57 protein-coding genes, 5 tRNA genes and 1 pseudogene (1 of these 63 cut by a window edge) are annotated in these 54,658 nt (G+C 60.0%); 30 read left to right on the top strand and 33 right to left on the bottom strand.

The features are described from left to right. From BBJ66_RS07660 to BBJ66_RS07645, 4 genes are all read left to right on the top strand, one after another. On the top strand, positions 1 to 541 hold the 3' portion of the coding sequence (locus tag BBJ66_RS07660; protein WP_049734289.1) for a metal-dependent hydrolase. Its footprint begins 164 nt before the window's first position; only the last 541 of its 705 coding nucleotides appear in the window; the start codon falls outside the window, past its left edge; it ends in the stop codon at positions 539 to 541. 69 nt (positions 542 to 610) lie between these two features. Continuing rightward, a complete protein-coding gene (gene gatC, locus BBJ66_RS07655) occupies positions 611 to 898 on the top strand; it encodes an Asp-tRNA(Asn)/Glu-tRNA(Gln) amidotransferase subunit GatC (protein ID WP_049734290.1) in 288 nt (95 codons plus the stop codon). Between the two features lie 57 nt (positions 899 to 955). Beyond that, positions 956 to 2,437, top strand: a complete 1,482-nt coding sequence (gene gatA / locus BBJ66_RS07650; RefSeq protein WP_049734291.1) for an Asp-tRNA(Asn)/Glu-tRNA(Gln) amidotransferase subunit GatA — start codon at positions 956 to 958, stop codon at positions 2,435 to 2,437. Between the two features lie 100 nt (positions 2,438 to 2,537). Next, a complete protein-coding gene (locus BBJ66_RS07645; protein WP_071086036.1) occupies positions 2,538 to 2,813 on the top strand; it encodes a hypothetical protein in 276 nt (91 codons plus the stop codon). A 50-nt stretch (positions 2,814 to 2,863) separates the two neighbouring features. Here BBJ66_RS07645 and BBJ66_RS07640 read toward each other — a convergent pair whose 3' ends face one another. Then, a complete protein-coding gene (locus tag BBJ66_RS07640) occupies positions 2,864 to 3,121 on the bottom strand; it encodes a YjhX family toxin (protein WP_003586907.1) in 258 nt (85 codons plus the stop codon). Between the two features lie 298 nt (positions 3,122 to 3,419). On the opposite strand from BBJ66_RS07640, the gene BBJ66_RS07635 reads away from it, so the two are divergent. Then, positions 3,420 to 3,929: a GNAT family N-acetyltransferase gene (locus tag BBJ66_RS07635; RefSeq protein WP_049734294.1), complete on the top strand. Its 510-nt coding sequence runs from the start codon at positions 3,420 to 3,422 to the stop codon at positions 3,927 to 3,929. A gap of 4 nt (positions 3,930 to 3,933) precedes the next feature. On the opposite strand, the gene BBJ66_RS07630 is transcribed toward BBJ66_RS07635, so the two are convergent. Beyond that, entirely contained in the window at positions 3,934 to 4,245 is a 312-nt protein-coding gene (locus tag BBJ66_RS07630; RefSeq protein ID WP_049734295.1) for a DUF1294 domain-containing protein, read from the bottom strand. 148 nt (positions 4,246 to 4,393) lie between these two features. Here BBJ66_RS07630 and gatB point away from each other — a divergent pair, with 148 nt between their 5' ends. The 5 genes and pseudogenes from gatB (at position 4,394) to BBJ66_RS07605 (ending at position 7,676) form a co-directional block, all read left to right on the top strand. Then, positions 4,394 to 5,896 carry an Asp-tRNA(Asn)/Glu-tRNA(Gln) amidotransferase subunit GatB gene (gatB, locus tag BBJ66_RS07625; protein ID WP_049734296.1) on the top strand — a complete coding sequence of 501 codons (1,503 nt, stop codon included), beginning with the start codon at positions 4,394 to 4,396 and terminating at the stop codon, positions 5,894 to 5,896. A gap of 3 nt (positions 5,897 to 5,899) precedes the next feature. Continuing rightward, complete coding sequence (locus BBJ66_RS07620) at positions 5,900 to 6,403, top strand: GNAT family N-acetyltransferase (protein WP_071086035.1); 504 nt, start codon at positions 5,900 to 5,902, stop codon at positions 6,401 to 6,403. A 42-nt stretch (positions 6,404 to 6,445) separates the two neighbouring features. Then, positions 6,446 to 6,619, top strand: a pseudogene (locus tag BBJ66_RS07615) (GNAT family N-acetyltransferase); the annotation flags it as partial. A 103-nt stretch (positions 6,620 to 6,722) separates the two neighbouring features. Then, entirely contained in the window at positions 6,723 to 7,121 is a 399-nt protein-coding gene (locus BBJ66_RS07610; RefSeq protein WP_049734298.1) for an NADH:ubiquinone oxidoreductase subunit NDUFA12, read from the top strand. A gap of 114 nt (positions 7,122 to 7,235) precedes the next feature. Next, positions 7,236 to 7,676 (top strand): DUF2155 domain-containing protein, encoded by a 441-nt coding sequence (locus BBJ66_RS07605; protein WP_071086033.1) that lies wholly within the window; start codon positions 7,236 to 7,238, stop codon positions 7,674 to 7,676. Positions 7,677 to 7,819: 143 nt separating this feature from the next. Here BBJ66_RS07605 and BBJ66_RS07600 read toward each other — a convergent pair whose 3' ends face one another. The 6 genes from BBJ66_RS07600 to BBJ66_RS07575 form a co-directional block, all read right to left on the bottom strand. Continuing rightward, on the bottom strand, positions 7,820 to 8,749 hold the full coding sequence (locus BBJ66_RS07600) for a DUF2167 domain-containing protein (protein WP_184344302.1): 930 nt from the start codon (positions 8,747 to 8,749) through the stop codon (positions 7,820 to 7,822). A 77-nt stretch (positions 8,750 to 8,826) separates the two neighbouring features. After that, positions 8,827 to 9,441 carry a leucyl/phenylalanyl-tRNA--protein transferase gene (gene aat, locus BBJ66_RS07595; protein ID WP_071086031.1) on the bottom strand — a complete coding sequence of 205 codons (615 nt, stop codon included), beginning with the start codon at positions 9,439 to 9,441 and terminating at the stop codon, positions 8,827 to 8,829. 7 nt (positions 9,442 to 9,448) lie between these two features. Further along, positions 9,449 to 10,804, bottom strand: coding sequence for an acetyl-CoA carboxylase biotin carboxylase subunit (gene accC, locus BBJ66_RS07590; protein WP_190238080.1), 1,356 nt, complete (start codon positions 10,802 to 10,804; stop codon positions 9,449 to 9,451). 4 nt (positions 10,805 to 10,808) lie between these two features. Beyond that, entirely contained in the window at positions 10,809 to 11,279 is a 471-nt protein-coding gene (accB, locus tag BBJ66_RS07585) for an acetyl-CoA carboxylase biotin carboxyl carrier protein (RefSeq protein ID WP_049734302.1), read from the bottom strand. Between the two features lie 20 nt (positions 11,280 to 11,299). After that, the gene (gene aroQ, locus BBJ66_RS07580; protein WP_049734303.1) at positions 11,300 to 11,737 is read right to left on the bottom strand and encodes a type II 3-dehydroquinate dehydratase; all 438 of its coding nucleotides are present in this window, start codon (positions 11,735 to 11,737) and stop codon (positions 11,300 to 11,302) included. Positions 11,738 to 11,896: 159 nt separating this feature from the next. Next, entirely contained in the window at positions 11,897 to 12,655 is a 759-nt protein-coding gene (locus BBJ66_RS07575) for a DsbA family protein (RefSeq protein ID WP_049734318.1), read from the bottom strand. A gap of 210 nt (positions 12,656 to 12,865) precedes the next feature. Between BBJ66_RS07575 and BBJ66_RS07570 the strand changes: the two genes are divergently transcribed. Both BBJ66_RS07570 and BBJ66_RS07565 read left to right on the top strand, forming a co-directional pair. Next, entirely contained in the window at positions 12,866 to 14,023 is a 1,158-nt protein-coding gene (locus tag BBJ66_RS07570; RefSeq protein WP_071086029.1) for a pyridoxal phosphate-dependent aminotransferase, read from the top strand. A 132-nt stretch (positions 14,024 to 14,155) separates the two neighbouring features. Then, the gene (locus tag BBJ66_RS07565) at positions 14,156 to 14,680 is read left to right on the top strand and encodes a hypothetical protein (RefSeq protein WP_128146162.1); all 525 of its coding nucleotides are present in this window, start codon (positions 14,156 to 14,158) and stop codon (positions 14,678 to 14,680) included. A 61-nt stretch (positions 14,681 to 14,741) separates the two neighbouring features. Here BBJ66_RS07565 and BBJ66_RS07560 read toward each other — a convergent pair whose 3' ends face one another. Next, positions 14,742 to 16,076 carry a DUF2778 domain-containing protein gene (locus BBJ66_RS07560; RefSeq protein WP_071086025.1) on the bottom strand — a complete coding sequence of 445 codons (1,335 nt, stop codon included), beginning with the start codon at positions 16,074 to 16,076 and terminating at the stop codon, positions 14,742 to 14,744. 206 nt (positions 16,077 to 16,282) lie between these two features. Next, the gene (locus BBJ66_RS07555; RefSeq protein ID WP_244511629.1) at positions 16,283 to 18,133 is read right to left on the bottom strand and encodes a PHA/PHB synthase family protein; all 1,851 of its coding nucleotides are present in this window, start codon (positions 18,131 to 18,133) and stop codon (positions 16,283 to 16,285) included. 146 nt (positions 18,134 to 18,279) lie between these two features. On the opposite strand from BBJ66_RS07555, the gene BBJ66_RS07550 reads away from it, so the two are divergent. The 5 genes from BBJ66_RS07550 (at position 18,280) to recJ (ending at position 23,824) form a co-directional block, all read left to right on the top strand. Further along, positions 18,280 to 18,693 (top strand): hypothetical protein, encoded by a 414-nt coding sequence (locus BBJ66_RS07550; protein ID WP_071086022.1) that lies wholly within the window; start codon positions 18,280 to 18,282, stop codon positions 18,691 to 18,693. 220 nt (positions 18,694 to 18,913) lie between these two features. Beyond that, complete coding sequence (locus BBJ66_RS07545; protein ID WP_003586883.1) at positions 18,914 to 20,131, top strand: LL-diaminopimelate aminotransferase; 1,218 nt, start codon at positions 18,914 to 18,916, stop codon at positions 20,129 to 20,131. Between the two features lie 61 nt (positions 20,132 to 20,192). Next, a complete protein-coding gene (locus tag BBJ66_RS07540; RefSeq protein ID WP_071086020.1) occupies positions 20,193 to 21,518 on the top strand; it encodes a homoserine dehydrogenase in 1,326 nt (441 codons plus the stop codon). 177 nt (positions 21,519 to 21,695) lie between these two features. Further along, positions 21,696 to 21,941, top strand: coding sequence for a hypothetical protein (locus BBJ66_RS07535; RefSeq protein ID WP_071086018.1), 246 nt, complete (start codon positions 21,696 to 21,698; stop codon positions 21,939 to 21,941). An 80-nt stretch (positions 21,942 to 22,021) separates the two neighbouring features. Further along, complete coding sequence (gene recJ, locus BBJ66_RS07530) at positions 22,022 to 23,824, top strand: single-stranded-DNA-specific exonuclease RecJ (protein WP_071086016.1); 1,803 nt, start codon at positions 22,022 to 22,024, stop codon at positions 23,822 to 23,824. 45 nt (positions 23,825 to 23,869) lie between these two features. On the opposite strand, the gene BBJ66_RS07525 is transcribed toward recJ, so the two are convergent. The 5 genes from BBJ66_RS07525 to gloA all read right to left on the bottom strand — a co-directional run bounded on the left by BBJ66_RS07525 (position 23,870) and on the right by gloA (position 26,353). After that, a tRNA-Glu gene (locus tag BBJ66_RS07525) sits at positions 23,870 to 23,944 on the bottom strand. Positions 23,945 to 24,259: 315 nt separating this feature from the next. Then, positions 24,260 to 24,334: transfer RNA gene (locus BBJ66_RS07520), tRNA-Glu, on the bottom strand. A 75-nt stretch (positions 24,335 to 24,409) separates the two neighbouring features. Continuing rightward, positions 24,410 to 24,484 (bottom strand) — tRNA-Glu (locus BBJ66_RS07515). 198 nt (positions 24,485 to 24,682) lie between these two features. Then, positions 24,683 to 25,750, bottom strand: a complete 1,068-nt coding sequence (locus BBJ66_RS07510) for a YcbK family protein (protein ID WP_071086229.1) — start codon at positions 25,748 to 25,750, stop codon at positions 24,683 to 24,685. Between the two features lie 162 nt (positions 25,751 to 25,912). Then, positions 25,913 to 26,353, bottom strand: a complete 441-nt coding sequence (gloA, locus tag BBJ66_RS07505; RefSeq protein WP_003573436.1) for a lactoylglutathione lyase — start codon at positions 26,351 to 26,353, stop codon at positions 25,913 to 25,915. 195 nt (positions 26,354 to 26,548) lie between these two features. Between gloA and BBJ66_RS07500 the strand changes: the two genes are divergently transcribed. Continuing rightward, positions 26,549 to 27,127, top strand: coding sequence for a cold-shock protein (locus BBJ66_RS07500; RefSeq protein WP_003573434.1), 579 nt, complete (start codon positions 26,549 to 26,551; stop codon positions 27,125 to 27,127). A 1-nt stretch (position 27,128) separates the two neighbouring features. Then, the gene (locus BBJ66_RS07495) at positions 27,129 to 27,617 is read left to right on the top strand and encodes a DUF192 domain-containing protein (protein WP_071086015.1); all 489 of its coding nucleotides are present in this window, start codon (positions 27,129 to 27,131) and stop codon (positions 27,615 to 27,617) included. Between the two features lie 86 nt (positions 27,618 to 27,703). Here BBJ66_RS07495 and BBJ66_RS07490 read toward each other — a convergent pair. Both BBJ66_RS07490 and BBJ66_RS07485 read right to left on the bottom strand, forming a co-directional pair. After that, a tRNA-Arg gene (locus BBJ66_RS07490) sits at positions 27,704 to 27,780 on the bottom strand. A gap of 56 nt (positions 27,781 to 27,836) precedes the next feature. Beyond that, entirely contained in the window at positions 27,837 to 28,142 is a 306-nt protein-coding gene (locus tag BBJ66_RS07485; protein WP_003573430.1) for an ETC complex I subunit, read from the bottom strand. A 561-nt stretch (positions 28,143 to 28,703) separates the two neighbouring features. Here BBJ66_RS07485 and BBJ66_RS07480 point away from each other — a divergent pair. After that, positions 28,704 to 28,780, top strand: a tRNA-Pro gene (locus BBJ66_RS07480). Between the two features lie 379 nt (positions 28,781 to 29,159). On the opposite strand, the gene BBJ66_RS07475 is transcribed toward BBJ66_RS07480, so the two are convergent. From BBJ66_RS07475 to BBJ66_RS07465, 4 genes are all read right to left on the bottom strand, one after another. After that, positions 29,160 to 31,379: a choice-of-anchor Q domain-containing protein gene (locus tag BBJ66_RS07475; protein WP_049735237.1), complete on the bottom strand. Its 2,220-nt coding sequence runs from the start codon at positions 31,377 to 31,379 to the stop codon at positions 29,160 to 29,162. Positions 31,380 to 32,163: 784 nt separating this feature from the next. Continuing rightward, a complete protein-coding gene (locus BBJ66_RS32905) occupies positions 32,164 to 32,496 on the bottom strand; it encodes a hypothetical protein (RefSeq protein WP_083335529.1) in 333 nt (110 codons plus the stop codon). A gap of 214 nt (positions 32,497 to 32,710) precedes the next feature. Further along, on the bottom strand, positions 32,711 to 33,022 hold the full coding sequence (locus BBJ66_RS32900; RefSeq protein WP_083335528.1) for a hypothetical protein: 312 nt from the start codon (positions 33,020 to 33,022) through the stop codon (positions 32,711 to 32,713). A gap of 178 nt (positions 33,023 to 33,200) precedes the next feature. Further along, entirely contained in the window at positions 33,201 to 33,641 is a 441-nt protein-coding gene (locus tag BBJ66_RS07465; protein ID WP_049735234.1) for a DUF3597 domain-containing protein, read from the bottom strand. A 418-nt stretch (positions 33,642 to 34,059) separates the two neighbouring features. On the opposite strand from BBJ66_RS07465, the gene BBJ66_RS07460 reads away from it, so the two are divergent. After that, a complete protein-coding gene (locus BBJ66_RS07460) occupies positions 34,060 to 34,674 on the top strand; it encodes a hypothetical protein (RefSeq protein WP_071086011.1) in 615 nt (204 codons plus the stop codon). A 63-nt stretch (positions 34,675 to 34,737) separates the two neighbouring features. Here BBJ66_RS07460 and BBJ66_RS07455 read toward each other — a convergent pair whose 3' ends face one another. The 4 genes from BBJ66_RS07455 to BBJ66_RS07440 all read right to left on the bottom strand — a co-directional run bounded on the left by BBJ66_RS07455 (position 34,738) and on the right by BBJ66_RS07440 (position 39,016). Further along, positions 34,738 to 35,511: an amino acid ABC transporter ATP-binding protein gene (locus BBJ66_RS07455; RefSeq protein WP_049735232.1), complete on the bottom strand. Its 774-nt coding sequence runs from the start codon at positions 35,509 to 35,511 to the stop codon at positions 34,738 to 34,740. 18 nt (positions 35,512 to 35,529) lie between these two features. Next, entirely contained in the window at positions 35,530 to 36,684 is a 1,155-nt protein-coding gene (locus BBJ66_RS07450) for an amino acid ABC transporter permease (protein ID WP_049735231.1), read from the bottom strand. A 1-nt stretch (position 36,685) separates the two neighbouring features. Continuing rightward, complete coding sequence (locus BBJ66_RS07445; RefSeq protein WP_049735230.1) at positions 36,686 to 37,888, bottom strand: amino acid ABC transporter permease; 1,203 nt, start codon at positions 37,886 to 37,888, stop codon at positions 36,686 to 36,688. A 102-nt stretch (positions 37,889 to 37,990) separates the two neighbouring features. After that, positions 37,991 to 39,016 carry an amino acid ABC transporter substrate-binding protein gene (locus tag BBJ66_RS07440; RefSeq protein ID WP_071086009.1) on the bottom strand — a complete coding sequence of 342 codons (1,026 nt, stop codon included), beginning with the start codon at positions 39,014 to 39,016 and terminating at the stop codon, positions 37,991 to 37,993. 360 nt (positions 39,017 to 39,376) lie between these two features. Between BBJ66_RS07440 and BBJ66_RS07435 the strand changes: the two genes are divergently transcribed. Next, positions 39,377 to 40,567 (top strand): cystathionine beta-lyase, encoded by a 1,191-nt coding sequence (locus tag BBJ66_RS07435; protein ID WP_071086006.1) that lies wholly within the window; start codon positions 39,377 to 39,379, stop codon positions 40,565 to 40,567. Between the two features lie 9 nt (positions 40,568 to 40,576). Here the strand turns inward: BBJ66_RS07435 and BBJ66_RS07430 are convergent, their stop codons facing one another. Both BBJ66_RS07430 and BBJ66_RS07425 read right to left on the bottom strand, forming a co-directional pair. Next, the gene (locus tag BBJ66_RS07430; RefSeq protein ID WP_071086004.1) at positions 40,577 to 41,731 is read right to left on the bottom strand and encodes an FAD-dependent monooxygenase; all 1,155 of its coding nucleotides are present in this window, start codon (positions 41,729 to 41,731) and stop codon (positions 40,577 to 40,579) included. Positions 41,732 to 41,758: 27 nt separating this feature from the next. Then, on the bottom strand, positions 41,759 to 42,004 hold the full coding sequence (locus BBJ66_RS07425) for a zinc-finger domain-containing protein (RefSeq protein WP_003539274.1): 246 nt from the start codon (positions 42,002 to 42,004) through the stop codon (positions 41,759 to 41,761). Between the two features lie 155 nt (positions 42,005 to 42,159). On the opposite strand from BBJ66_RS07425, the gene BBJ66_RS07420 reads away from it, so the two are divergent. The 6 genes from BBJ66_RS07420 to clpA all read left to right on the top strand — a co-directional run bounded on the left by BBJ66_RS07420 (position 42,160) and on the right by clpA (position 48,037). Beyond that, positions 42,160 to 42,945: an alpha/beta fold hydrolase gene (locus BBJ66_RS07420; RefSeq protein ID WP_049735226.1), complete on the top strand. Its 786-nt coding sequence runs from the start codon at positions 42,160 to 42,162 to the stop codon at positions 42,943 to 42,945. Positions 42,946 to 43,085: 140 nt separating this feature from the next. Further along, positions 43,086 to 43,919, top strand: coding sequence for a serine O-acetyltransferase (gene cysE / locus BBJ66_RS07415; protein WP_012557537.1), 834 nt, complete (start codon positions 43,086 to 43,088; stop codon positions 43,917 to 43,919). 139 nt (positions 43,920 to 44,058) lie between these two features. Next, a complete protein-coding gene (locus BBJ66_RS07410) occupies positions 44,059 to 44,262 on the top strand; it encodes a DUF3126 family protein (protein WP_037094675.1) in 204 nt (67 codons plus the stop codon). A gap of 273 nt (positions 44,263 to 44,535) precedes the next feature. Continuing rightward, positions 44,536 to 44,907, top strand: a complete 372-nt coding sequence (locus BBJ66_RS07405; protein ID WP_071086003.1) for a phasin family protein — start codon at positions 44,536 to 44,538, stop codon at positions 44,905 to 44,907. A 276-nt stretch (positions 44,908 to 45,183) separates the two neighbouring features. Then, positions 45,184 to 45,534, top strand: a complete 351-nt coding sequence (gene clpS / locus BBJ66_RS07400) for an ATP-dependent Clp protease adapter ClpS (RefSeq protein ID WP_003586692.1) — start codon at positions 45,184 to 45,186, stop codon at positions 45,532 to 45,534. 10 nt (positions 45,535 to 45,544) lie between these two features. Continuing rightward, entirely contained in the window at positions 45,545 to 48,037 is a 2,493-nt protein-coding gene (clpA, locus tag BBJ66_RS07395; protein WP_049735224.1) for an ATP-dependent Clp protease ATP-binding subunit ClpA, read from the top strand. Positions 48,038 to 48,130: 93 nt separating this feature from the next. Here clpA and BBJ66_RS07390 read toward each other — a convergent pair whose 3' ends face one another. The 4 genes from BBJ66_RS07390 to BBJ66_RS07375 all read right to left on the bottom strand — a co-directional run bounded on the left by BBJ66_RS07390 (position 48,131) and on the right by BBJ66_RS07375 (position 51,075). Next, positions 48,131 to 48,562 (bottom strand): HIT family protein, encoded by a 432-nt coding sequence (locus BBJ66_RS07390; protein ID WP_049735223.1) that lies wholly within the window; start codon positions 48,560 to 48,562, stop codon positions 48,131 to 48,133. Between the two features lie 57 nt (positions 48,563 to 48,619). After that, positions 48,620 to 49,810: a GNAT family N-acetyltransferase gene (locus BBJ66_RS07385; RefSeq protein WP_049735222.1), complete on the bottom strand. Its 1,191-nt coding sequence runs from the start codon at positions 49,808 to 49,810 to the stop codon at positions 48,620 to 48,622. Positions 49,811 to 49,888: 78 nt separating this feature from the next. Then, positions 49,889 to 50,608: a glycerophosphodiester phosphodiesterase gene (locus BBJ66_RS07380; RefSeq protein ID WP_049735221.1), complete on the bottom strand. Its 720-nt coding sequence runs from the start codon at positions 50,606 to 50,608 to the stop codon at positions 49,889 to 49,891. Then, positions 50,605 to 51,075, bottom strand: coding sequence for a RidA family protein (locus tag BBJ66_RS07375; protein WP_003579028.1), 471 nt, complete (start codon positions 51,073 to 51,075; stop codon positions 50,605 to 50,607). Before BBJ66_RS07375 ends, BBJ66_RS07380 begins: the two co-directional genes overlap by 4 nt. Before the next feature lie 260 nt (positions 51,076 to 51,335). On the opposite strand from BBJ66_RS07375, the gene BBJ66_RS07370 reads away from it, so the two are divergent. Then, complete coding sequence (locus BBJ66_RS07370; RefSeq protein ID WP_071086001.1) at positions 51,336 to 52,613, top strand: tyrosine-type recombinase/integrase; 1,278 nt, start codon at positions 51,336 to 51,338, stop codon at positions 52,611 to 52,613. After that, positions 52,610 to 53,008: a hypothetical protein gene (locus tag BBJ66_RS07365; protein WP_071085999.1), complete on the top strand. Its 399-nt coding sequence runs from the start codon at positions 52,610 to 52,612 to the stop codon at positions 53,006 to 53,008. The genes BBJ66_RS07370 and BBJ66_RS07365 overlap by 4 nt, the downstream gene beginning before the upstream one ends. Positions 53,009 to 53,145: 137 nt before the next feature. Here the strand turns inward: BBJ66_RS07365 and BBJ66_RS07360 are convergent, their stop codons facing one another. Further along, positions 53,146 to 53,487, bottom strand: a complete 342-nt coding sequence (locus BBJ66_RS07360) for a hypothetical protein (RefSeq protein WP_071085997.1) — start codon at positions 53,485 to 53,487, stop codon at positions 53,146 to 53,148. Positions 53,488 to 53,729: 242 nt separating this feature from the next. After that, the gene (locus BBJ66_RS07355; protein WP_071085996.1) at positions 53,730 to 54,071 is read right to left on the bottom strand and encodes a hypothetical protein; all 342 of its coding nucleotides are present in this window, start codon (positions 54,069 to 54,071) and stop codon (positions 53,730 to 53,732) included. Positions 54,072 to 54,658: the final 587 nt, after the last annotated feature.

The raw sequence follows: 54,658 nt of genomic DNA, 5'->3' as shown, positions 1-54,658 counted from the left end.
CCATGTCGGCGATACGGTGGCGCTTGCCAAGGAAACTGGCGCCGTCGTTCTCGCCAATGCCGATCTCGCCGCCTGGCTCGGCTCCAAGGGCGTCGACAAGATCGAGATGGGCAATACCGGCGGCACGATCGCGCTCGGCAGCTTCTCCGCGACCTTCACCAACGCGCTGCACTCGTCTGCCCAGATTACCGAGGACGGCGTTTCGCATGCGCTCGGCAATGCCAACGGGCTGATGCTGCACTTCGATGACGAAGCCTCGGTCCTCGCCATGGGTGACACCGACATCTTCGCCGACATGGCCCTGATCAACGAATTGCACCAGCCCGATATCGGCCTGGTGCCGATCGGCGACCGCTTCACCATGGGCGGCGCCGTGGCCGCACTCGCTTGCCGGCGCTATTTCAACTTCAAGACGGCCATTCCCTGTCACTTCGGCACCTTCCCGATCATCGAGCAGACGGCCGATAAATTCGTTGCCGGCATGGAGGGATCGAAGACGGATGTGAAGGCGCTGAAGCCCGCCGAGAGCCTGTCGATCTGACGAAATCCCGTTGCACCGGGCGGACATGGCCTTTATAGCGGGTAGGAAAAATCCCATCCGGAGAATGCCATGTCCGTCGATCTTGCCACCGTGAAGCGCGTTGCCCACCTTGCCCGTATTGCCGTCTCCGAGGACGAGGCAAATCGCATGGTCGGCGAGCTGAACGGCATCCTGGGCTTCGTCGAGCAGCTCTCCGAAGTCAATGTCGATGGCGTCGAAGCGATGACATCGGTCACCCCGATGGCGATGAAGAAGCGGACGGATGCGGTGACCGACGGCAGCAAGGCCGCCGATATCGTCGCTAATGCGCCCGTCACCGACCACAATTTCTTCCTGGTGCCGAAAGTCGTCGAATAAGGCTTCAAGCCTCTTTCCGACCCCTGTTGCCATTTTCAGATCTGAAGCGAAAACATCATGAGCGAACTCACCAGCCTGACCATTGCCGAAGCCCGCCTTAAGCTGCGCGCCAAGGAAATCACCGCACTCGAACTGACCGAGGCCTATATCTCGGCGATCGATGCGGCCAACGGTCATCTGAACGCCTATATCAAGGTGACGCCGGATCTCGCCCGGCTGATGGCGAAGAACTCCGACGAGCGCATCGCTGCCGGCAAGGCGGGCGAACTCGAAGGCATTCCGCTCGGCATCAAGGATCTCTTTGCCACGGTCGGCGTCCACACCCAGGCCTGCAGCCATATTCTCGATGGTTTCGAGCCGCGCTATGAATCGACCGTCACGCAGAACCTCTGGGATGACGGCGCCGTCATGCTCGGCAAGCTGAATATGGATGAGTTCGCCATGGGCTCCTCCAACGAGACCTCGCATTATGGCGCGGTGATCAATCCCTGGCGTGCCGCGGGCTCCAACCAGCAGCTCGTTCCCGGCGGCTCTTCCGGCGGCTCGGCCGCGGCCGTCGCCGCCCATCTTTGCGCCGGCGCCACCGCAACCGATACCGGCGGCTCAATCCGCCAGCCGGCCGCCTTCACCGGCACTGTTGGCATCAAGCCGACCTACGGCCGCTGCTCGCGCTGGGGCACCGTCGCCTTCGCCTCCTCGCTCGACCAGGCAGGCCCGATCGCCCGCGACGTGCGCGATGCCGCGATCCTCTTGAAGTCGATGGCCAGTGTCGACGCCAAGGACACGACATCGGTCGATCTGCCGGTGCCGGATTACGAGGCAGCCCTCGGCCAGTCGCTGAAGGGCATGAGGATCGGCATTCCCAACGAATATCGTGTCGACGGCATGCCCGAGGAGATCGAGACCCTCTGGCGCCAGGGCATTGCCTGGCTGAAGGATGCCGGCGCCGAAATCGTCGACATCTCTCTGCCGCACACCAAATACGCGCTTCCGGCTTATTACATCGTCGCTCCCGCCGAGGCATCCTCGAATTTGGCGCGTTACGACGGCGTGCGCTACGGCCTGCGCGTCGACGGCAAGGATATCGTCGACATGTACGAGAAGACGCGCGCCGCCGGCTTCGGCAAGGAAGTCAAGCGCCGCATCATGATCGGCACCTATGTGCTGTCGGCCGGTTATTACGATGCCTATTACATCCGTGCCCAGAAGGTCCGCACGCTGATCAAGCGCGATTTCGAACTCGCCTTCGACGCCGGCGTCGACGCCATCCTGACGCCGGCCACCCCGTCGTCCGCCTTCGGCGTCGCCGATGAGAACCTCGCTTCCGACCCGGTGAAGATGTATCTCAACGATATCTTCACGGTCACGGTCAACATGGCCGGCCTGCCGGGCATCGCCGTGCCCGCCGGTCTCGACCAGAAGGGTCTGCCGCTCGGCCTGCAGCTGATCGGCAAGCCCTTCGATGAGGAAACCCTCTTCAAGACAGCTCATGTCATCGAGCAGGCGGCCGGCCGGTTTACGCCGGCCAAGTGGTGGTAACAGGCCTCACGATCCGGCTCTTCCAGAGCATGGCGTCGAATGCGAAAAGGTGCATCTTTAAAGCGGTTGGCTGATCGCTAACGGGAATCAGGAGGAGCTTATGGCGAGCAATGATCTCGGGCGGCTGATCGAGGCAGCGGATCGCCTGGCCGCCGGCGGCTTCACCATGGGTGCGGATTGGCAGGCGGTACACGAAATCTGCCAGCGCCACGAAGGCGAACAGCCGTTCGACTGGGGCCATGCGCTCTGTCATCGCATCGAGGGCGACGACTGGAACGCCGATTACTGGTATCGCCGTGCCGGCAAGAGACGCGGCACGGGCACGATGGCCGAGGAATGGTCGGCGATGCGGGTGGAACTTTCTGCAAAGGCCTGAGGCTAAATCCTGACCGCGCCGGTGTGAGACGCGGCCAGGATGATTGACTGCTACCTGTTGTTCAGCTGCGACCTGACCAGCTTCAGCCCTCTTTCGGTGATCCGGTAGGGCTGGCCGCTGGAGGACTTGATGGCTCTCAGCCGCTTCAGCCTGCGGAAGAGATCGAGGTCGACGCCGGGATAGAGCCAGCCGTCGCGGGTGAAGCAGCTGACCGCCTCGATCTTCCTGTCGTCGTCGCGGGAAATTTCGATGCGGCCGCCTTGGGCCATGAGATGCAGGATGCGCTGCTCCGTGCGGGAAATGTCCATGTGTTGAGATCCGGTATCGCGCCCGACAGGGCGCACAAAAACGATCTGGCGCTCTTTCGAACGTCAGGGCTTCGTTTTTTCGGGCCCATACGCGCAAGCGGACTTGCGGGCAGGGCCTTTACCGGGTCTGTGACAGGCTCAACATAAGATTTTTTTTATTTCGCGCGCAAAAGGCGGTCAAGACCGTACTCGCCGATCAAACCGGTCGAAAACCGCAGTTTCCAGCCATCATCTCCCTGGGGGCACTGGTAAATTCGCCGACTCAATGGTCTAGTTGTGGGGTAACGCGGAGGTGTCGTTGATCCACATTCGCAATGCCCGCGACGGCGAAGCGGAGCTGTTGAGCGAGATCGGGCTGAGGGCCTGGCAAAAAGCGATGGCGTCGATCGGCGAATCGGACGCGATGATCGATGCAGCCCGCAACGCCTTTCGCAACTTCGTGGAAAACGACTGGCTGACCATCACCGTCGTCGAGCAGAACGGCCAGGTCGCAGGCTGGGCGGCGCGCGAAGGCCTGGATGAAACAATCTCGGATTTCTGGATCGATCCCGCCTTCACCCGCCAGGGACTTGGCTCCGCCCTTCTCGAGCGCATCGAAAAGGAGATCGCCGACCGAGGCTTCGAGAAGGCGGCGATGCAGACCCATTCCGGCAACAACGAGGCGATCGGCTTCTTCCGCAAGCACGGCTACAGCATCCACTGGCTCTCGGTCGCCTATAATCCGAAGCTCGACCGCGACGTGCCCTCGGTCGGGTTGACGAAATCGCTGGTTTCGGACGGCCAGGGTGGATACGGGCAGGAATTCTGACGCTTCAAAAATCCTGGAGAGGGAAAACGCGCCATTCCGGCACGAAGATCAGCACCGCGACCAAGGCACCGTGCAGGATCAGGATCGCCGCCAGGATCGACCGGAACGGCTCCTTTCTCGTCTTGTGCCGCAGCAATTGCTGGGCCGCCACCGCGCCGAGGCTGCCGCCGATCAGCGCAAGCGTCAGAAGCGTGCGCTCGCTGATCCGCCACCTGCCATCGCGCGCCGCCTGCTTGTCGAGGAAATAGATCGAGAAGACGAGGAGGTTCAGCGCCAGAAACGGTGCGGCCCATTTGGTGATATCGATGATCGTCATGCGGCAACTCTATCGCGCCTCGGTTAACCCACGGCAAATGTCGCCGCCAGCCGTCAAACCACGCCGCACGCCATGGCGAAAGCCTTGCACCGGCACGCCATTTCCTTTACCTCACCAATGGAAAAGAACAGCCTGCAAAGAGTATCAGATGACCCTTGTCGACGTCCGCACGCCTGATCCGAAACGCTTCATCCCCGGCGCCACCGGCGACTGGGAAGTCATCGTCGGCATGGAAGTCCATGCCCAGGTGCTCTCCAATTCGAAGCTCTTCTCCGGTGCCTCGACGGAATTCGGCAAGCCGCAGAATTCGAATGTCTCGCTGGTCGATGCCGCCATGCCCGGCATGCTGCCTGTTATCAACGAGGAATGCGTCAGGCAGGCCGTGCGCACCGGTCTCGGGCTGAAGGCTCAGATCAACAAGCGCTCGCTCTTCGACCGCAAGAACTATTTCTATCCCGACTTGCCGCAGGGCTATCAGATCTCGCAGTTCAAGGATCCGATCGTCGGCGAGGGCAAGATCGTCATTTCGCTCGGGCCGGACCGCCAGGGCCAGTTCGAGGATATCGAGATCGGCATCGAGCGCCTGCACCTGGAGCAGGATGCCGGCAAGTCGCTGCATGACCAGCATGCGACCATGTCCTATGTCGATCTGAACCGCTCCGGCGTGGCGCTGATGGAGATCGTCTCCAAGCCCGACATGCGCTCGTCCGACGAAGCCAAGGCCTATATGACCAAGCTGCGTTCGATCGTGCGCTATCTCGGCACCTGCGACGGCAATATGGACGAAGGCTCGATGCGCGCCGACGTCAACGTCTCGGTGCGCCGCCCGGGCGAAGCTTTCGGCACGCGCTGCGAGATCAAGAACGTCAATTCCATCCGCTTCATCGGCCAGGCGATCGAATACGAAGCCCGCCGCCAGATCGGCATTCTCGAGGATGGCGGCAAGATCGAGCAGGAGACGCGGCTCTTCGACCCGAACAAGGGCGAGACGCGTTCGATGCGCTCCAAGGAAGATGCGCACGACTACCGTTATTTCCCGGATCCGGACCTGCTGCCGCTCGAATTCGACGATGCCTTCGTCACGGCGCTGGCAGCCGATCTGCCGGAATTGCCTGACGACAAGAAGGAGCGCTTCGTGCGCGAGCTCGGCCTGTCGATCTACGACGCCTCGGTGCTCGTCTCCGAAAAGGCGATCGCCGATTATTTCGAAGCCGTGGCCGCGGGCCGTGACGGCAAGATGGCGGCAAACTGGGTGATCAACGATCTGCTCGGCGCGCTGAACCGCACCGGCAAGGATATCGAGCAGACGCCGGTCTCGCCGGCCCAGCTCGGCGCTATCATCGATCTCATCAAGGCTGGAACCATTTCCGGCAAGATCGCCAAGGATCTCTTCGAGATCGTGCTGGCCGAGGGCGGCGATCCCACCGAGATCGTCGAAGCGCGCGGCATGAAGCAGGTGACCGATACCGGCGCCATCGAAAAGGCCGTGGACGAGATCATTGCCGCCAATCCCGATCAGGTGGAAAAGGTCAAGGCGAAGCCGACCCTGGCCGCATGGTTCGTCGGCCAGGTGATGAAGGCGACCGGCGGCAAGGCCAATCCGCAGGCCGTGCAGGCGCTCGTCAAGGCGAAGCTCGGCATCGAGGAATAAGCGGTGTATTTCGTCCGCACCGCCGGCGAGCGCGACCTGGAGAAGGTCCGCGCCCTGCTGGTGGAGAGTTTTCACGCCACCTATGATGGCCTCCATGGCAGAGCAAAGGTCGACGAACTGACCGCGCAGCTCTTTTCGCCGGCGGCGCTGAAGGCGCGCCTGGTGCGCAAGGATGCCGAATTCCTCGTTGCCGACGACGGCCGCACTATCGGCGGCATGGGCTATGCGGCGATGTCGCACGAACTGACGAAGACGGTCATGCTGCATCTTCTCTATATCGCTCCGGCGCTGCAGCGCCAGGGCATCGGCCGCGATCTCTTCGCCGAACTCGAAACCTGCTTTCCGGATGCGGAGATCATGCGTCTCGAAGTCGAGCCGCAGAACGCAGCCGCGATCGCCTTCTATCACGCGCACGGCTTCACCGAGGTCGGCCGCAACGAAAATGGCGGGGCCGGGCAATCCGGCATTCCGGCGCTGATCTTGGAAAAACCGCTCGAAGGGCATTAGGTCGATGGCGGCCGTCTTGTCCGAGATGTCATTCGCCGGGCGCGCGGGCAGGGGATCGGCGCTGGAATGATCGAGTTCGCCATTGCCGAGGCAAAAGGCCGCGGTATCAAGCGGGTAGCGCTGACCTCGAATGCGATCCGCAGGGATGCCCATCGATTCTATGAAAGACGGGGCTTCACGCCCTCGCATCTGGGCTTCAAGATGGCTTTGAAATGACCTTTGGCTGTGGTGGAATCGCTGGACAATTCGGCTTGGCGACGGCATAAGCGAGGAAACGAATTCTGGTTTGGCCCGCATCTGGCGGGCACAAGGAAAAGACATGTGGAATCTTCTGGTTCAGACCTTTACCTGGTGGAACAGTCAGACGATGGGCACGCGTTTTGCGACCTGGCGTTTCGGCAAGCGCGTCGGCGAGGATGAATTCGGCAACGTCTATTATGAAGGCGGCATGTCTTCCTACGGTCTGCCGAAGCGCTGGGTGATCTACAAGGGCTATGCCGATGCCTCCGCCATCCCGCCGGGCTGGCATGGCTGGATGCATCATCGCACCGATGTTCCGCCGTCCAAGGAAAACTACGTCGCCAAGGATTGGCAGAAGGCGCACCGCCCCAACTTCACCGGTTCTCCGCAGGCCTATCGTCCGCCGGGCTCCATCGCCGTTCCGGGCGAGCGTCCGCGCGTCACCGGCGATTACGACGCCTGGACGCCGGGCAACTGAGACGGCTCGACCGAGCTTCCTCTGGCTCGGCTTTTGGCCACAATTGACCTTTACCCGCAGGTTGGCCGCGCTTGACCGCGGCCGTGAACGAAGAATGTCTGGAGACGGGTACACATGAAGCTCTTCACGCGGAACATGGTGCTGCGTGGCGCCGGGGCGCTGCTGGCGCTCTCGGCCCTGCTTCCGACGGTTGCGGCCAATGCCGCACGCATCGAAAATCCGGTAGCCGTCTTCTCCGGCCTCGACAAGATCACCGGCCGCATCACCACATTCGACGTCTATGTCAACGAGACGGTGCAGTTCGGCGCGCTGCAGGTGACGCCGAAGGCCTGCTATTCGCGCGACCAGGCCGAAGCGCAGAAGATCGACGGTTTCGTCGAAGTCGACGAGATCACCCTCGACCGCAAGATCCGCCGCATCTTCACCGGCTGGATGTTCGCCGCCAGCCCCGGTCTCAACGCCGTCGAGCACCCGATCTACGACGTCTGGCTGAAGGACTGCAAGGCAAACTCGGATGTCCCGGCCCCCGACAGCACGAAGGCGACAGCGCGCTAAAGCGCATCGCGATCTTTCAGATTCGCTCCTTGCGCTTTAGCTCTTTGTTTCACGCATGTCGTTGCGGCAAAAGCGCTTCGCGCTTTGCCCGGGAAAACCGCTGCACAGTTTTGCGCGACATGCTTTGGCGCAGCGCGCAAGCCTTATGCGGTGGGTGTCTTGTTCCTCGTGAAAAGACTCTTGGCAAAGCGAAGCGCGCCGCCAGCCACAACGACGATGAGGATGCCGGCTTTTTTGAGGAAGACGGCGGCAAGCGCCAGCAACCCCACCTTTGCGGCAATCTTGGCGCCGGCGCCTGCGGCGATCATTCCTGCCATGCCGTAGGCCGCGATCTTGTCGCCTTCGACATAGTCCGTATAGGCCATTCCCGTGTCGAACTGCACGAGCGTCGTGACGGTCGGAATGACCGCCTCGATCTCCTTCAACTGATTCAGGCCGGCAACGAAGTCGAACTCAAATACCCCCTGGCGGCCGAGGGTCCGCACGGAATAGTTCAGGGTGTGCGGCGCTCGCATGTCATCGCCGAACAACAGATCGCGCGCCCAGTGCATCGCATGCGCGGATTTGTCGTAATGCGGCGTCGAGGCCCACCCGATAAGCGTGATCTTTTGAAAACCCTGCTTCTCGCGCTCGACGTTGTTTTCCCGGATGGAATCTTTGATGTTCTGCAGCAGTTCGTCGTAATTGGTCGTCGCGGCATCGGCGTCGGAGACATAGCCGTCGGCGCTGTATTGCACGATGGAACCCCAGGCCTCGATATCGGTCGGCGCGTATTTGGCCGGGAAGATCATCCCCATCGTTCCCTCCGCCGCCTGCGGGGGATTTCCCCAGATATCGACGAGCACCTTCTTCGTGTCGGCGGAATTGAGATAATAGAAGCCTTGGGGCACGTTCAGCGTCGCCTTTGCCTCAGGCAGCTTGATCGCCCCCTGCTGAAAATCCAGCTTCTGCAGTAATGGTTTTTCCGCTTCGGAAAAATCGCTCCTGTCCGGGAACATCTCCTGGTAAGGTCGCGCGCCGGCCTGGCCCGTGAACAAGGCGAAAAGGATCGCCGCCGCAAAATATCGTCTCAAAATTCTATCCCCCATTGCATTTTCCGAAACCTACTCAAATCGGCTGGAAAATCAACGCAGGGATGAAACGATCGCGCTTAAAACTTCAGGTGTGGCGATTCCATCGCGGCTTCAAGCAGCACGCCATAATCGGCCTTCGCAACGTCGATCGCGCCGAACGTCTTCAGGTGCTCGGTGGTGAACTGTGTATCGAGCAGCGTGAAGCCTCTTTCCCGCAGTCGCTCGACCAGATGCACGAGGCAGATCTTCGAGGCATCCGTCCGGCGCGAAAACATACTTTCGCCGAAGAAAGCCGAGCCAAGCGAGACACCGTAGAGACCGCCGACGAGATCATCACCGTCCCAGGCTTCGACGGTATGGGCATGTCCCATGTCGAAGAGCGTCGCGTAAAGTGATCTGATCGTCCTGTTGATCCAGGTGCTCGGGCGCCCGGATGTCTCCTCCGCACAGGCCGCGATCACCTGATCGAAAGCGTGATCGAAACGGATCTCGAAGGGTTTTCTGCGCACCGTCTTGGCAAGGCTCTTCGACACGTGGAAATGGTCGAGCGGCAGCACGCCGCGCAGCTCCGGCTCGACCCAGAAAATCTCCGGGTCGTCGGCGGATTCGGCCATCGGGAAGAGGCCGATGGAATAGGCGCGCAGGAGAATTTCAGGGGTAATGCCTGGTGACTTCCTGCGCGATCCTGCCATTCCTGCCCTATGTCGCCGGTGTGTTGGCGAGGTAGTGTTCCAGCCAGTGGATGTCGTAATCGCCGTTGGCGATATCCTGGTTGGAGACGAGATCCTGGAACAGCGGCAGTGTCGTATTGATGCCGTCGACGACGAATTCGTCGAGTGCCCGGCGCAGCCGCATCATGCATTCGACGCGGGTACGGCCGTGCACGATCAGCTTGCCGATGAGGCTGTCGTAATAGGGCGGGATCTTGTAGCCCTGATAGGCGCCGGAATCGATGCGCACGCCGAGACCGCCGGGTGCGTGGAAATGCGTGATCGTACCGGGCGAGGGCACGAAGGTGCGCGGGTGCTCGGCATTGATGCGGCATTCGATGGCATGACCGGAAAAATGCACCTCGTCCTGCGTCACCGAGAGACCGCCGCCGGAGGCGACGCGGATCTGCTCGTGCACGAGGTCGATGCCGGTGATCGCTTCGGTGATCGGATGCTCCACCTGCAGGCGGGTGTTCATTTCGATGAAATAGAACTCGCCATTCTCGTAGAGGAATTCGATCGTCCCGGCGCCGCGATATTTCAGCTTCTTCATGGCGTCGGCGCAGACCTGGCCGATCTTCATGCGCTGCTCGACGTTGAGCGCCGGCGAATTCGCCTCTTCCCAGACCTTCTGGTGGCGGCGCTGCAGCGAGCAGTCGCGCTCGCCGAGATGGATGGCATTGCCTTCGCCGTCGCCGAACACCTGGATTTCGATGTGGCGCGGCTTGCCGAGATATTTTTCCATGTAGACGGCATCGTTGCCGAAGGCGGCTGCCGCTTCCGTGCGCGCCGTCGACCAGGCCTCGATCAGGTCGGCCTCGCTCTTGGCGACCTTCATGCCGCGTCCGCCGCCGCCGGCCGTTGCCTTGATCAGCACGGGATAGCCGATTTCGGCGGCCGTCCTCAGCGCATCCTCTTCGGTCTTCACTTCGCCGTCCGAGCCCGGAACGACGGGAATGCCGAGCTCAAGCGCCGTCGTCTTGGCGGTGATCTTGTCGCCCATGATGCGGATATGGTCAGCCGTCGGCCCGATGAAGGTGATGCCATGGGCTTCGAGAATATCGGCGAATTTGGCGTTCTCCGACAAAAAGCCGTAGCCCGGATGCACGGCATCGGCGCCGGTGATCTCGCAGGCGGCGACGATCTGGTGGATATTGAGGTAGCTCTCGCGCGAGGAGGGCGGACCGATGCAGACACTTTCGTCGGCAAGCCGCACATGCATGGCATCGGCGTCGGCGGTGGAATGAACCACGACGCAGGCAATGCCGAGTTCCTTGCAGGCTCGAAGCACGCGAAGGGCGATTTCCCCGCGATTGGCGATGAGGATTTTCGAAATCATGGGCATCGGCCTATTCGATGACGACGAGGGCTTGGCCGTATTCGACGGGATGTCCGTCATCGACGAGAATCTCGGTCACTTTGCCCGACTTCGGCGAGGGGATCTGGTTCATCGTCTTCATCGCTTCGATGATGATCAGCGTCTGGCCTTCCTTGACGGTCGCGCCGACTTCGATGAAGGCCCGCGCACCGGGAGCCGGAGCCATGTAGACGGTGCCCACCATCGGTGCACTGACGACATTCGCGGGGTTGCGGGCGGGAGCTGCAGCCGGCGCGCTTGCTGCCGCCGGGGCAGCGGCTGCGGGTGCGGCATAGGCAGGCGCTGCGATCGGCGCCTGGACATATTGCTGGGTGCCGGCGCGCGAAACGCGGATGCGCAGGTCGTCCTGCTCGACTTCGATCTCGGTCAGATCGGTCTCGTTGAGGATATTGGCGAGATCGCGGATCAGTGCCTGATCGATACCCGATTTCTTTTCAACCATGGTGTTGCCCTGTCTTCTTCTTATGCCGTGATGTTCTTCAGCGCCTGGAGCGCCAGGATGTAGCTGTGAGGCCCGAAGCCGCAGATCACGCCCTTGCATGCGGGCGCGATCATCGACTTGTGGCGGAATTCTTCCCGTGCATGGACGTTGGATATGTGGAGCTCGATGACGGGAACTGATATAGCGCGGATCGCATCATGCAGCGCGACCGATGTATGCGTATAGGCGCCTGCATTGATGGCAACGCCGGCGGCCTTTTCGTCGGCCTCGTGGAACCAGTCCACAAGCGTGCCTTCGTGATTGCTCTGGCGGAAATCGATATCGAAGCCGAGTTCGCGGCCGGCGGCCTTGCAGTCCGCCTCGATGTCCTTCAGCGTCTTGCCGCCATAAATGCCGGGCTCTCGTTTACCCAGCATGTTCAGGTTGGGGCCGTTCAGGACAAAAATCGTTTGCGTCATCGAATGTTCCGTAAAATGCACGACGGCAACCTATAGACTCCGCGAAGGCTGAATGAAAGCCCTTACGGATTGGCAGCAGGAATCGCGCCACATTTGTCCACATGGTTGAAACGCTTCGATTTTGGCGATTTGATGGGCAGCGGTGCGGCGGCTGACCGCTCAGCAGGCGGTCTTGCCGCAGCTGCGCATATTTTTGACCTTGGCTTCGAGATCGTCGAGCCCGACGGCGCCCGGCACAAGTTCGTTGCCGATCACATAGGACGGCGTGCCGCTGATGCCGAGACTGGAGGCGAGCTGGTAGGTCGCCTGCACGATGCCGTCATTCGGGCTCTTTGCCATTTCGGCGCGGATCTTGTCCTCACTGACACCGAGCGAGGCGGCAACCGCGATCGCCGTTTCGTCGGAAGCGCGGCCTTCGGTCCCGAGAAGGGCGACGTGGAAATCGGCATATTTCTCCGGCGCCAGCTTGCGGAAGGCGTCGGCCACCTTATGGGCGGCGACCGAATCCGGCCCAAGGATCGGAAATTCCTTGAGCACGAAGCGGACGTTCTTGTCCTTCTTCAGCATCGCCTGCATGTCGGGAAGCGCGTGACGGCAGTAGCTGCAGTTATAATCGAAGAATTCGACGACGGTGACATCGCCCTTGGGATTGCCGAGCGTGACGTCGTTCTTCGACTCGAAGATCTCGGTGGTGTTCTCGTCGATCGCCATATTGGCCTTCACCAGCCGCTGGGCTTCCTGCTTCTTCTGCAGCGCATCCTGGACCTCGAGCATGATCTCGGGATTTTCGATCAGGTATTGCTTGATGAATTCGCCGAACTCCTTCTTCTGCTGGTCGTCGAGCGCTGCTGCCGGAAACGGAAGGGCGATCGATGCGGCAAGCGCCAGTGCGGTGAAGGTTTTCGGAAGAAAGGCCATGATATCCTCGTCGACGGCGATGGGGTCGTCTCTTCATCGAGATGACCGTCGCCGGGTTAATGGACTTGAATGCGTCGCGTCAAGGTACGGCGCGTCGGGTTCTGCTCAAACAGGAATTTTCACCTCCGCGCGGCCCTCGCGGGATTGTGATGAGCCGATTAATGCGGCAATTGTCAGGCCGTCATTGCAGAAGCCGAGCGAGAAGCGATCTTGTTTTCCATATCGAAACGCAGCGAAGTCGAGCCTTTTCATGCCATGGACGTGCTGGCGGAGGCGACGAAGCGGCGCGCGGCCGGTCATCCCGTCATCTCGATGGCGGTCGGCCAGCCCTCGCATCCGGCCCCACAGGCAGCCCTCGAAGCTGCGCGCGCAGCCCTTGCCGAAGGCCGGATCGGTTATACCGATGCGCTGGGGACGGCGCGGCTGAAATCCGCGCTTGCCGGGCACTACCGGGAGCGCCACGGCCTGGAGATCGATCCCATGCGGATCGCCATCACCACCGGCTCCTCGGCAGGCTTCAATCTCGCCTTCCTGTCGCTCTTCGATGCCGGCGATGCGGTGGCGATCGCAAGGCCCGGTTATCCCGCCTATCGCAATATCCTCGGTGCGCTGGGCTTGAAGGTTGTCGAAGTGCCGGTAACCGCCGACACCCACTTCACGCTGACGCCCGAGAGCCTCGAGGCGGCGCAGAAGCAAAGCGGCGTGGCGCTGAAAGGCGTGCTGCTGGCGAGCCCCGCCAATCCGACCGGCACGGTGACCGGCCGCGACGGGCTGAAGGCACTTGCGGATTACTGCGCGGCCCATTCCATCGCCTTCATCTCTGATGAAATCTACCACGGGCTGACCTTTGCCGGCGAGGAGGCGAGCGCGCTGGAGCTGACCGACGAGGTGATCGTCATCAACTCCTTCTCCAAATATTATTGCATGACCGGCTGGCGAATCGGCTGGATGGTGCTGCCAGAACGGCTGGTGCGGCCGATCGAGCGGGTAGCGCAGAGCCTCTATATCTCCCCGCCCGAACTTTCCCAGATCGCCGCCACGGCCGCGCTCGGCGCCGGCGTCGAGCTTGACAAAGTCAAAGCAAGCTATGCTGCCAATCGCGACCTGCTGCTCGATCGCCTGCCCAAGATAGGCCTTGCGCCGGCTTCGCCGATGGACGGCGCCTTTTACGCCTATCTCGATGTCTCGCGCTTCACCAATGACAGCATGGGTTTTGCCAAACGCATGCTCGCCGAAATCGACGTCGCCGCAACACCGGGCCTCGATTTCGATCCGCTGGAGGGACATCGCACCCTGCGTCTGTCCTATGCGGGATCGCAAGCCGAGATCGCCGAGGCTGTGGAGCGAATCGCTGGCTGGTTGAAATAGGGCGGGGCTGCCAGTGAACGCTCATCTACTTTGCTCCTCGCATTGGATCATAATATCTAAAACACGCTCGGGAATTTTCTGATCGTCTCCGGTATTGTGCCCATGCCAGTGTTTGAGCTTAAGAGGCAGCGATTGAGCGTGCGACCCTACACCTTGATCTCCTGGTCCGTTGTTTCCTTCTTTGTGATTGTCATTCTGGCCTCGCTGCCCACAGCCAGAGGACGTCAATGGACTTCGGCACTGCCCTCGCAATATAAGATAAATCAGCGGCAGGCCTACGGCTCGACGGGACTGCCAAATGGAACGTGCGGGGCAGTGATTTATCAGTTGTCTTGGGGGCAAACTCAAGAAATCCGCCGCAATGGCATCGCGGCACTTCCGGCTGGTCTGCAAGGGCCCGATGGATTGAAGTATGGGGACTGGGTAAATACGCCAGTGCCCAAAGATATATTCGAGCGGTACATTTTGAACACCGCTCCTCCTCCAGTTGGACTGAATTGCAGCCATGGCACTTGGGAGAAGGAGTGGCGCGCTAACGCGCAGAAGGCGGGCAATTACTATTCGACCAATGGAAAGGCTTTGATCCTATTGCAGGCCTCTGAATTGCAAGACAATCCAATGTATCTGGCAGCGGTGGGATATTTTTATAACCCCTAAATTGGATCCAGGAAGCTAATCCTGGGCGATTGGGCAGCATCAAGATGACAGGCGTCATCGGTTAGCTGCGCGTTGAAAACAGCGAGGCCAGCGTCGAAGACGGCTTGTTGTTCAGCCGCGGCACGACCACGAGCTGCCTGATGTCACCGCGCTTGTAGGCAGCGAGGAAGCGCTTGTAATCCTTGAAGGAGACGCAGCCGTTGGAATCGCCGTTCTTGCCGAGCATGTAGGTGTGGGCGAGCAGGCCGACACGGTCATAGATGGCATCCGAGCCCTCGAGCGGCGTCAGCCGCAACGCTTCGACACCGTGGAAAAGGCTTTCACGCACGGTGAGGGCGTAGGTATGCGGCGGCGTCGGCCCGCGCATCTTCTTGTTTGCGTAACGCGGGTTGTCGCGCATCTTGCCGAGACCGGAATGAGCTTCCAGCCTCTCGCCGTTCGGCAGATAGACCGTGCTGTTTTCGATGTCGTAGATGGCCACACCGGCGCGCAGCTTCGGCGAGAAGACCGGCTTGTCGTAGCGCGGTACCGCATCGTCCTGGTCGTCTTCGATCGGCGAGTTCGGCTGGGCATAGGCAAGGGCGGGCTCGCCACCGCGCTGCGAACCCTTGGCGGCCGGCGCCGGCTTGCCGATAAGGCCGTCGGGACGCGCCATCGGCAGCGGCACCGAATCTTCCTCCGGCGTCAGCACGAGATCGAAAGGCTGCGCGCCATCCGCAGCCGCAACGGCCACCGGTGCGGGCTCCGAGGCTGGAATTGTCGCCGTTCTGACGGGAGATACGACTGGTTCGACGGGCGGCGGCGAGATCTGCCGGGATCCCGCATCGGCAAGCGCCAGCAGGGCGGGGACTTCGGCGGCGGCGACGGCCTCCTTCGAGGGAACGATGACCCGGTCGCCGTCGTCTCCTGCCGTCTCCGCCGAGGCCACCTCGACCGGCGACGGTGCGACCACATCGTCCTTGTGGAATTTGGCGCTGTCGGAAATCGCGGCAACCACAGGCTGCTCGGCAGGGGCAAGCCGATTGTGTTTTGTAAGCGCAGCCAGGGCTGTTGCGGCAGCGTTGGTCTTCAGCGCATGCGATTGGACGAGGTCAGCCGTCAGGGCGACGACCGGCTTGGCATCGAAGGCTGCCAGCCGATCGGCTTTGCCGACATGGATCAGTCGCTCGTGCGTCGCCGGTTTGGGCTTCGGCGCCAATGCGACCTGGGTGAAACTTTCAGGCGGAGAAACCGGCGCGGCCACAGAATGCATCGTCGCCAAGGTCGCGATCAGCCATGTGGAGGTCAGAAATCCGGCGCCGACGACGCCGTAAAGAAAGCCACGAGATCTGCGCAAACGAAAAGCAGATCCGCCAAGAGGGGTGACGTCATCGAACGTCCCAACCGCAAACGCCATACTACACTCGTCTTTCAAACTCGCTACGCAGGCCGGCGGCACTGACTGATTACACTTCGCCGGGGCCGGTAATGGCGCAAATGGGCCGAATTTAGACCACTCGCGACATCCGACTGTTCCGCAAGGATGACGAATTATGGTTTCTAATTTGTTTACGCGGGATTGCTCTTTCTAACGATGTCTCAGAAGAGATGAGGGGAGGCGTCTCAGACGCGTTCCATCACGTAACTTCCCGGCGCTTCCTCGATCGCGTTCAGCGCATCGCCGCCCGGTTTGCGCGCGGGCACACGCCTGCCGTCATGGGTCTCGATCCAGGCCCGCCAATGCGGCCACCACGACCCCGGCGTCTCGGTCGCTTGCTCGATCCAGGTCTCGTACTCGCCCTTGGCGGGGCCGCCTGTCCAGAATTGGTACTTCTTCTTGTCGGGCGGATTGACGACGCCGGCGATATGTCCCGAGCCGGTGACAACGAATTCCACCTTGCCGCCGAAAAACTGGCTGCCGAGGAAGACTGATTTGGCGGGCGCGATATGATCCTCACGGGTGGCGAGATTGTAGATCGGGATCTTCACGTCCTTCAGCGACACCGGCTTGCCGTCGAGGATCATCTCATTCTTTGTCAGCGAGTTCCGGAGATAGCAGTTGCGCAGGTAGAAGGCATGGTTTGCCGCTGCCATGCGGGTCGAATCGGCGTTCCAGAACAACAGGTCGAAGGGCAGGGGCTCCTGGCCCTTGAGGTAACTGTTGACGAAATAGGGCCAGATCAGCTCGGAGGCGCGCAGCATGTTGAAGGCCATCGACATCTTCGAGCCGTCGAGATAACCGGCCGCCTGCATATGCTCTTCGAGCGCTGCAAGCTGCTCCTCGTCGACGAAGACCTTGAGATCGCCGGCATGGGTGAAATCGACCTGGGTGGTGAAGAGCGTCGCGGTTTTGATGCGCTTGTTCTTCTCCTTGGCGTGCAGCGCCAGCGTTGCCGCCAAAAGCGTGCCGCCGACGCAGTAACCGACGGCGTTGACCTCTTTCTCGCCGGTTGCCTTCTCGATCGTCTCGAGCGCGAAATCGATGCCCTCGCGGGCATAGGCCGCCCAGTCCTTCTCGGCGTGGCGCGCATCCGGGTTGACCCAGGAAATGACGAAGACCGTCTGCCCCTGGTCGACGCACCACTTGATGAAGGACTTTTGCGGATTGAGGTCGAGAATATAGAATTTGTTGATCCAGGGCGGGCAGATCAGCAGCGGCCGCTTCAGCACCGTTTCGGTCGAGGCCTCGTACTGGATGATCTGGCAGATGTCGTTCTGGGCGATCACCTTGCCCGGCGTCAGCGCCATGTCGCGGCCGACGGCGAATTTCGTCATGTCGGTCTGGCGCAGGCGAAGATCGCCATGTCCGGCAGCGATATCCTCGGCGAGCATCTTCATTCCCCGCACCAGGTTTTCGCCGCTGGTGGCGATCGTCTCGCGGTAGAGCTGCGGATTGGTGGCGACGAAATTGCTCGGCGAAAGGGCTGCCGTGATCTGCTTCACGTAGAAGCCGGCCTTGTGCTTGGTGTGCTCGTCGAGGCCGTCGGTCTCCGACACCATCTTCTCCGCCCAATCCGATGTGACGAAATAGACCTGGCGGAGAAAATCGAAGAACGGGTTCTTCTGCCAGTCCTCGTCGGAGAAGCGTTTGTCCTTGCGGGTGTCCGGTTCCTGAAGCGAGGGCTCGCCTTGCATGCGCTGCATCGAACGCATCCAGATGCCGAAAAACGAGGACATCAGCTGCGTCTGTGCCTCGAAGGTGCGGCGGGGATCGGCAATCCAGTATTCGGTGACCTTGGAAAGCGTCTTGACCATGTCGGTCATCGGATCGACAGCGGTTTCGCTGATCTCGCCGCGTTCGCGCGGCGCAAGCCAGGCGGACGCTGCCTGGCCGAGATTTTCGAGTGCCCGGGCGAAATTCTTCGCCATGGTCTCGGGATCCTTCAACAGATAGGGATCGAGATCGGTCGCGTCGAAACCGGCTTTGCCGCCATTCTTCTGGCCGCCATTCTCCTGCTTGCTGTCGGTCACCATTTCCTCCGGCGGCAGCACTCTTTTTATCCAATCGTTGTACATCGTGATTGAACGAGAAAACAAGTTCCACCCGCGCCTGCTCATGCTATTGCTTTGTGGCTGCGACAAATTTAACAGTCGACGCAGTCAGAACTGGATTTTGAGGCATGACGAAGAACGGCATTCGGCGCATCGCAACCTTCAACCGCACCGCATTGATCTGCGTCGCGGCGGCGATGACTCTGGCCGGATGCAATCTGACGGCCGAGCAAAAGGCCGCAGCCGCCGCCAAGCGAGCGGCGCCGACCGCCGTCGTCATGCCGGCCACCAAGGGCGATGCGGTCGAAGGCGGCCTGGCAAAGTCGCCGGACGGCTATCCGAATTTCGGCGCGCCGCTGACGGCCGCCAACGTCCAGATGAGCGACGAGCAGGCAGCCGAACTGCAGCATCAGCTGACCGCTCTTGCCGCCCGGCGCAAGGCCGGCACGATCTCGGAAGCCGAATATCAGGCCAAGGCCGCCGAAATGCGCCGCCTGGCCGCCGAGCACGGCGCGGATACGCTCTCCGAAATCTCCAAATAGACCTTGCCTTTCAGGCAATTTGCACGCAAAGCCTTCCGGATGGATCGGAAGACAAGATTTTCCCGATAATGCGCTTTATGCGGCTTTTCCGTCAAAGATTTGCCGCGTGTCTTGGGTCTGATGAATACGGCGTTGCGATTCTGAAGTTCGTGTCGCAGCCGCCGGGAGACGGAACGAACTTCGACTGCGGCCCGAAAGCCGCCTTTCCATGGGGAATGAAATGGAAGAGTTTCACAAAGTCCGGCGTTTGCCGCCTTATGTTTTCGAACAGGTCAACCGTTTGAAAGCAAGCGCGCGAGCGGGCGGCGCCGATATCATCGATCTCGGCATGGGAAACCCCGACCTTCCCACTCCCCAGTCGATCGTCGACAAGCTGTGCGAGGTCGTCCAGGATCCGCGCACCCACCGTTATTCCTCCTCCAAGGGCATTCCGGGGCTGCGCCGCGCCCAGGCCGCCTATTATGCCCGCCGTTTCGGCGTCAAGCTCAACCCGGATACCCAGGTGGTCGCCACCTTGGGCTCCAAGGAAGGCTTTGCCAACATGGCGCAGGCAATCACCGCGCCCGGCGACGTCATCCTCTGCCCGAACCCGACCTATCCGATCCACGCCTTCGGTTTCCTGATGGCGGGCGGCGTGATCCGCTCGATGTCGGTGGAGCCGGACGAAAGCTTTTTCCCGCCGCTTGAGCGGGCGGTCCGGCATTCGATCCCGAAGCCCCTGGCGCTGATCCTCAATTACCCCTCGAACCCGACGGCCCTTGTCGCGACGCTCGATTTCTACAAGGACGTCATTGCCTTCGCCAAGAAGCACGACATCATCGTGCTTTCCGACCTTGCCTATTCGGAAATCTATTTCGACGGCGCCCCGCCGCCGTCGGTTCTCGAGGTGCCCGGCGCAATCGACGTGACGGTCGAGTTCACCTCGATGTCGAAGACCTTCTCCATGCCCGGCTGGCGCATGGGTTTTGCCGTCGGCAACGAGCGGCTGATCGCGGCGCTCACCCGCGTCAAGTCCTACCTCGATTACGGTGCTTTCACGCCGATCCAGGTGGCGGCGACGCATGCGCTGAACGGCGACGGCTCCGACATTGCTGAGGTTCGCAACGTCTATAAACGCCGCCGCGACGTCATGGTCGAAAGCTTCGGCAAGGCCGGCTTCGATGTGCCGCCGCCGGCTGCGACGATGTTCGCCTGGGCGAAGATCCCTGAAAAGTTCCGTCATCTCGGTTCGCTTGAGTTTTCCAAGCTCTTGGTCGAGAAGGCCGACGTCGCCGTCGCCCCGGGCATCGGCTTCGGCGAACAGGGCGACGACTATGTCCGTCTGGCGCTCGTCGAGAATGAACACCGCATCCGCCAGGCTGCGCGCAACATCAAGAAGTTCATGTCGACGGCAGACGAAACGATGCACAACGTCATTTCGCTGAACGCGCACCGTTAATCCAAATCTTAAGGCAGCCGCGTCCCGCGGCTGCCGCCACACAGACATTCAGGATCGATCCATGGCAGATGCCCTCAAAATCGGCATTGCGGGCTTGGGCACCGTTGGCGCCTCGCTAGTCCGCATCATTCAGCAGAAGAGCAACGAGCTTGCCGTCACCTGCGGGCGTCCGATCACCATCACCGCGGTCTCCGCGCGTGACAAGACAAGGGACCGCGGCGTCGATCTTTCCGCTGTCACCTGGTTCGACCGGCCGGAAGATCTTGCCGAAAAGGGCGATATCGACGTCTTCGTCGAACTGATGGGCGGCGCCGAAGGGGCTGCCAACACCTCCGTACGCGCGGCACTCCAGCGTGGTCTCCATGTGGTGACCGCCAACAAGGCGCTGCTTGCCTATCACGGCGTCGAGCTTGCGACGATCGCCGAGGAGAAGGGTACGCTGTTGAATTTCGAGGCGGCGGTCGCCGGCGGCATCCCCGTCATCAAGGCGCTGCGCGAATCGCTGACCGGCAATTCCGTCTCGCGCATCTACGGCATCATGAACGGCACCTGCAATTACATCCTGACCAAGATGGAGAAGGAGGGGCTGTCTTTCGCGGAGTGCCTGAAGGAAGCGCAGCGGCTGGGTTATGCCGAGGCCGATCCCGCCTTCGATATCGAGGGCAACGACACGGCCCATAAGCTTTCCATCCTGACGACGCTCGCCTTCGGCAATCGCATCGCCGCCGACGATATCTATCTCGAAGGCATCACCAACATCTCGATCGAGGATATCCACGCCGCCGCCGAGCTCGGTTATCGCATCAAGCTCCTGGGCGTTGCCCAGCGCACCGACACCGGCATCGAGCAGCGCGTGCATCCCACAATGGTGCCTGTGGATTCGGTCATTGCCCAGGTCGACGGCGTCACCAATGCGGTGGCGATCGAATCCGATGTGCTCGGCGAACTGCTGATGGTTGGCCCTGGCGCCGGCGGCAATGCCACGGCCTCGTCGGTGCTCGGTGATATCGCCGATATCGCCAAAAGCCAGCCGGGCGCCCAGCGCGTGCCGGTACTCGGCCATCCCGCAAAGGCGCTGGAACCCTACCGCAAGGCGCAGATGCAGAGCCACGAGGGCGGTTATTTCATCCGCCTGACGGTGCTCGACCGCACCGGCGTCTTTGCCAGCGTTGCAACCCGCATGGCCGAAAACAACATCTCGCTGGAATCGATCGTCCAGCGCTCCAAGCAGCATCTGGCGCCGTCGCACCACCAGACGATCATTCTGGTCACCCACGCGACGATGGAAGAGTCGGTGCGCAAGGCCGTCGCGTCGATCAAGTCGGAAGGGTATCTCTTCGGCGAACCGCAGGTGATTCGCATCGAGCGGCCGAAGGAAGAAGCTTAAGCCTTTCCCTTCCGGGCAATGTGAGCCGCCCTGTCTTCTTGAACTGCCGGTTCAAGAAGACAGGGCGGTTTTTTTGTTGGTCGTCCGGGCTCCCCTTACGGAAGTCTATATTAACAAATACCGAAATATTGATATAAATAAAACCATAGATGGTGAGTCGTCTGCGTGGAGAATTTCATGAGCAAGGACAGCCACGCCGGCAAGGGGTATGGCCGCCCGAGCGACGCGCCGCCGGACCGCCCCGATATGCTTGGGGAAATTCTCAAGCCGGCCTACAGTGACATTCATCAGGAGAGCACTGATGAGGATGACGGCGATGAACACAGGGAAGGCCGCAACTGGGCCATTCTGCTGACGCTGTTTTCGTTCCTGCTGGTGCAGCTTGCCGGCGTCGCCATGATCATCTGGGCGGTATTCTGGTAAAAATCCGTGTCTGCAAATCCAACGCTATGTTATCTCCGCTGCTCCAGTAGAAAGAGCAGATGAAATCAGCGGAGTATGGCATGGCAGATCTCGTCGATCCGGTACAGCGCGCGTTTCTCGGCGTGGAGAAATCCGCGCTCGATAATCGCTGGGTGGCGCGGCTCGACCAGGCCGGGCAGAACCGGGCGCTGGCCATGTCGCAGATCCACGGATTGCCGGATCTGATCGCCCGCGTGCTGGCCGGGCGCGGTGTGGCGGTGGACGAGGCGATCGAATTCCTCGATCCGACGATCCGCGGCCTGATGCCCGATCCTCATACGCTGACCGATTGCGAAAAAGCTGCGACCCGCCTGGTGAGCGCCATCGAGCGCGGCGAGAACGTCGCGATCTTCGGCGACTACGATGTCGACGGTGCGGCTTCCTCGGCGCTGATGTTCCGCTTCCTCAGCCATTTCGGCGTCAAGGCGAACATCTATATTCCTGACCGCGTCTTCGAAGGTTACGGCCCCAATCCGGCGGCGATCAACCAGCTGATCGACAATGGCGCCCGGCTGATCGTCACCGTCGACTGCGGCTCCACCAGCCACGAGGCGCTGGCCGCCGCCGCCTCCCGCAATATCGATGTCGTCGTCATCGATCACCACCAGGTGACACATGAGCTGCCGCGCTGCCATGCGCTGGTCAACCCGAACCGCGAGGACGATCTCTCGGGGCAGGGGCATCTTTGCGCCGCCGGTGTGGTCTTCATGGTGCTCGTCGCCACACTCAGGCTGCTGCGGGCGACCGGCAACAAGGGCATCCTGGCACTCGACCTGTTGCAATGGCTGGATATCGTCGCACTGGCGACAGTCTGCGATGTCGTGCCGCTGAAGGGCCTCAACCGCGCCTATGTGGTGAAGGGGCTGGTCGCCGCCCGCCACCAGAGCAATGCCGGTCTTGCAGCCCTTTTTCGCAAGGCAGGGCTCGCCGGCCCGGTGACACCCTATCATTTCGGCTTCCTGATCGGCCCGCGCATCAATGCCGGCGGGCGGATCGGCGATGCTGCCCTCGGAAGCCGCCTGCTGACGCTTGATGACGCCGGGGAGGCCGAAATGATCGCCCAGCGCCTGGATGAGCTCAACCGCGAGCGCCAGGCGATGGAGGCTGCCATGCTGCAGGAGGCGGAAGCCGAGGCGCTCGCCGAATATGGCGACGGCGAGGGCGCCTCCGTCATCGTCACTGCCCATGAAAAATGGCATCCCGGCATTGTCGGGCTGATCGCGGCGCGGCTGAAGGAGAAGTTCAAACGGCCGGCCTTCGCGATCGCCTTCGATCCCTCCGGCCGCGGCACCGGCTCGGGCCGCTCGATCAACGGCTTCGACATGGGCAGGATGGTGCGCGCCGCGGTCGACGAAGGGCTGCTGGTCAAGGGCGGCGGTCACGCCATGGCTGCGGGGCTGACGGTCGAGCGCGCCGATCTCGGCAGACTGAGGACCTTCTTCACCGAGAAGTCAGCGAGAACGGTGGCGAGCCTCGTCGCCAATGAGACGCTGAAGATCGACGGCGCGATCGGCGCCAGCGGCGCCACGCTCGAACTCATCGACCGCCTGGAGGCCGCCGGTCCCTATGGCTCCGGCCACGCCCAGCCGCTCTTTGCCGTGCCGGCGCATCGTGTGCGCGACGCACGCCTGGTCGGCGAAAAACATGTGAAGGTGACGATGGAAGCAATGGACGGATCGCGGCTCGACGGCATCGCCTTCCGTGCCGCCGATACGGCCCTCGGCAATCTCCTCATCAATTCACGCGGCGCGAGCTTGCATGTCGCGGGTTCGCTCAGTGCCGAGCATTACCAGGGCGCGCGCCGCATCCAGCTTCGCGTCTGCGATGCTGCGCCGGCAAAATAAGACGCCGCGCAAAAAGACTGATGATGAAGAATTTGGAGGAAGAAGTGGCACGCCCTAGGGGAGTCGAACCCCTCTTCCCAGAATGAAAATCTGGTGTCCTAACCGATAGACGAAGGGCGCTTCCTTCGTGGTGGCGCCCTTATAGTCAGCACCTTCAAAAGCTGCAAGCGCCAAGGCGCGAAAAAATCATCGTTTTCGCCGATTTTTTTGTTGCTGTGGAAAACGTGGCGCCGGGGCCGATAAGCCAATTGTCGCGGCCGCAGAGATACGTGCCTTCAGAACATCGTGCAGGAGAGCATTGCCAAGTCTGTTGCAGTTGGTGATCCGCATTGCGGGCTGTGCAGGTGCGTAAACGACGGGGGCGGGCGTGTACTGTTGCGTCTGTCGGACAGACTATTGATCCGGTGCCTCGCCGGTCGTTGATTTGGGTAAAATTGGTACGCCCTAGGGGAGTCGAACCCCTCTTTACAGAATGAGAATCTGTCGTCCTAACCGATAGACGAAGGGCGCAGGCCGGCCCCGTTAAAATAGGCGCGCGCGCAGACTTCTGCAAGCAGATGCGATGGCTTCTAAATGGAGAGAAAGTGGCACGCCCTAGGGGAGTCGAACCCCTCTTCCCAGAATGAAAATCTGGTGTCCTAACCGATAGACGAAGGGCGCTTCCTTCGTGGTGGCGCCCTTATAGTCAGGCGTTTGGAATCCCGCAAGCGGCAATTTCGGTTTTTTTCAAAAAAATGACAGATATTTTCGCGGTCGCGAAACCCAAGATTACGATTGACGAATCAATAGTTTGCAGGATTTGGCGAAAGTGTGTGGGCCGGAGCTGCCGTTGCGTAATGGCGATCTGCTTTCGCGAGATCAGATCGCTCTTGCGGTCGCCATCGGCGCGCGTTTGCCGCCGCAGCCCCAATTCCAGTCGCGGCTTTTGCCGGTATCGAGATGAACCGAATCCGTGTGGCAATAGGTGCCGACACCGCCGCGGTTCGGCAGCGAGCGGATATAGGCGGCGATATCCCATTTTGTTACACCGTCGATCTGGATGTCGGCCGCCTCGCAGCTTTTGTGCATCGATTCGTCAGCGCCGCCGACGAGGCGGTTATGCTCTTCGTCGCGATAGCCTGACGTGACGATAACGGGCCGGCCGAAATGGTTTTCGACCGTCTTGATCACGTTCAACAGCTCGGGCTTGAAGCAGCCGACCTCGACCTTGTCGTTCTGTACATGAAGCCCGTTCGGCGCGATACGCGTCATGCCGGGCAGGGACGCTTTTTGCAAAAGGCCGGAGAGGCTGCCGAGCAGGTTCTGCTTCGGCGCGCTGTAGAGCGCGTTCATCGTCGGGGCCGCACCGCTGTCCGTCGCCAGCGACGCCGTTTGAACGGGCGCAATCTGCGTGCTGCCATTCTGCGAAGATTGCTGCGGCAGTACCGGCTCCACCGGCTGTCCTGATACGGGTTGCTGGCTGTAGACGCTGCTTCTCGCAGGTGCTGCACCCCCAACCGGCGCATAGGCCTGAGGCTGAATGACAGTCGACGTGCTGTTGTTCTGCGGTGCCGGCTGATGGTCGGAAAAGATACTCATCGCCTGCGCGTTGATCCGGGTCGACTGCAGCACGAGCCCGCCGATATTGGCCGGCGCCGCTGCAGCCGGATCGGCCGGCGGGACGGGGGCATTCGGATCCGCTGCAACGGCCTGCGGCGCGGCTTGAGCGCCGGAGACATTGACGAGCCGGGGATCGGTGTAGACCGAACGTGGGGTAGGGCTTGCGGGCGCTGCCGCGGCAAGCGCAGGTGCAGCTGCCTGCGGTGCCGGAACCGCTGCGGCGGAATCGAGCGCCTTCTTGTTCGACGCGCAGCCGGACAGCGCCAGCACCGAAGTGGCGATCAGCAAAGCGCCCGTAAGCGACATCCGCATCTCAATGTTACGCAAGCGAAGTCTCCAATTGATGCGGAAATGGCCGAAAACCGCCATCTCCGCTTCGAGTCGTCAGGAGATTGCCTGCGGGGTCGGATCGCGGCAAGTGTCAAGGCGCCAGCCGAACCCGAAATCGCAAAAGCCGCAAGCCTCGCAAAAGCCTTGCGGCGAAAAGCCTTACCAGGCGCCGGTATTGCCCATCGAGGCCCAGGGTTCGGCGGCGGCAAGCGGGCTGCCTTTCTGCAGAATTTCGATCGAGATGCCGTCGGGCGAGCGCACGAAGGCCATGTTCCCGTCGCGCGGCGGCCGGTTGATGGTGATGCCGTTGTCCATCAGATTCTGGCAGGTTGCATAGATATCGTCGACCTCATAGGCGAGGTGGCCGAAATTGCGTCCTCCGCTATAATCTTCCGTGTCCCAGTTATAGGTAAGCTCGAGGCAGGGAGCCTTTTCGCTGCGCGCACGGTCGAGATCGTCGCGAGCGGCCAGGAAAACCAGGGTGAAGCGGCCCTTCTCGTTTTCGTGGCGGCGAATCTCTTCCAGCCCGAACAGCGTGGTGTAAAAGGCGAGTGAAGCGTCCAGGTCTTTGACCCGAACCATTGTATGGAGATAACGCATTCTATCTACTCCTTTATTGGGTCTGGCTTTTTCGGCGAGCTGAGGTCAGCCTCGGGCAAGTCATCGATATAAAATGTGCAGTTGGGAATAACCGAAAACTAGGACTTGCGCTTATCCGTTACCAAGATGTTAATCTTGATTTCAAGAATCAGTTAACCGTAACAGTGTGACGCGTATTCGAGGGGCTGGCGACAAATGGCTGACAGGATTTCATCGAACGAATACTCCGACCTTGACGAGCTATCGGCAGAGGCGGTCGATCTTGTTGAAATCACTGGCGTCGTCAAGTGGTTCGACGTTGCCAAGGGTTTCGGCTTCATCGTGCCCGACAACGGCATGCAGGATGTTCTCCTGCACGTGACCTGCCTGCGCCGCGACGGTTACCAGACGATCCTCGAGGGAACGCGCATCGTCGCCCTCATTCAGCGCCGCGAACGTGGCTACCAGGCTTTCAAGATTCTTTCGATGGATCAGTCGACTGCGGTTCATCCCTCGCAGCTCCCGCCGGTGCGCACACATGTGCAGGTCACCGCGACGAGCGGCCTCGAGCGTGCGCTCGTCAAGTGGTTCAACCGCACCAAGGGCTTCGGCTTCCTGACGCGCGGCGAGGGCACGGAAGACATCTTCGTACACATGGAAACGCTCCGCCGTTTCGGCCTGACGGAACTGCGCCCCGGCCAGGTGGTGCTCGTCCGCTTCGGCGACGGCGAGAAGGGCCTGATGGCAGCGGAAATCCATCCCGACATTCCGAGCCCGGCCAGCCGGTCGCATTGATATGCGTGAGCTGGTTCTTCTTCATGCGATCAAAAGCGCCATCCTGGCGCTTTTTTTCATGGCCGCCCTGCCGGCTTTCGGCCAGGAGCCGATCCGCTTCGACAAGGAGCCGCTGCTCATCCAGACGGCCGCGGGCAAGGTGCTGCATTTCACTGTCGAGATCGCCTCGACCCCCGATCAGCGCGCCTACGGGCTGATGTTTCGCAAGGCGATGGCCGATGACGCCGGCATGATCTTCGATTTCGACGAACCGCGGCGCGTCACCATGTGGATGGAAAACACCATCCTGCCGCTCGACATGCTGTTTGCCGACGACACCGGCACCATCCGCCACATCAAGGAAAAGGCGGTGCCTTATTCGCGCGATATCATCGATTCGATGGGCAAGGTGAAATACGTCGTCGAACTCAATGCCGGCATCGTCGGCAAATTGGGAATCAAGCCGGGCGACAGGATCGTCAGCGCTACGACGACGAAGAAGGCGAAGTGACGGGCCGCAAGCTGCTGATCGTCGACGAACTTGGAGAGCAGGCCCCTTCGGGCTGGTCACAGGGCGGCTTCAAGTCATTGAATGTGTGGCGACCCCTGCAGGAATCGAACCTGCGACAACCTGCTTAGAAGGCAGGTGCTCTATCCAGCTGAGCTAAGGGGCCGTCCGGCGGCCGCGTTCAGGGAGCGCGACCGATGCGGCAGTTCTGGACGAGAAATCTCAATGCGTCCAGGGCTGTGTGCGGGTATAGCGGAAATTATCCGGATAGGCGACAACTTGGCGGACCGGATCCTTGGGCGCAATGACCCTGTATTCGATGCCGTTGCGCTGGGCATAGGCTTCGGCCAGTTCCTGCGTTTCGAAGGTGAGCTTCACCTGCTGGCGCGTATCGCCGGAGGAGGTATAACCCATCATCGGATCGATCTTGCGCGGCGACTCCTGATCGAATTCAAGCACCCAGAGATGGGTCTTGGCCTTGCCGGACTGCATGGCGGTCTTGGCTGGACGATAGATCTTGGCAGACATGACTGCGCGTCTCCGACTTTGCGGGCAGCGCCCGCCTGTGATGGTCTCACCCCATTGCCGGGGCTCTTTCTTCATCGCCAGAGATAGCGCGAAGAGATGAATTTTGCTTATCCGCGATTCCCCCCCTTTTCAAGAAAAAACGCGGCGTATCATGCTGCGGAAACAAGACCGCGGCAGACAGGCCGGTTGCGCAATATTACCGATCGTCTCATGTTGTGATCACAACCTGATTGCCGCGGCCAGCCCTCGGGACTATTTACGGCTCAGTCAATTTCAGTGGATTTGCACGCATGATGAGACGTTCGGCGGAGTTCAATGCCATTGTGATCGGGGCTGGCATTACGGCTTTCTTCTACGTTGCCATCAGCTACGCCCAATATATCGGCCTGCTCGAACGCGGCTGAGGCAGCCCTCTCCTGACGCCCAGTTGCATCAGGCAGCGCAGAGCCGCGCCATCCCGATTTTTCTATATGCATCGACATATCAGGCGGGATTCTTCGGCCGGAGCTGGATTATGGGTTGCGACGGCGAAGTGAACCGTGTATCTCCCCGCCCACGGCACGGAGTGTAGCGCAGTCTGGTAGCGCATCTGGTTTGGGACCAGAGGGTCGGGAGTTCGAATCTCTCCACTCCGACCATTCAATATCCCGATATCTTGCATCTTTGACAGCCGCATCATGGCTCGCATTGTCGGGCGTGCGTCCGGCCAGCTGCTTCTCGAAATCGAGGACAGATCGCTAAAGCGCGCCGCATCAAACTTGATTGATGCGACGCGCTTTAGCTCTTTGTTCTTACGCATGTCGTTATCCCGGAAGCGCTGCACACTTCCGGGCGACATGCATTAGACCGGTGCGGAATTGTTGTCCGAACTGATCTCGCAACACGAAGAGCGAGGTCCACCTCGGTCACCAGCACTCTTCCGTTCTACAAATGCACAGAATCCGAGCGCCTGACCGGCGCTCGGATTTTGTCAGCACGGTTGTTGCGGCGATCGGACGATCGCCGCAACAGGTATGATTACAGGAGAAAATCGCCTGCCCCCAGGTGGACCAGGCCCTTCAGCTGAACCTGGAAGTCCTGAACGCCGTCGCCGTTCAGGTCGCCCTGGATAACGGTAGCATCGCTCGCTGATCCAGCCTTGTCTTCATAGTGCCAGGTGAGCGCGCCAGCCTTGTGGTCGAAAGAGGCGTTCTCCTGCGCCAGGAAATGGAATGCTCCATCACCCTGCGCAGAGCCATTCGCATCTATCGCCGAGAAGTCCATCTTATCGACGCCTTTCTGGAAGTCGGTGATGACGTCGCGGTTCGAGCCAGACCCCATTTCTGCCGGTGACTTGAAGGCAAACGTATCCGAGCTGGCGCCACCGGTCATGATGTCCTTTCCGGCCCCGCCTTGGAGAATATTGCTGCCGCTATTGCCGGTCAGCACGTCGTTGTAGCTGGAGCCAATCAAGTTTTCGATGCTGATGAACTTGTCACCGGTGGCATACCCGCCCGATGCGACCCCAGTTGCCAGGTTGACGTTGACCGCCCCGGAGGAGACCCCATAGGTGGCCGTGTCGCTGTCACTACCGCCGTCGAGCCTGTCCGCGCCGGCGCCGCCGTCCAGCTTGTCCGCGCCAGCCCCGCCATGGAGAACGTTGCTGCCGTTATTGCCGCCGGTTAGCACGTCGTTGTAGCTGGAGCCAGTCAGGTTTTCGATGCCGACGATCTTGTCACCGGTGGCCTGGCCGCCCGATGCGGCCTTAGTCGCCAAGTTGACGTTGACCGCGCCGGAGCCCGCATAGCTGGCCGTGTCGTTGCCATCACCGCCGTCGAGCACGTCTGCGCCGGCCCCGCCCTTCAACACGTCACTGCCGCCGAGACCCTTGAAGGTTTCGTTGCCGCCATTGGGTTGACCGGTGTGTGGCAGGATGTCGTTGCCGCTGGTGCCGACGATTTCCTTCGTCGGCGCGGTTGGCGTTGTCGGTTGCGTGGGCGTGGTTGGTGTTGTCGGTTGCGTCGGCGTGGTTGGTGTTGTCGGCTGTGTCGGCGTGGTTGGCGTTGAGCTGGAGCCCGATTCGTAGGCGCCTATATCGACAGTTCCAACGACGCGGGCGTGGCCGTCCAGATCGATGGAGCCGACGCCGTACTTGCTGGTTCCGCCGTCGATCGCCGACGAGCCGGAGCCGAGGTGGAAGTTGTCGCTCGCTGCCCCCGCGAATTTCGGGTCAACACCGAGCTTGTTACCGTCCGCCGCGCTCGGCATCGCGTTGCCGCCGTCGGTCTTGACCGAGGCCTGGCCGGCCGTGCCGTTGTAGGTAACGTTATTGGCCCAGACGACGTTTTTGTTGGAGTAGCTGTCGGTCGACGTGTTATCGATCGCAGTATTGTTCTTGTTCAGCGATGGGTCCGCTACAGCGATGTTGTTGACCCAGGTGTTGTTGCTCGACGCCGAGTTGCTGAGCTCGCCGCGCCAGGTGCCGGTGTTCTGCGGGTCCTGATTGTTGTGGTATGCGGTATTGTTCGACACCGTGACGGAGTCGCTCCAGGTCACTTGGACGCCCTTGCCGCCGTTCCCGTACACGAGGTTGTTATCGACCAGGGTCTTATACGTGTAGTTCGGATAACCGCTCGTTTGCGTGCTCTGGAAATCGTCGATGATGATGCCGTTGCCATCGGTGTGCGCACCCGACTTCGTGACGTTGTCGTGCGAGACGTTGTTGCGCACGATCGTTCGGTAACCGTCTGTCGAGGTATCGCCGGTGATGTTCCGGTTCTGGTAGATCGAGATGCCCGAGAACCAGCCCGACGACGCGTTATTATAGGTCTCGTTCCCTTCGATGCGGATGAAGTCCGATTGGTTGAACTGAATGCCCGACTCCCCGCTGCCGTGGACCGTGTTGTTGAGGATCTGGATGTGGTGGACACTGTTCGCTTCGATGCCGTCGCCTGTGGCGCCGCCGATGTCAAAGCCGTCGATGACCACGTGGTTGGCGTTGACGCTGATCGCGTTCCACGAGCCCGCGGGCGGCCGGATCAGTGCTGCGCCGGGCACTTCCGAGCGCAGCGTGATGTCGCCCGCCGCCGAGCCGCCCTTGTCGATGTTAATGCTCTCGTTGTAGGTCCCCGCCTTCACCACGACCTCGTCGCCGGGCTTAAGGTTCGATGCCATCGCGTCGCTGATCGTGCGGAAAGGAGAGGAGGCACTGCCGTTTCCGCTGTCGCTGCCAGTTGTCGCTACGTAGTATGTTGTCATGGTCTTGTTCCTCAACCCCTGCCCGTTAATATTTTAGGTTAATCATGTCTTACGGCGGGGGGTTATAGGGCGACATTCCGGAGGGCGCAACAGCAACGCGACGGTAAGTACTTGAGAATAATAGCCATATTGCTGCCACAATATCCCAATCACTTCGATGTTACGTTTTGAAATATTTGTAGAATTTCGAGTCGCCTAAATTGGGGCAGTATTAATGTCTCGTATTTCGCGAATTATTCTTTCTGCAACTATAGCGAAATGCATCTATTGAAAACATTAGGAAAACCTGGTGGCGTGACTGGATTGCTATTGCCAAAGGCGGAATCGACATTTTTTTCTGAATTCAGCAATTTTTGGGCAGATTCGCCCTAAAAATTGGCACTGATCGAGATGGTAGGGGGGCAAGATCGTCGAATCACCTGCACCTCGAACTTCACAAATGAGCCCCGATCAAACCGATCGGCGACAAGGCAATGCTCTCGTTTTCTAAGCCCGATCCAGCGATCCAGGAACTCGGAACGCTGCTGCAGGCATGCCGCAAAGAACCGCGCCTACCACTCACTCGAGCGGGGGTGAACCAGATCCGCCTACTGGTCGATTGCAACGACCATACTATCCGACAAGAATGGCAGCCGTCTTCGAGAGCATCGGCTGTGCCGGGACTGTGGTTGCTACGACCTACAACGGTAGCGAAGCGAACCCAAGGGATGAATAACAACCGCGTGCCGAACGGGTCGCCGACGACTTGCAAGTACGAGACCGCAAGCCGACGAGCGATCCTGTTTTAACGGCCTTGGAAAATCTTGATGATCTTCGGAGTAAAGCGGCGTTGTCTGACGTTGACGACATCGTCATAGGTAATGCGGCCAGAAACCAGCGCTGCAACAAATCGCTCGCATGCAACCCTCGGAGCGTCCTTGTCCGAAACGTTTGTCACGAGACCCGCGCCGCGGCGGCCATTTGCATCAAATCCCGATGCACAATCTTTAATTACTTCATTTCTTGCTCTTGAGCTGCCCTGCAGCAAAGTCACGTATGTATCATAATCCTGACGCGTTGGCACGCAGGCGGTCAGTAGTCCCATGGCAATCATTACTGTTACAATACGAGCGCGCATTATTATCTTGTTCCCTTAGCTACCGAATGATCAACCTCTGATATCTATTTCGATTCGTGTGACGCGCGAAAGACCACGCGCGAAATTCTAAGGATCTCGCCGGAGAGTGGAAACGCTCTTGCTTCAAATTCTGGATGAATCGCAGCCGCTACAGCCGGATTTTGGAATGGTCACCATGACATCCGCCCCCGCTGTCGCGAGCTTCAGCTCTTTTTCAGCGATCCAGGAAATGCTCGAAGTAGACCTCAGGGATCGGGTAGGCGTAGACGCCTCGATCGACGAAGCCGCGTCTGTAGAGGCAGCTCCTAAGCGCCGCGTTGTAATGCAGGCTGTGCGCATCCGGCGAGCCGCGTCGCAAGGAGCCTGCCTCCGGCACGCACCACCGGAGCGCCTTGTCGTATCGAGCCAGGAGGACCGGATCGGTATCGACCCGGATGCCGCTGTAGGATTGATAGTTTGAAGGAGATTCCGCGGCCGAAATACAGCCCAAGCTAAGTGCAACGCCAACGACTGCCATCAATCTCATTGGATTTCATTCTCCCGTGATCGATTAACGAAGTAATCGAACGGAAGGTTATTGGTTTCAATGCCTGCGGGCAAGGGGGCTGATGGCCTCGGATCCGATCGGCGTGTGCCCTGGATTGCCGACGCTTCCGCGACAGATGAGCCTCTATCGCGAAGCGCCGGCAGATCTCGCTCATCGATCAATCCAAGAGGTCTGCCGGTACTTTGCCGCCATTTTCCGAAAGCCGTTTCATCAGCGCCTTGTGCAGCCACATATTCATTTTGGCGGAATCACCGCTGTCGCCGGTATAGCCGAGTTCAGCGGCAAGTTCCTTGCGCTCGGCCATGCTCGCATCCATCCCGACGGCCTTCATCAAATCCACGATCGAGTGGCGCCAATCGAGTTTCTGGCCGCTCTTTTTCACGGCCGCGTCGAGGATCGGGACGATATCGACGTTGGCTGCGGACGGGGCCGCGGCCGGCTTGCTCTGAGCGGGAGAGGCCGCAGGGCTGGGACTGGGCGCTGCCGACGGCGAGACGGGAGCCTGGGCGGGCTGCGTCTTCGGCGCGCCTGATGCAACGGGTTCGGCTGCTTTCGCTTCTCCGAAGATTGCATGTTTGATCTTGTCGAAAATGCCCATTCTTGAACCTCCGGCTCCATTTAGATAAGAACATGCTGAAACATGGGCTTCCTGGCTGATATATCCAGACGGAAGCGAGTTCTTTTTCGTCGTCTCAATCAATGGTGAGGAGTCCAGCTTGCCGGCACAGAAGATTCCTGGTGCGGCCGGGAGGGAAATACTCGGCAGGCGCTCCAGTCAAGGCAAGACATGTTCGCTTTCGGCACAGTGCGGTTGGCAGTTCGTATTTCAATAACCGTGAAAGATCATTGCCCGCCGTCGAGGCGACTTGCCGTGCCATCTCGTGAAACATTCGTCATCCCTTCACGTTGCCTTGCCATGGGCGTCCTGCAGGTTGCAGGCGTCCAGACGATCGAAGGCACGCGCGTTCCTCGATTTTCGATTGCCGATCGCTCGGCGAATGGAAACGGAGGAAAACATGACCCATAACCATAATAGGCTATCGCTGGCGGTGCTTGCATCCACCTGCGCCCTGCTTGCCATGCCGGCAAGCGATGCGCACGCTATCGACGTCGGCATATCGGTGAATGCAGGCAATGCCGCCAGCGCCGATGCCAATGCGTCCGTCGGCGGTTCGAGCGGCGTCAATGCCGACGCGACCGCCAATGCCGGCGGCGGGCGGGGCATCGATGCCGATCTCAACGCCGGGGTCGGCGGCGGCAACGGTCTCGACGCGAACGCCAATGCCGGGATCGGCGGCGGGCGTGGCACCAATGCCGATCTCAATGCACGCATCGGCGGCTCCGATGGGCTTGATACCGACGCCACGGTCTCGGTCAGACGCGGCAGCGGCGTCGATGCCGATCTCGCCATCGGCAGGGCAGGCGGCAGCAGCGAATCCACGGCTGAGAATAACCTCAGCGCGTCGCAGGCCCGCATCCTGGACGACTTCCGGTCGAGGCCGGTCAATGAGCAGCGCAAGATGCTTGTCCGTTGCGCTGATATCTCCTCCCCGGATGGTTCGGCCTCAGGCGGCTCCGATTCCGGTCTGGCCGGCCTCTGCAGCCTGCTTCAGGCGTCAGCCTCGCGCTGAACGTGAAAGACCCGCCGAGCCGGAAGGCGCGGCGGGTCTTTTAGATAGCTTCAGCTCCCAAGCCTAATGCAGGATCTGGCTGAGGAACAGCTTGGTGCGTTCGTGCTGCGGATTGTCGAAGAACTCGGCCGGCGAATTCTGCTCGACGATCTGGCCCTGGTCCATGAAGATGACGCGGTTGGCGACCTGGCGGGCAAAGCCCATTTCATGGGTGACGCAGAGCATGGTCATGCCTTCCTCGGCAAGACCCACCATGGTGTCGAGCACTTCCTTGATCATCTCGGGATCGAGCGCCGAGGTCGGCTCGTCAAACAGCATGATCTTCGGGTTCATGCACAGCGAGCGGGCGATCGCCACGCGCTGCTGCTGGCCGCCGGAAAGCTGCCCCGGATATTTGTTGGCCTGCTCCGGGATCTTGACGCGCTTCAGAAAGTGCATGGCGATTTCTTCCGCCTGCTTCTTCGGCATCTTGCGCACCCAGATCGGCGCCAGCGTGCAGTTTTCGAGGATCGTCAGATGCGGGAAGAGGTTGAAGTGCTGGAACACCATGCCGACCTCGCGGCGCACCTCGTCGATCTTCTTCAGATCGTTGGTGAGTTCGGTGCCGTCGACGATGATGTTGCCCTTCTGGTGCTCTTCGAGGCGGTTGATGCAGCGGATCATCGTCGACTTGCCGGAACCAGACGGCCCCGCAATGACGATGCGCTCGCCGCGCATGACCTTAAGATTGATGTCGCGCAGCACGTGGAAATCGCCGTACCACTTGTTCATGTTGATGATTTCGATCGCCACTTCCGTAGCGGAAACGGTGAGCTTTTTAGCTGGAGCTTCAGCCATGATTGTTTTCCCTCATTCTTATCGTTTGTGGCCGGTGTCGAGATGGCGTTCCATGAAGCCTGAATAGCGCGACATGCCGAAGCAGAACAGCCAGAAGATGAACCCGGCGAAGATCAGACCTGTGATCGGTGTGACGGCGCTTGCCCAGTTGGCATCGGAGAAGTTCAGCTTGACGATACCGAGCAGATCGAACATGCCGATAATCGTGACCAGCGATGTGTCCTTGAACGTTCCGATGAAGGTGTTGACGATGCTCGGGATCACCAGCTTGATGGCCTGCGGCATGATGATCAGCCGGGTCTTCTGCCAATAGCCGAGACCGAGCGAATCGGCACCCTCGAACTGTCCCTTCGGGATCGCCTGAAGGCCACCGCGGATCACTTCCGCCATATAGGCCGACGTGAAAATTGAAACGCCGATCAGCGCGCGCAGGAGTTTGTCCACGTTCCAGCCTGTGGGAAGGAAGAGCGGCAGCATCACGCTTGCCATGAACAGAACGGTGATCAGCGGAACGCCTCGAATGACCTCGATGAAGGTAACGCAGAGCATGCGGATGACCGGCATCTTCGAGCGGCGTCCCAGTGCAAGCAGAATGCCGCAAGGCAAGGAAACGGCAATACCGACAAAGGACAGGACGAGCGTCACCATCAACCCGCCCCAGAGCGGTGTCTCCACCACTTCGAGGCCGAAGCCGCCGTGAAGAAGCCAGAAGGCGATGATCGGCAGGACGGCGAACAGAAGAATGGCGTTCAGGCCCTTGCGCGGCGCCGAAGGGATCAGCATCGGAACCAGCAGCACAATGAACAGGATCCCGACGATCGCCGGCCTCCAGCGCTCGTCGAGCGGATAGCGGCCGAAGATAAACTGATCGTACTTGGCACTGACGAAGGCCCAGCATGCGCCACTCCAGCCCTCGGGCTGGATGCCGCCCTGGATCGTCGTTGCGCAGAATGTACGGTCCGGCCCGGACCATACGGCCTGGATGAACAGCCAGTTGACGAGATGCGGTACGGCCCATGCGATCAGCGCAAGAGCCAGGATGGTCAGGATCACGTCTTTCGGGGTGGCGAGGAGATTGCGGCGTATCCAGGCAACGGCTCCCCTTTCCCCGGGCGGGGGCGGTTCGGCCGCAAGGATTGACGTTCTGACGAAGGGTTTATCGGCGACCGACATCTTATCTCTCCACCAGTGCCATCTTGGCATTGAACCAATTCATGAACAGCGACGTGAGAATGCTCAGGCTGAGATAGACGATACCCCAGATGCACACGATTTCGATCGCTTGACCGCTCTGATTGAGGATTGTGCCGCCGACGGCAACGAGATCCGAGAAACCGATCGCGATGGCGAGGGAGGAATTCTTGGTCAGGTTCAGGTATTGGCTCGTCAGCGGCGGGATGATGATGCGCAGCGCCTGCGGCACCACGACAAGTCTCGTCACGCTCGACGGATGCAGCCCCAGCGCGCCGGCTGCCTCGGATTGTCCCTTTGGAACCCCGCGAATGCCGCCGCGAACGATCTCGGCGATGAAGGAGGCGGTATAGAAGGACAGGGCGAGAAACAGCGATATGAATTCTGGGCCGACAACCGAGCCGCCCGTCAGATTGAACTTTCCGGCGACGGGAACGTCGAAGGTGAGCGGAAAGCCCGAGGCAACGAAGACCAGCATCGGTAGGCCGACAATCAGCGCGATCGACGCCCATACCGTATGGAATGGCCGTCCGGTTGCAGCCTGCCGTTTATGGGCCCAGCGCGCCATGATGATGGTGGCGACAATCGCAATCACCAGAGCAATGCCGACCGCGATCATGCCTGTCTCGAAGATCGGCTTCGGGAAGGCTAGTCCTCTGTTGTTGAGGTACATGCTGAACGGCAGCCCTACCGATTCGCGCGGCTGCGGCAGGACGGAGAGAACGCCGAGATACCAAAAGAAGATGACGAGCAGCGGCGGAATGTTGCGGAAAATTTCGACATAGACCGTGCAGAGCTTGGCAATCAGCCAGTTCCGCGACAGCCGGCCGATGCCGATAATGAAACCGATGATGGTCGCCGTGACGATACCCGTCACCGCCACCAGCAAAGTATTCAGAATACCGACGAAAAGTGCGCGTGCATAAGTCGAGTCGCTTGAATAGCCGATCAACGACTGGCCGATTTCGAAACCGGCGCGACCGCGAAGAAAGCCGAAACCCGATGCCGTATTGCTGCGGGCAAGGTTCACCGCCGTGTTGTGGGCCACCCACCACACAAACGCCACGAGGGCAATAATTGTCAAAACCTGGAAAAATATGCTCCGGTATTTCGGGTCGTACATTGCCGACCGGAAAGTCCAGCCGGTGTCATGCAAAGGTGTCCTATCCACAGCCCCATGCGTCATGCCGCGCCAATCCCCTTGTGCCCGTTTTCGGGCTTTCTTTTTAACTTTTTGGAAGTGGGAAGGCGGCTGGCCGCCTTCCCGGCATTTCATGCCAGTGCTCGATTAGCGAACCGGCGGTGCGTACTGGATGCCGCCCTTGTTCCAGAGAGCATTCAAGCCGCGTGCGATCTTGAGCGGGCTACCCTGACCGATGTTGCGTTCGAAGACTTCGCCATAATTGCCGACGCCCTTGACGACGTTGTAGGCCCAATCATTGGTCAGGCCGAGATCGGTGCCGATCTTGGTGTCGGCCTCGCTGCCGAGGAAGCGCTTGATGTCCGGGTTCGGCGAGTTCTTCATCTCGTCGACATTGGCCTGGGTGATGCCGAACTCTTCGGCATTGATGAGCGCATAAGCTGTCCAGGAGACGATGTCGAACCACTGATCGTCGCCCTGACGGACGGCCGGGCCAAGCGGTTCCTTCGAGATGATCTCGGGAAGGATGACGTGTTCGTCGGGATTCTTGAGCGTCAGACGCAGTGAATAGAGACCGGACTGGTCGGTCGTGTAAACGTCGCAACGACCGGCGTCGTAGGCCGCGTTGACCTCAGGAAGATTTTCGAAGACGACCGGATTGTACTGCAGATTGTTCGTCTTGAAGTAATCGGCGAGGTTCAGTTCGGTGGTGGTGCCCGACTGTACGCAAATTGCGGCGCCGGAGAGTTCGAGAGCCGACTTCACGTTCAGGCTCTTTCGGACCATGAAGCCCTGACCGTCGTAATAGGTGACAGGACGGAAGTTGAAGCCAAGCGCTGTGTCACGATTGATCGTCCAGGTCGTGTTGCGCGAGAGAACGTCGATTTCGCCGGACTGCAGAGCGGTAAAGCGCTCCTTCGCGTTTGTCGGCGTGTACTTGACCTTGGTGGGGTCGCCGAAGACGGCCGAAGCGACGGCCTTGCAGAAGTCGACGTCGAAGCCAGCCCAATTGCCGGAAGCGTCAGGTGCGGCAAAGCCGGTAAGTCCGGTATTGACGCCGCACTGAACAAAACCCTTGGCCTTGACGTCCGTGAGTGTCGTGGCCGAGGCAGCCGAGGTGCCAAGAGCGAAAACTGCTGCGCCGATTGCGGCGGACAGAAGCTTGTTCTTCATTTTTTCCCAACCTTTTCCGTTGTCTTATATTTTCTTGTGGGGAGTTCCGGCGGAAAAACCTGCCGCCCCCATTGTCTCGACACCCTCCCGGCGCGAGTGCCCTATCACAGTCGCAAATGTCACCATGGTCAAGTGTCGCCATCAATAATTGCGGCAAAATTCAGAATTTTGGCAGATTGCGCCGCATTCGAGGGCGGTTGGCTAGGAAATAGGCGTCCGATTGCGGAAAAATAACGCGAAATTCGGAAATTCCATCATTCTCCAGCGTTGCCGGCAACCGCTCTTCGAGGGGTTGACCGGAAACGGCAGGGCGTCCAAAAGTCTGGTTTTCGTGCCCCTTTGCCAAAGGCTATTTCCGACATGAAAGACAAAGACAGCTTGCTGCAGAATGCCGGCATCAACACCCGCCTGACCCATATCGGCAATGATCCTTTCGACTATCACGGCTTTATCAATCCGCCGGTCGTGCACGCCTCGACGGTGTTGTTTCCGAATGCGCGGACGATGGAGACGCGGGCGCAGAAATACACCTACGGAACGCGCGGCACGCCGACGACGGATGCGCTCTGCGAGGCGATCGACGCACTTGAAGGCTCGGCCGGCACGATCCTGGTGCCTTCCGGCCTTGCGGCCGTCACCATTCCCTTCCTGGGTTTCGTCGCCGCCGGCGATCATGCGCTCGTCGTCGATTCGGTCTACGGCCCGACGCGCCATTTCTGCGACACGATGTTGAAGCGTCTTGGTGTCGAGGTCGAATATTATGACCCGTCGATCGGCGCCGGCATCGAGGCGCTGGTCCGGCCCAATACCAAGCTCGTCCACACCGAGGCTCCCGGCTCCAATACTTTCGAAATGCAGGATATCCCGGCGATCTCGGCAGTGGCGCACCGCCATGGCGCCGTCGTCATGATGGACAATACCTGGGCGACGCCGCTCTATTTTAAGCCGCTCGATCACGGCGTCGACATCTCCATCCATGCCTCGACGAAATATCCGTCCGGCCATTCGGATATCCTGCTCGGAACGGTGTCGGCCAATGCCGAGCATTGGGAGCGGCTGAAGGAGGCGAACGGCGTGCTCGGCATCTGCGGCGCGCCCGATGATGCCTATCAGATCCTGCGCGGCTTGCGCACCATGGGCCTGCGCCTCGAGCGGCATTATGAAAGCGCGCTTGATATCGCGGAATGGCTGGAGGGCAGGGAGGATGTCGCCCGTGTGCTGCATCCGGCCCTGCCGAGTTTCCCCTCTCACCATCTGTGGAAGCGCGATTTCAAGGGCGCCAGCGGCATCTTTTCCTTCGTGCTTGCCGCCGATGGTCCCGAGAAGTCCAGAGCAAAGGCGCATGCTTTCCTCGACGCGTTGAGGATTTTCGGTCTCGGCTATTCCTGGGGCGGCTTTGAAAGCCTCGCCTTGCACGCCTATCTCGCCGATCGCAAGGTCGCCAAAGCCCCGACCGATGGTGCGGTCATCCGCCTGCAGATCGGCATTGAGGATGTGGTTGACCTCAAGGCCGATATCGAACGGGGTTTTGCGGCCGCAAGCGCCGTCTGACCCTGCGCTCTATGGCAGGCGCACGGACTGATAGCCGTAAACCCAGTCGAGATCCGCCGCCAGGCTTTGCGGCGGCTTGAGGCCGAGCACCAGATCACGGCCGATCCGGATCGGCCCTTTTGCATGATAGGCGAACCGGTTGAAGGCGCCGCGCTGGCGAAGTTTCGCAATGCGCGGCGCACGATGTCTTTCGAACAGTGCCAGGGCGCCCGCCACCGGACGATTGGAAAGAAAGGCGGCAAGTTCGTAGGCGTCTTCGATCGCCATCGCCGCGCCCTGGGCGGCAAACGGCATCATCGCATGCGCGGCGTCGCCGATCAGAACCGTCTTGCGGCCGTCCTGCCACGCGCCTGATGTGGTTTCGAACAGCGGCCAGAATGTCAGCTTCCGGTGTCCTTCGAAGAGTGAGACGATCGCCGCGTTCCAGCCGGAAAAGCGTTTCCTGAGCTCTGCGCGCTGCTCGGCCGTCGGTTCGCTTTGCCAGGCCTGCGGCGCGATATTGCCGGCGGTGATCGCCACCATGTTGAAGCTGCCGGTCTCCCTCAAAGGATAGCAGACGAGATGCGCCGCCCCGCCGAGGAAAGCACAAACGCTTGTGCGATCGAGGAAACCAGGCGCTTCGTCCGCGGCAATGGTGAAGCGGTAGGCGATATTGCCGGAAAAGCGGGGCGAGGGGCCGCCCGGAACCAATTGCCGGAGCTTCGACCAGACGCCGTCGGCGCCGATGACGACATCGGGCGCTCGCTCGAAATCCGGCAGCGCCGATTCCATCCTGATACCAAGGCGAAGCCGGCAGAGCGGATCGGCCGCGACAGCCGCCAGAAGCGCTTTCTGCAACGTCGTGCGATGCAGGACGCCATAGGGAGCGCCCCAGCGCTGCCGCGCGAATGTGCCTGCCGGTACCGCCGCCAGCTGGCGCAGCGAACTGCCCGAGATCAGCCGGATCGTCTCCGGTTCGAGCCAGACCTTTGATAGTCCTTCAAGGATGCCGAGTTCGGCAAGGATGCGGGAGGCGTTGGGCGAAACCTGCAAGCCGGCGCCGATGTCGGTGAGTTCGCCCGCCTGCTCGAAGATGTCGGAACTGATGCCCCGGCGCGAAAGCGAAAGCGCAGCGGTCAGCCCCGATATCCCGGCGCCGATGATGGCGGCATGTGCGACCGGCATTATCAGTCCGATCCGGATCTCGGCGGGTTAAGCCGCCTTCACGTGGAAAACGCAGCCGGCCGGGTTGGTCTGGCTGGGCTTCAGCGCCGAATTGAAGCGATAGAGCGTCGAGCAGTAGGAACAGACCTTCTCGTTGTCGTCGCCCATGTCGATGAAGATGTGCGGATGATCGAAAGGGGCCGAAGCGCCGGTGCACATGAATTCCTTGACGCCGACTTCGATAACCCGGTGACCGCCATCGTTCTGGAAGTGGGGAATATTGTGGCCGGCCATGTCGCTCTCCGAATGCTTGAAATCTGCGCGGACCTTATAAGCCTTTGCCGCAAATGTGTAGAGCCAAAGCGCCGCGGTGGGTACTGTTTTTAGCCGCAGTTTTGGCTTCACGCTGACAGGCCGCTCGACTATGGTCGCGCCAAAAGGAAGACCCGATGAACCTGAACACGCCTGCATTTTCAAGCTTCACCCATGACGGATTGCAGCTCGCCTTCTTCGATGAGGGCGATCCGGCCGGCGTGCCCGTCCTGTTGATCCACGGTTTTGCCTCGACAGCAAACGTCAACTGGGTGCATCCGGGCTGGCTGAAGACGCTGGGGGATGCCGGCTACCGGGTGATCGCCATCGACAATCGCGGCCACGGCGCAAGCGACAAGCCGCACGACACTGAGGCCTATCGTCCATGGGTGATGGCCGGCGATGCGATCGCTCTTCTGGACCATCTCGGCATTCCGGAAGCCAATGTCATGGGCTATTCGATGGGTGCGCGCATTTCCGTCTTTGCCGCCCTTGCCAATCCGCATCGCGTCCGTTCGCTGGTGCTCGGCGGCCTCGGTATCGGCATGACAGACGGCGTCGGCGACTGGGATCCGATCGCCGATGCCCTGCTTGCTCCTTCACTTGAGGACGTCGCTCATGAGCGTGGCCGGATGTTCCGGGCCTTCGCCGAGCAGACCAAGAGCGACCGCGTCGCCCTTGCCGAGTGCATCCGCGGCTCGCGCGATCTCGTCGCTCGTTCGGATATGGGAAAGCTCGACATGCCGGCGCTGATCGGCGTCGGCACCAAGGATGATATCGCCGGCTCGCCGCAGGAACTGGCGGCGCTGATGCCCGATGCCGAGGCGCTCGATATTCCGGGCCGCGATCATATGCTCGCCGTCGGCGACAGGGTTTTCAAGCAGGCGGTGCTGGCCTTCTACGCGAAAGTCGCCAGTGGGTGACATCGGTGGTGACATCATCGTGATGCCGAAACCCCATGCTAAAAAACCATGGCGACGGCACCCATTTATGTTATTGGCGTTTTCCACTATATATTGGCATTCCGAAAACGGCATTCCCATTGGCAACGAGGAGAGCGGCGATGGTCGCCAAGACTGACATTCGTGCTTTTGAGACAGGCCATCCGCTGAAGGTGATGGATCCCATCTGGGACAGCCTGCGCGAGGAAGCCCGGCTCGCCGCCGAACGGGATCCGGTTCTCGCCGCCTTCCTCTACTCGACGGTGATCAACTACCATTCGCTCGAGGAATGCGTCATCCATCGCATCTGCGAACGTCTCGATCACCCCGACATGCAGGCGAACCTGCTTCGCCAGACCTTCGAGGAAATGCTCTCCGATTGGCCGGAATGGAGCTCCATTCTGCGCGTCGATATCCAAGCCATCTACGACCGCGATCCCGCCTGCCTGCGGTTCATGGAAGCCGTGCTCTATTTCAAGGGCTTCCATGCGCTGCAGACGCATCGTCTCGCCCATTGGCTGCTGAACCGCGGCCGGCGAGATTTCGCGCTCTATCTGCAAAGCCGCTCCTCCAGCGTCTTCCAGACCGATATCAATCCGGCCGCCCGTATCGGCAAGGGCATCTTCCTCGATCACGCCACCGGCCTCGTCGTCGGCGAGACGGCTGTGATCGGCGACAATGTCTCGATCCTGCATAACGTGACGCTCGGCGGAACCGGCAAAGAGGGGGCCGACCGCCATCCGAAGATCGGCAGCGGCGTCATGATCGGCGCCGGCGCGAAGATCCTCGGCAATATCGAGATCGGCTACTGCTCACGCATCGCTGCCGGCTCCGTCGTCTTGAAGGCGGTGCCGCCGAAGAAGACCGTTGCCGGCGTGCCGGCCAAGGTCGTCGGTGAGGCCGGGTGTTCCGAGCCGTCGCGCAACATGGACCAGGTGATCGGCGCCGATATCTGATCGGCTGCCGGAAAAGGATTGGGAAAAGTCGGCAGGCCCCAAGTGGGGACGGAAATTGCCAAGTGGCAACCTTGCCTTTACACCGCTGCTTTTCCTGTGCAAGAAGCGGCCAATCAAGACCGTTTACGGAGATGACAGAGTGAAGCCTGAAGAAATCAAGAAGCTCGACGCCTATTTCAAACGCATGCTCAACCCGCAGATCGTCGTCAAGGCGCGTCCGCGCAAGAATGATTCTGCGGAAGTCTATCTCGGCGAAGAATTTCTGGGCGTCGTCTATATCGATGACGAGGACGGCGACCGCTCCTACAACTTTTCGATGGCAATCCTCGACGTCGATCTCTGATCGCGCTCGAACGCTTTCAAAGGACCGAACGGCGCGATCCGTTCGGTCTTTTTTTGTTTTCTGGGCTTGGCCCGAAAATTTATTTAAAGCCTCCGGTTGCGCTGATCTGATATATATTAGCAAAATCAGTTAAAGACGTACGTGCCCCGGCGCGCATCCTTTGTTTTATAATCGCAGCACAACCAATGGATGTTTTGCATCGCACAAGACTACTTGACTATTTGTGCGTTGCAGCTACCCTGCCGCCATCCCACAGCCCAACGGAGGACGGTCATGTTCAACTTTGACGATGCAAACAGGAAGAGCAAGGAAGCCGTCGATACGGCGCTGAGAACCTATTCCGATACGACCAAGGGCTTTCAGGCGATCGCCGCCGAAGCCGCTGACTATTCGAAGAAATCCTTTCAGGACGCGGTGACGCATTTCGAAACCCTGGCCGGCGTCAAGAGCTTCGAGGCCGCTTTCGAACTTCAGACCAATTACGTCAAGTCCTATTTCGAAGGCCTCGTCTCCGAGACGACGAAGCTCGGCGAGATGTATGCCGATCTCGCCAAATCCGCCTACAAGCCCTATGAAGCGCCGATCGCCGCTGCCGTTGCCAAGACCCCCAGGCAGGCCCAGCCTTCCACACCAGCCGCTGCATGAATTGATTGCGACGGCGCAACCTGCGCTACATATTGAAATTTAAGGACCGGCTACGCATCTGTGGCCGGTCTTTTTGTTTCTACTTTCGCTGCAACACCTCCAATGGGATCGCCGGGGACTTTTTTGGTCTTTCCCGTGCATGCCGGCCATTTCTTGATTGCAGTGACTGACAGGGGGCTTAAAATCGGCCTATTATGAACTAAGTTAGTGTTTCAGATATTCGGCGGGAAAAGCACCCTCCCATGCTCCGCCGGATTGCTTGAGGAATGAATGACAATGATCGCAAAGCCGATCCGGATGCAGAACGACAGCGATAGGAACGGGGAGAACGGAAATCGAACCTCGGTCATCACACGCACCAAGCCGAAGACCAAGAAGCCCAATCTCTACCGCGTGCTGCTTTTGAATGACGACTACACGCCCATGGAATTCGTCATCCATATTCTGGAGCGTTTTTTTCAAAAGGATCGTGAAAGTGCCACCCGCATCATGCTCCATGTCCATAACCACGGCGTCGGCGAATGCGGAATATTCACATACGAGGTGGCGGAAACGAAGGTCAGCCAGGTGATGGACTTCGCCCGGCAGCACCAGCATCCGCTACAATGCGTCATGGAAAAGAAGTGAGGATCTGAACGTGCCAACATTTTCGCCTAGTTTAGAGAAGGCGCTCCATCAGGCACTGACCTTTGCCAACGAGCGGCATCATGAATATGCGACGCTCGAGCATCTGCTGCTCGCCCTGATTGACGATGCCGATGCGGCCGCGGTTATGGGCGCCTGCAACGTCGATCTCGACGCGCTGCGCAAGACGCTCGTCGAATATGTCGATAACGAACTCTCCAATTTGATTACCGGATATGACGAGGATTCGAAGCCGACCTCCGGCTTCCAGCGTGTGATCCAGCGTGCCGTCATCCATGTGCAATCGTCCGGCCGCGAAGAGGTGACCGGCGCCAACGTGCTCGTCGCGATCTTCGCCGAGCGCGAAAGCCATGCCGCTTATTTCCTGCAGGAGCAGGAGATGACCCGCTACGACGCCGTCAACTATATCTCCCACGGCATCGGCAAGCGCCCGGGCGCTTCGGAAGCGCGCCCCCCGCGCGGCGCCGAGGAGGAAGCCGAAAGCAGCAAGCCGACGGCGCGCGGCGGCGAGGAAGAGGGCGGCCCCAAGAAGCAGCAGGATGCGCTCAAGGCCTATTGCGTCAATCTCAACGAGAAGGCCAAGGGCGGCAAGATCGACCCGCTGATCGGCCGTCACGCCGAGGTGAGCCGCACCATCCAGATCCTGTGCCGCCGCTCGAAGAACAATCCGCTCTATGTCGGTGATCCCGGCGTCGGCAAGACGGCGATCGCCGAAGGCCTTGCCAAGCGCATCGTCGAAGGCAAGGTTCCCGAAGCGCTGGCCGATGCGACGATCTTCTCGCTCGACATGGGCACGTTGCTCGCCGGCACGCGTTACCGCGGCGATTTCGAGGAGCGCCTGAAGCAGGTCGTCAAGGAACTGGAAGAATATCCGGGCGCGGTGCTGTTCATCGACGAGATACACACGGTGATCGGCGCCGGCGCCACCTCGGGCGGCGCCATGGATGCATCGAACCTCTTGAAGCCGGCCCTGTCGTCGGGCGCGATCCGCTGCATCGGCTCGACCACCTACAAGGAATATCGCCAGTTCTTCGAAAAGGACCGGGCGCTGGTCCGCAGGTTCCAGAAGATCGACGTCAGCGAGCCGTCGATCGACGATGCGATCGAGATCATGAAGGGCCTGAAGCCCTATTTCGAAGAATATCATCACCTGCGTTATTCCAACGACGCCATCAAGTCGGCCGTCGAACTGTCGGCCCGTTACATCTCCGACCGCAAGCTGCCGGACAAGGCAATCGATGTGATCGACGAGACGGGTGCTGCCCAGATGCTGCTGCCGCCGTCGAAGCGCCGCAAGCTGATCACCGAAAAGGAGATCGAGGCGACGGTTGCCACGATGGCGCGCATTCCGCCGAAGACCGTCTCCAAGGATGACGAAGCGGTGCTTGCCAATCTCGAGCAGGAACTGCGTTCGGTCGTCTACGGCCAGGATATTGCCATCGAAGCCCTGTCGACCTCGATCAAGCTGGCGCGCGCCGGCCTTCGCGAGCCGAACAAGCCGATTGGCGCCTATGTCTTCTCCGGTCCGACCGGCGTCGGTAAGACCGAGGTGGCAAAGCAACTGGCATCGTCACTCGGCGTCGAGCTGCTGCGCTTCGACATGTCGGAATACATGGAGCGGCATACGGTGTCGCGCCTGCTCGGTGCACCTCCCGGCTATGTCGGCTTCGACCAGGGCGGTCTCTTGACCGATGGCGTCGACCAGCACCCGCATTGTGTGGTCCTGCTCGACGAAATCGAGAAGGCGCATCCCGACATCTACAATATCCTGCTGCAGGTCATGGACCACGGCACGCTGACCGACCACAACGGCAAGAAGATCGACTTCCGCAACGTCATCCTGATCATGACGACGAATGCGGGCGCGTCCGAAATGGCCAAGGCGGCGATTGGCTTCGGCTCGTCCAAGCGCACCGGCGAGGACGAGGAGGCGCTGACCCGCCTGTTCACGCCGGAATTCCGCAACCGCCTCGACGCGATCATTCCCTTCGCGGCACTGCCGACGGCCGTCATCCACAAGGTCGTGCAGAAGTTCATCATGCAGCTGGAGGCCCAGCTTTCCGAAAGGAACGTCACCTTCGACCTGCATGAGGATGCGATCGCCTGGCTTTCGGAAAAGGGTTACGACGAGAAGATGGGCGCCCGCCCGCTTGCCCGCGTGATCCAGGATACGATCAAGAAGCCGCTTGCCAACGAAATCCTCTTCGGCAAGCTGAAGAAGGGCGGCGTCGTCAACGTCACGGTCGGTCCGAAGGAAGACGGCAAGCCTGGCATCGTGCTGGAAGCCATCCCGGATACGGCGCCGATCAAGCCGAAGCCGGAAGCCGAAGTCGTCCATCCCGATGCCGACGGCGAAAGCGATGGCGAGCTGAAGACCAAGGCGGCGCCCAAGACCCGCGCCAAGACGGTCCCGCAGGCCGAGCCCGAGGTCCGTGACGCCCCGAAAAAGGGCACCACGGTTCCGAAGGTCCCGCGCAAGAAGTGAGCTTTCGTCATGGAATTGAAAAAGGCCGCGTCATCCGCGGCCTTTTTCGGTTTCTGCTCTTTCGGTAGCCTCTGCCTCGCTTCGGGATCGATGTCAGGCCAGGGCCGCCCTGATCTTTTCGGCATGGGCCGCAAGCACGGCGCCATCCTCCATCTTGCCGGAGTGCGGCTTGAGTGCGGCGCCCTCATGGCGCGGGATGACGTGGAAATGCAGATGAAAGACCGTTTGCCCGGCAGCCGGTTCGTTGAACTGGGCGATGAACACGCCGTCGGCGTCGAAGACGTCCTTGAGCGCATTGGCGACCTTCTGGACGACTGTAATGGCATGGGTGAGGGTGACGGGATCGGCATCGAAGATATTGCGCGATGCTGCCTTCGGAACGACCAGCACATGGCCTGGCGCCTGCGGCATCACATCCATGAAGGCGACGGTATGCTGGTCTTCATAGATACGGTGCGAGGGAATTTCGCCGCGCAGGATCTTGGCGAAGATATTGTTGTCGTCATAAGCGGCCGGGTTGGTCATCGCGAAATCTCCTCTTTCTGCAGTCGTTGATCGGGTAACGCGGCCGGCGGGGCGGCGTCAATCCTCCTGCTGACGCTCGCCCTTGCGGAACGGGCTGTGCTCGGCGAGCAGCTCGCTCATCTGTTCGACATCGGCGCGCTCGCGGGCGAGATAGTCGCCGATTGCGCGGCGAAGGCCGGCATGGGCGACATAATGGGCCGAATGCGTCGTCACCGGCAGGTAGCCGCGCGCCAGCTTGTGTTCGCCCTGGGCGCCGGCCTCGACCCGCTTCAACCCTTTCGAAAGGGCGAAGTCGATCGCCTGGTGATAGCAGACCTCGAAATGCAGGAAGGGATGATCCTCGATGCAGCCCCAGTGACGGCCATAGAGCGTATCGCCGCCGATGAAGTTGATCGCGCCGGCGACATAGCGCCCGTCGCGCTTGGCCATGACCAGCAGGATGTCGTCGGCCATGCGCTCGCCGATCAGCGAATAGAATTGGCGGGTGAGGTAGGGCCGACCCCATTTGCGGCCACCGGTATCCATGTAGAAGTTGAAGAACTGATCCCAGATGCGCTCCGTCAGGTCGCGGCCGGTCAGCCAGTCGATGCTGATGCCGTTTTCGAGGGCGGCACGGCGCTCCTTGCGCAACGCCTTGCGTTTGCGCGAGGCAAGCGTTTCGAGAAATTCCTCGTGATTGGCATAGCCGTCATTGATGAAATGGAACTGCTGGTCGGTGCGGTGAAGATAGCCGTCCATCTCGAAGACGCCGATCTCCTCATCCGGCACAAAGGTGATATGGGCCGAGGAGACGCCGAGCCGGCGCACGACCTCCTTCAGGCTTTCGGCAATCGCGCTTTGGACAGGCAGCCGCTGTAGCCCCTCGGCAACGAGAAGGCGCGGGCCTGTCGCCGGCGTGAACGGAATGGAACACTGAAGTTTGGGGTAATAACGCCCGCCGGCCCGCTCGAAGGCGTCGGCCCAGCCATGATCGAAGACATATTCGCCCCGGCTGTGGTTTTTGAGATAGCCGGGCAGGGCGCCGATCAGTTCGCCGCGATCGGTTTCGAGCAGCAGGTGGTGGCCGAGCCAGCCGGTCTCGGCATCGGCAGAACCGGATTCCTCCAGCGACGATAAAAAGGCGTGTGAAACGAATGGGTTGTAGGCAAGCGTCGTGCCGTTCTTCGATGCCCCGGAAAGCCTGGACCAGCTTTCCGGGGAAATCGCTGTGAAGGAGCGTTCGACGCGAATGGTGAGGTCATCGGTCATGGGGCAAATGCGAAGCCTGTGGGCGGGCGGTTTCGGCTTTTCCTCAATCTGCGCATGATCTTGGCCAAAAAGCGAGCGTCAAACCGCCACACGCGGGTCGAAGCCTTCGAAGGTCATCTGGTCCGCGTTGGCGAAGGTCCGCCGGCGCGCCTCTTCGTCGCGCACCGTCCAGGTGATGACGGGGATTCTCTTTTCGCGTTCGCCTGAGATGAAGGCGTTCGGCAGGTCGTCATAATAATAGGAGATGAAATCGAGACCGATCTCCATCGCCTTGGCATGCGTCGCGAATTCCTCCGGCGTGTTGCCGTTGGCGGTCAGCCCGAGCGGGTAGGGTGCGCCAAGCGCCTTCAGATCGCGCAGCAGCCAGTGGTCGAAGCTCATCAGCGCCACCTTGCCCTCATAGCCCTCAAGCACCTCGAGCACGGCTTCGGCGAAACCCTCGTCATCGGCCTCTCGGCCCTTGAGCTCCAGCACCAGCGGCACCTTGCCCTGCACGAGATCAAGGAGCTGGCGGAGCGTCGGCACCTTGTCTCCAGTGCCGCCGACGGCGATCAGCCCGAGCTCGCGCGAGGTGCGCTCGCGGACGTCGCCGGTGAGATTGCAGAGCCGCTGCAGGTCTTCGTCGTGAAAGACGACCGGCACGCCGTCGGAGGCGTAATGCAGATCGCATTCGATCGCAAAGCCCGCTTCGACGGCGCGCGAGAAGGCCGAAAGCGTATTTTCCCAGACGAGTTTATTGAGATCGTGATAGCCGCGATGGGCGACCGGCACGTCCCGGATCCAGGCCGCATTGGTCATTCTGCGATTTCCATGATAGCATCGATCTCGACGGCGGCGTTCAGCGGCAGGGCAGCCATGCCGACAGCGGCACGCGCATGTTTGCCGGCCTCGCCGAGCACGCCGGCAATCAGGTTCGAAGCGCCGTTGATGACGAGATGCTGCTCGACGAAGTCGGGCGCCGAGGCGACGAATCCGTTCAGCTTGATGACGCGCCGGATACGGCCGAGATCGCCGCCAAGTGCCGCCTTCGCCTGCGCAAGAATGTTGATGGCGCAGAGTTCGGCGCCGCGCTGGCCGGCGGCAACGTCGACGGTCTTGCCGAGATGGCCGGAGACGGCGATCTTGCCGCCTTCGAGCGGCAACTGGCCGGAGATGTAGAGAAGATTGCCGCTGATGACGTAGGGAACGTAATTTGCAGCAGGGGCTGCGGCTTCGGGCAGGGTTATCCCCATCTCAGTCAGGCGCTTTGCAATTTCATCGGACATTTTCGTCTCCGCTTTTGTTGTCAATGCTTCAAAAACCACGAGGTGGCGACTTTCGGTGTTTTTGACTGTTCATTTCGTGTGTCTTAGGTTATTGAATTTCCTAGACTATTTCGATATCATGTTCGTGAGTGTTCACACCTATTCGCACAAATGCAGGACGCAAATGGGGGATAGAGTGGGGGTACGATGTGGGCACAGTACGGGCTCCGATGCCACAGCGTGGTGCGTTTCCCGGTCGAAGTGATCATAGGAGCCTTTTGATGGCAAGAGAATTACACAGGCTTTCGGCACGAGGAATTGAATCCACTACCAAGAAAGGGACAGAAGGCTACGGCGCACATAATGACGGGGGTGGCCTCACGCTCGTTATAGACAAGTTCGGGGCTCGCTGGCTTTTCAAGTTCACGTCGCCCGTCACCAGCAAACGTCGTGAGATGGGCCTTGGCACGTTGGCTACCGTTTCCCTCGCCAGCGCTCGTGAGAAAGCGTCAGAGGGTAGGGCGCTGATCGCAAAGGGCCTCGATCCCTTGGTTGAGCGCGACCGTGCAGCAGCAGAAGCAACACGGGATTCCGTGACCTTCGAGCAATGCGCCAACGACACCCGTGACGTCCTGCGCAAGAAATGGACGTTCGAAGGGGCCATTGAGCAGTGGAATCGCGTCGTCAAGGAATTGGGCGATCTGCGTTCCATGCTCATCAAGGACATTCGCGGCGTCGATATTGCCAAGGCCCTTGCTGTTTTCGATGACCGGCCCACCACGAAGAAGAATGCGTTGTCGGTCATACGGCGCACGATGGAAACGGCCATCGCGTCTGAACTCCGCGAGGATAACCCGGCGATGACCTCACGCGTCGGTCGCCTCACATCCTTGGAATACAAAGGCGGCAACAACCCCTCCATGCCCTATTCCGATGTCCCGGCGTTTGTCGCATCGCTACGCGCAAAGGACAGCCGCGCCGCACGTGCCTTTGAACTGCTGATCCTGACGGGGGCGCGCAAAGAGGAGGTAGCGGGTATGCTGCGTGACGAACTTGATCTCGGGAAATTTATCTGGACGATCCCCGCTGAGCGCACGAAGCAACGCCGAGAGCACGTGGTACCCCTAACCCGTAGGGCCGCTGAGATACTGCGGCAGCAACTCGACATGGTCGATTGTATGGTCAGCGAGATCAACGCGCATACTAAGCGCCCTGTGGAAACCCCTGCGCATGTTTGGGCTGACCTGCGATCCCCGCGACTGTCGCATAACGCGTTTCAACACCTACTTCCTGCTGGCGTATCGGTTCATGGGTTCCGCTCATCACTGCGCGAGTATCTTGGCGACGAAACGAACGTGTCATGGAACACTGCTGAGGAAACGCTCGGGCACAAGGTCGGGGATGCGACTGCGAAGGCGTACCGCCGCGCACCTGGCCTCGCAAAGCGCGGTGAGGCTCTGAAATATTGGGCCGATTTTATCGATGGTAGTTCAAACGAAACTACCAACAAGATTGACAAGACCCATGCTGCACAGGGCATTGAGGAGCACGCAGCATGAAGAAGAAGGACACAACCCCTAGTGCTATCCCGAAGACCGCGCTGTTATCCGCGACTGCTGCTGCGAAACTTATCGGCCTTGGGCGTACCCGGTTCTGGCAGCTACGGCAGCAATTCGATCTCCAGAAGGTCTCATGGTCACCGGCTACACGGCCTCTTTATCGGTATGAAGATGTCATGGCCCTCCGCAACCGAGAGGTTGCTGATCAGGATGATCATGGTGAGGCTATTCCTGCTGCGCCGGTTCATGCCCGGCCAGCGAAAGCCGAAGCTCAAGAGATCGATCCAAGGGTGATCCTTGCCGTTGACGCCGGATACGCGGTTCCGGAACATCTTCGGCACGTGACACTTGCGGAGTTCAGAGCGCTGCGCGATGGTGATCCCCTACCGGAGTAGCAGGAACAAGCCGCGCCTCTATTTCGATCCACAAAACAAAAAAAAAAAGCCCCGCCAATAAGCGGGGTTTTTCCTGGTCTCATATTTGGTCGCTGACGAGCGTTCGGTCGCCGCTAATACGTCGGTCGGACTTGTCGCTAAATCGCGCTGCTGAGCGAGTGCGGCACTTTGCTGCCTGCCACAGGTGTTGGGCGGGCCAGCACGATCTTCGTCACGGCCCGTTCCTCGGCGGGAGGCTTGGGAAGCGGGCGACCTTCGATCAGAGCGAGGATCGCTTCCGGGGTCTCAACAACTGCCAGAACTTCTTCGCGGCCATCTGAAAGCTCGATGTGTGAGCCAACAGGTTCACTCCCCTCATAGTAACGAGTTATCTTGTCGGCGTTTATCCACGTCGGACTGGTGATTTGGTTCTCACTCGCCCAAATGGGTATGTCATCAGCGTCAGATTCAATTACAGTCAACTTGATAAACTTCGACACTTCCAGTCTCCTTTTCGCTTGGTTTGGGTTTGCATCGACCAGCTTAGAGGCTTTGGCTCAAGTGTCAATTAGGCATGTAAATACAATGGATTAGGTGGCGGCGTGTGTGCTGTTCAGGAGCGTTCCACAGTGTCCACAGGTGTCCGCATCTGGCCTTACGATTTTTTTTTTCAGTTTGGCTGACATGCGCCCATCGAGGATGTTCGGTGCTGATTGACAAGTACGGGAACCTCGGCAGCAAGCTAGTTGCTTTCTTCCCCTTCTTGGTTCTCGATCATTAGCAGATCAGGATAGCGCCTGATCACGTCGGCGCACGCTCGCACCCTACCTTCTGTTTTGATTTGATTTTGGAATGAGTCCTGTCCTTCCTCGACTAAGTCAGAAAGGCTCGGCTCATGCTTCGCGAACGCGAACACCACCTCTGCAAGGGTTTCGCCTTCACTCGTTTGGTTCATGTCCATGCACTCACCAGATGCAGTCATAATTTCGCCTACCGCAATCGCCTCTTCTCGTTGGATCGCCGATGCATTAGCTGGTGCCACAGTGAGGACGACACCGAAGGCGAGGGTGAGGAAGCTGCGCATGCTGTCCGCTCTAGTTGAGATTGCTGGGCCTCGGATAGCACGCTTCGGTTGCCAAGGGTAGGATGGCACATCCGGGTTTGTTCAAAGCGAGCAATTCATTTTGAATCCCGTTTAGATTCGCTGTATTTTGTCGTCGGGTGAAATGAGCCCCTTGAGAGCGCTCGCAGTGGAAAAAAAAAAACAGGCGTCGAGCCTGTCTGGAGCGACGTTTTCGTACTTGGGGTGTGACGGCGCTTTTGGAGCGTTGATAGCAGCAAGTTTGCTTTGCACAACGCGTTGTGCAAAGCGTTGCACATGTGCAAAGCGATCCAGTAGATGCTCGACAAAATCGAGCTCAAAATTTTGCACATTGCACAAACCTTGCATAACGGTTTGTGCAAAGGAAAATTTAAAATATTACAATGCTTTCACATATGATTTTGTACATTGCATAAAGGGGTGATGATACAGGCAATATGTTCAACGTTGAACATTATATAAAGGGGGCTTATTAGTAAGCGCTGTGCTGACCCCACCTTCCGGATCAGCGTATGATTGTCGATGTTCAGCCTCGAAAGAGGGCTTGGACATATGTCGATTTCAGAGCT

Origin of the sequence: Rhizobium sp. RSm-3 (assembly GCF_001854685.1) — a bacterium.
Classification (GTDB): domain Bacteria; phylum Pseudomonadota; class Alphaproteobacteria; order Rhizobiales; family Rhizobiaceae; genus Rhizobium; species Rhizobium ecuadorense.
This window is presented reverse-complemented; position numbering and strand designations above follow the sequence as displayed.

Excerpts from the sequence above, each read along its gene's own strand:
- gatC (WP_049734290.1), top strand. The coding sequence starts at position 611 with ATGTCCGTCGATCTTGCCACCGTGAAGCGCGTTGCCCACCTTGCCCGT.
- gatA (WP_049734291.1), top strand. The coding sequence starts at position 956 with ATGAGCGAACTCACCAGCCTGACCATTGCCGAAGCCCGCCTTAAGCTG.
- BBJ66_RS07645 (WP_071086036.1), top strand. The coding sequence starts at position 2,538 with ATGGCGAGCAATGATCTCGGGCGGCTGATCGAGGCAGCGGATCGCCTG.
- BBJ66_RS07640 (WP_003586907.1), bottom strand. The coding sequence starts at position 3,121 with ATGGACATTTCCCGCACGGAGCAGCGCATCCTGCATCTCATGGCCCAA.
- BBJ66_RS07630 (WP_049734295.1), bottom strand. The coding sequence starts at position 4,245 with ATGACGATCATCGATATCACCAAATGGGCCGCACCGTTTCTGGCGCTG.
- gatB (WP_049734296.1), top strand. The coding sequence starts at position 4,394 with ATGACCCTTGTCGACGTCCGCACGCCTGATCCGAAACGCTTCATCCCC.
- BBJ66_RS07610 (WP_049734298.1), top strand. The coding sequence starts at position 6,723 with ATGTGGAATCTTCTGGTTCAGACCTTTACCTGGTGGAACAGTCAGACG.
- BBJ66_RS07605 (WP_071086033.1), top strand. The coding sequence starts at position 7,236 with ATGAAGCTCTTCACGCGGAACATGGTGCTGCGTGGCGCCGGGGCGCTG.
- aat (WP_071086031.1), bottom strand. The coding sequence starts at position 9,441 with ATGGCAGGATCGCGCAGGAAGTCACCAGGCATTACCCCTGAAATTCTC.
- accC (WP_190238080.1), bottom strand. The coding sequence starts at position 10,804 with ATGCCCATGATTTCGAAAATCCTCATCGCCAATCGCGGGGAAATCGCC.
- accB (WP_049734302.1), bottom strand. The coding sequence starts at position 11,279 with ATGGTTGAAAAGAAATCGGGTATCGATCAGGCACTGATCCGCGATCTC.
- aroQ (WP_049734303.1), bottom strand. The coding sequence starts at position 11,737 with ATGACGCAAACGATTTTTGTCCTGAACGGCCCCAACCTGAACATGCTG.
- BBJ66_RS07575 (WP_049734318.1), bottom strand. The coding sequence starts at position 12,655 with ATGGCCTTTCTTCCGAAAACCTTCACCGCACTGGCGCTTGCCGCATCG.
- BBJ66_RS07560 (WP_071086025.1), bottom strand. The coding sequence starts at position 16,076 with ATGGCGTTTGCGGTTGGGACGTTCGATGACGTCACCCCTCTTGGCGGA.
- BBJ66_RS07555 (WP_244511629.1), bottom strand. The coding sequence starts at position 18,133 with ATGGTGACCGACAGCAAGCAGGAGAATGGCGGCCAGAAGAATGGCGGC.
- BBJ66_RS07550 (WP_071086022.1), top strand. The coding sequence starts at position 18,280 with ATGACGAAGAACGGCATTCGGCGCATCGCAACCTTCAACCGCACCGCA.
- BBJ66_RS07545 (WP_003586883.1), top strand. The coding sequence starts at position 18,914 with ATGGAAGAGTTTCACAAAGTCCGGCGTTTGCCGCCTTATGTTTTCGAA.
- BBJ66_RS07540 (WP_071086020.1), top strand. The coding sequence starts at position 20,193 with ATGGCAGATGCCCTCAAAATCGGCATTGCGGGCTTGGGCACCGTTGGC.
- BBJ66_RS07535 (WP_071086018.1), top strand. The coding sequence starts at position 21,696 with ATGAGCAAGGACAGCCACGCCGGCAAGGGGTATGGCCGCCCGAGCGAC.
- recJ (WP_071086016.1), top strand. The coding sequence starts at position 22,022 with ATGGCAGATCTCGTCGATCCGGTACAGCGCGCGTTTCTCGGCGTGGAG.
- gloA (WP_003573436.1), bottom strand. The coding sequence starts at position 26,353 with ATGCGTTATCTCCATACAATGGTTCGGGTCAAAGACCTGGACGCTTCA.
- BBJ66_RS07500 (WP_003573434.1), top strand. The coding sequence starts at position 26,549 with ATGGCTGACAGGATTTCATCGAACGAATACTCCGACCTTGACGAGCTA.
- BBJ66_RS07495 (WP_071086015.1), top strand. The coding sequence starts at position 27,129 with ATGCGTGAGCTGGTTCTTCTTCATGCGATCAAAAGCGCCATCCTGGCG.
- BBJ66_RS07485 (WP_003573430.1), bottom strand. The coding sequence starts at position 28,142 with ATGTCTGCCAAGATCTATCGTCCAGCCAAGACCGCCATGCAGTCCGGC.
- BBJ66_RS07475 (WP_049735237.1), bottom strand. The coding sequence starts at position 31,379 with ATGACAACATACTACGTAGCGACAACTGGCAGCGACAGCGGAAACGGC.
- BBJ66_RS32905 (WP_083335529.1), bottom strand. The coding sequence starts at position 32,496 with ATGCGCGCTCGTATTGTAACAGTAATGATTGCCATGGGACTACTGACC.
- BBJ66_RS32900 (WP_083335528.1), bottom strand. The coding sequence starts at position 33,022 with ATGAGATTGATGGCAGTCGTTGGCGTTGCACTTAGCTTGGGCTGTATT.
- BBJ66_RS07465 (WP_049735234.1), bottom strand. The coding sequence starts at position 33,641 with ATGGGCATTTTCGACAAGATCAAACATGCAATCTTCGGAGAAGCGAAA.
- BBJ66_RS07460 (WP_071086011.1), top strand. The coding sequence starts at position 34,060 with ATGACCCATAACCATAATAGGCTATCGCTGGCGGTGCTTGCATCCACC.
- BBJ66_RS07455 (WP_049735232.1), bottom strand. The coding sequence starts at position 35,511 with ATGGCTGAAGCTCCAGCTAAAAAGCTCACCGTTTCCGCTACGGAAGTG.
- BBJ66_RS07450 (WP_049735231.1), bottom strand. The coding sequence starts at position 36,684 with ATGTCGGTCGCCGATAAACCCTTCGTCAGAACGTCAATCCTTGCGGCC.
- BBJ66_RS07445 (WP_049735230.1), bottom strand. The coding sequence starts at position 37,888 with ATGACGCATGGGGCTGTGGATAGGACACCTTTGCATGACACCGGCTGG.
- BBJ66_RS07440 (WP_071086009.1), bottom strand. The coding sequence starts at position 39,016 with ATGAAGAACAAGCTTCTGTCCGCCGCAATCGGCGCAGCAGTTTTCGCT.
- BBJ66_RS07435 (WP_071086006.1), top strand. The coding sequence starts at position 39,377 with ATGAAAGACAAAGACAGCTTGCTGCAGAATGCCGGCATCAACACCCGC.
- BBJ66_RS07430 (WP_071086004.1), bottom strand. The coding sequence starts at position 41,731 with ATGCCGGTCGCACATGCCGCCATCATCGGCGCCGGGATATCGGGGCTG.
- BBJ66_RS07425 (WP_003539274.1), bottom strand. The coding sequence starts at position 42,004 with ATGGCCGGCCACAATATTCCCCACTTCCAGAACGATGGCGGTCACCGG.
- BBJ66_RS07420 (WP_049735226.1), top strand. The coding sequence starts at position 42,160 with ATGAACCTGAACACGCCTGCATTTTCAAGCTTCACCCATGACGGATTG.
- cysE (WP_012557537.1), top strand. The coding sequence starts at position 43,086 with ATGGTCGCCAAGACTGACATTCGTGCTTTTGAGACAGGCCATCCGCTG.
- BBJ66_RS07405 (WP_071086003.1), top strand. The coding sequence starts at position 44,536 with ATGTTCAACTTTGACGATGCAAACAGGAAGAGCAAGGAAGCCGTCGAT.
- clpS (WP_003586692.1), top strand. The coding sequence starts at position 45,184 with ATGATCGCAAAGCCGATCCGGATGCAGAACGACAGCGATAGGAACGGG.
- BBJ66_RS07390 (WP_049735223.1), bottom strand. The coding sequence starts at position 48,562 with ATGACCAACCCGGCCGCTTATGACGACAACAATATCTTCGCCAAGATC.
- BBJ66_RS07385 (WP_049735222.1), bottom strand. The coding sequence starts at position 49,810 with ATGACCGATGACCTCACCATTCGCGTCGAACGCTCCTTCACAGCGATT.
- BBJ66_RS07380 (WP_049735221.1), bottom strand. The coding sequence starts at position 50,608 with ATGACCAATGCGGCCTGGATCCGGGACGTGCCGGTCGCCCATCGCGGC.
- BBJ66_RS07375 (WP_003579028.1), bottom strand. The coding sequence starts at position 51,075 with ATGTCCGATGAAATTGCAAAGCGCCTGACTGAGATGGGGATAACCCTG.
- BBJ66_RS07370 (WP_071086001.1), top strand. The coding sequence starts at position 51,336 with ATGGCAAGAGAATTACACAGGCTTTCGGCACGAGGAATTGAATCCACT.
- BBJ66_RS07365 (WP_071085999.1), top strand. The coding sequence starts at position 52,610 with ATGAAGAAGAAGGACACAACCCCTAGTGCTATCCCGAAGACCGCGCTG.
- BBJ66_RS07355 (WP_071085996.1), bottom strand. The coding sequence starts at position 54,071 with ATGCGCAGCTTCCTCACCCTCGCCTTCGGTGTCGTCCTCACTGTGGCA.